At 39.6% G+C, this 57,671-nt stretch carries 52 protein-coding genes (2 of these 52 running past the window's edge); 29 read left to right on the top strand and 23 right to left on the bottom strand.

What is annotated here, in order from left to right; all coding sequences use genetic code 11:
• On the bottom strand, window positions 1-766 hold the 5' portion of the coding sequence (locus EMK97_RS19400; RefSeq protein ID WP_130604226.1) for an EAL domain-containing protein. 2,444 nt of this gene lie to the left of the window's left edge; only the first 766 of its 3,210 coding nucleotides appear in the window; the start codon lies at window positions 764-766; its stop codon lies beyond the left edge, outside the window.
• Between the two features lie 287 nt (window positions 767-1,053).
• Between EMK97_RS19400 and miaB the strand changes: the two genes are divergently transcribed.
• The 5 genes from miaB to lnt all read left to right on the top strand — a co-directional run bounded on the left by miaB (window position 1,054) and on the right by lnt (window position 6,592).
• The gene (miaB, locus tag EMK97_RS18405) at window positions 1,054-2,496 is read left to right on the top strand and encodes a tRNA (N6-isopentenyl adenosine(37)-C2)-methylthiotransferase MiaB (RefSeq protein ID WP_130604225.1); all 1,443 of its coding nucleotides are present in this window, start codon (window positions 1,054-1,056) and stop codon (window positions 2,494-2,496) included.
• A 115-nt stretch (window positions 2,497-2,611) separates the two neighbouring features.
• The gene (locus EMK97_RS18400) at window positions 2,612-3,637 is read left to right on the top strand and encodes a PhoH family protein (RefSeq protein ID WP_130604546.1); all 1,026 of its coding nucleotides are present in this window, start codon (window positions 2,612-2,614) and stop codon (window positions 3,635-3,637) included.
• Complete coding sequence (gene ybeY, locus EMK97_RS18395) at window positions 3,630-4,094, top strand: rRNA maturation RNase YbeY (protein WP_130604545.1); 465 nt, start codon at window positions 3,630-3,632, stop codon at window positions 4,092-4,094. Before EMK97_RS18400 ends, ybeY begins: the two co-directional genes overlap by 8 nt.
• Before the next feature lie 41 nt (window positions 4,095-4,135).
• Window positions 4,136-5,014, top strand: coding sequence for a CorC family transporter (locus tag EMK97_RS18390; protein ID WP_130604224.1), 879 nt, complete (start codon window positions 4,136-4,138; stop codon window positions 5,012-5,014).
• Window positions 5,015-5,029: 15 nt separating this feature from the next.
• Window positions 5,030-6,592, top strand: coding sequence for an apolipoprotein N-acyltransferase (gene lnt / locus EMK97_RS18385; RefSeq protein ID WP_130604223.1), 1,563 nt, complete (start codon window positions 5,030-5,032; stop codon window positions 6,590-6,592).
• A 17-nt stretch (window positions 6,593-6,609) separates the two neighbouring features.
• Here lnt and EMK97_RS18380 read toward each other — a convergent pair whose 3' ends face one another.
• Both EMK97_RS18380 and EMK97_RS18375 read right to left on the bottom strand, forming a co-directional pair.
• The gene (locus tag EMK97_RS18380) at window positions 6,610-7,575 is read right to left on the bottom strand and encodes a GGDEF domain-containing protein (protein WP_130604222.1); all 966 of its coding nucleotides are present in this window, start codon (window positions 7,573-7,575) and stop codon (window positions 6,610-6,612) included.
• 47 nt (window positions 7,576-7,622) lie between these two features.
• Window positions 7,623-8,774, bottom strand: coding sequence for a response regulator (locus EMK97_RS18375; RefSeq protein ID WP_130604221.1), 1,152 nt, complete (start codon window positions 8,772-8,774; stop codon window positions 7,623-7,625).
• A 237-nt stretch (window positions 8,775-9,011) separates the two neighbouring features.
• Between EMK97_RS18375 and tpx the strand changes: the two genes are divergently transcribed.
• The 3 genes from tpx to EMK97_RS18360 all read left to right on the top strand — a co-directional run bounded on the left by tpx (window position 9,012) and on the right by EMK97_RS18360 (window position 11,898).
• Complete coding sequence (tpx, locus tag EMK97_RS18370; RefSeq protein WP_130604220.1) at window positions 9,012-9,680, top strand: thiol peroxidase; 669 nt, start codon at window positions 9,012-9,014, stop codon at window positions 9,678-9,680.
• Between the two features lie 272 nt (window positions 9,681-9,952).
• Entirely contained in the window at window positions 9,953-10,408 is a 456-nt protein-coding gene (locus EMK97_RS18365; protein ID WP_130604219.1) for an Hsp20 family protein, read from the top strand.
• A 110-nt stretch (window positions 10,409-10,518) separates the two neighbouring features.
• Window positions 10,519-11,898, top strand: coding sequence for an FAD-dependent oxidoreductase (locus EMK97_RS18360; protein ID WP_246028832.1), 1,380 nt, complete (start codon window positions 10,519-10,521; stop codon window positions 11,896-11,898).
• A gap of 208 nt (window positions 11,899-12,106) precedes the next feature.
• Here EMK97_RS18360 and EMK97_RS18355 read toward each other — a convergent pair whose 3' ends face one another.
• Together EMK97_RS18355 and EMK97_RS18350 are read right to left on the bottom strand one after the other, a co-directional pair.
• On the bottom strand, window positions 12,107-12,472 hold the full coding sequence (locus EMK97_RS18355; protein WP_130604218.1) for an MGMT family protein: 366 nt from the start codon (window positions 12,470-12,472) through the stop codon (window positions 12,107-12,109).
• 15 nt (window positions 12,473-12,487) lie between these two features.
• Window positions 12,488-13,336 carry a hypothetical protein gene (locus tag EMK97_RS18350; protein ID WP_145963113.1) on the bottom strand — a complete coding sequence of 283 codons (849 nt, stop codon included), beginning with the start codon at window positions 13,334-13,336 and terminating at the stop codon, window positions 12,488-12,490.
• A 227-nt stretch (window positions 13,337-13,563) separates the two neighbouring features.
• Here EMK97_RS18350 and EMK97_RS18345 point away from each other — a divergent pair, with 227 nt between their 5' ends.
• The 3 genes from EMK97_RS18345 to pip all read left to right on the top strand — a co-directional run bounded on the left by EMK97_RS18345 (window position 13,564) and on the right by pip (window position 16,019).
• Entirely contained in the window at window positions 13,564-14,028 is a 465-nt protein-coding gene (locus EMK97_RS18345) for a YaiI/YqxD family protein (RefSeq protein ID WP_130604216.1), read from the top strand.
• 2 nt (window positions 14,029-14,030) lie between these two features.
• Entirely contained in the window at window positions 14,031-14,975 is a 945-nt protein-coding gene (miaA, locus tag EMK97_RS18340; protein ID WP_130604215.1) for a tRNA (adenosine(37)-N6)-dimethylallyltransferase MiaA, read from the top strand.
• A gap of 99 nt (window positions 14,976-15,074) precedes the next feature.
• Entirely contained in the window at window positions 15,075-16,019 is a 945-nt protein-coding gene (gene pip / locus EMK97_RS18335; RefSeq protein WP_130604214.1) for a prolyl aminopeptidase, read from the top strand.
• A 70-nt stretch (window positions 16,020-16,089) separates the two neighbouring features.
• Here the strand turns inward: pip and EMK97_RS18330 are convergent, their stop codons facing one another.
• Together EMK97_RS18330 and EMK97_RS18325 are read right to left on the bottom strand one after the other, a co-directional pair.
• On the bottom strand, window positions 16,090-16,914 hold the full coding sequence (locus tag EMK97_RS18330) for an ion transporter (protein WP_130604213.1): 825 nt from the start codon (window positions 16,912-16,914) through the stop codon (window positions 16,090-16,092).
• A gap of 1 nt (window position 16,915) precedes the next feature.
• Window positions 16,916-17,602 carry an MBL fold metallo-hydrolase gene (locus tag EMK97_RS18325; protein WP_130604212.1) on the bottom strand — a complete coding sequence of 229 codons (687 nt, stop codon included), beginning with the start codon at window positions 17,600-17,602 and terminating at the stop codon, window positions 16,916-16,918.
• Window positions 17,603-17,799: 197 nt separating this feature from the next.
• Here EMK97_RS18325 and EMK97_RS18320 point away from each other — a divergent pair, with 197 nt between their 5' ends.
• The 3 genes from EMK97_RS18320 to EMK97_RS18310 all read left to right on the top strand — a co-directional run bounded on the left by EMK97_RS18320 (window position 17,800) and on the right by EMK97_RS18310 (window position 20,277).
• The gene (locus EMK97_RS18320; RefSeq protein WP_130604211.1) at window positions 17,800-19,134 is read left to right on the top strand and encodes a sodium-dependent transporter; all 1,335 of its coding nucleotides are present in this window, start codon (window positions 17,800-17,802) and stop codon (window positions 19,132-19,134) included.
• Window positions 19,135-19,294: 160 nt separating this feature from the next.
• The gene (locus tag EMK97_RS18315; RefSeq protein WP_130604210.1) at window positions 19,295-19,798 is read left to right on the top strand and encodes a hypothetical protein; all 504 of its coding nucleotides are present in this window, start codon (window positions 19,295-19,297) and stop codon (window positions 19,796-19,798) included.
• Window positions 19,799-19,851: 53 nt separating this feature from the next.
• Window positions 19,852-20,277 (top strand): hypothetical protein, encoded by a 426-nt coding sequence (locus EMK97_RS18310; RefSeq protein ID WP_130604209.1) that lies wholly within the window; start codon window positions 19,852-19,854, stop codon window positions 20,275-20,277.
• 112 nt (window positions 20,278-20,389) lie between these two features.
• Here the strand turns inward: EMK97_RS18310 and EMK97_RS18305 are convergent, their stop codons facing one another.
• Both EMK97_RS18305 and EMK97_RS18300 read right to left on the bottom strand, forming a co-directional pair.
• Complete coding sequence (locus tag EMK97_RS18305) at window positions 20,390-21,718, bottom strand: DNA recombination protein RmuC (RefSeq protein ID WP_130604208.1); 1,329 nt, start codon at window positions 21,716-21,718, stop codon at window positions 20,390-20,392.
• A gap of 97 nt (window positions 21,719-21,815) precedes the next feature.
• Window positions 21,816-22,589, bottom strand: coding sequence for an IclR family transcriptional regulator domain-containing protein (locus tag EMK97_RS18300; protein ID WP_130604207.1), 774 nt, complete (start codon window positions 22,587-22,589; stop codon window positions 21,816-21,818).
• Window positions 22,590-22,778: 189 nt separating this feature from the next.
• Between EMK97_RS18300 and EMK97_RS18295 the strand changes: the two genes are divergently transcribed.
• The 5 genes from EMK97_RS18295 (at window position 22,779) to EMK97_RS18275 (ending at window position 27,996) form a co-directional block, all read left to right on the top strand.
• Window positions 22,779-23,513: a 3-oxoacid CoA-transferase subunit A gene (locus tag EMK97_RS18295; protein ID WP_211342257.1), complete on the top strand. Its 735-nt coding sequence runs from the start codon at window positions 22,779-22,781 to the stop codon at window positions 23,511-23,513.
• 44 nt (window positions 23,514-23,557) lie between these two features.
• Window positions 23,558-24,184, top strand: a complete 627-nt coding sequence (locus EMK97_RS18290) for a 3-oxoacid CoA-transferase subunit B (RefSeq protein WP_211342320.1) — start codon at window positions 23,558-23,560, stop codon at window positions 24,182-24,184.
• A 19-nt stretch (window positions 24,185-24,203) separates the two neighbouring features.
• Window positions 24,204-25,514, top strand: a complete 1,311-nt coding sequence (locus EMK97_RS18285; protein ID WP_170176809.1) for an aspartate aminotransferase family protein — start codon at window positions 24,204-24,206, stop codon at window positions 25,512-25,514.
• A gap of 171 nt (window positions 25,515-25,685) precedes the next feature.
• Window positions 25,686-26,888 (top strand): 3-oxoadipyl-CoA thiolase, encoded by a 1,203-nt coding sequence (gene pcaF, locus EMK97_RS18280; RefSeq protein ID WP_130604204.1) that lies wholly within the window; start codon window positions 25,686-25,688, stop codon window positions 26,886-26,888.
• Between the two features lie 316 nt (window positions 26,889-27,204).
• Window positions 27,205-27,996 (top strand): PEP-CTERM sorting domain-containing protein, encoded by a 792-nt coding sequence (locus tag EMK97_RS18275; protein ID WP_130604203.1) that lies wholly within the window; start codon window positions 27,205-27,207, stop codon window positions 27,994-27,996.
• Window positions 27,997-28,116: 120 nt separating this feature from the next.
• Here the strand turns inward: EMK97_RS18275 and nudC are convergent, their stop codons facing one another.
• From nudC to EMK97_RS18255, 4 genes are all read right to left on the bottom strand, one after another.
• Window positions 28,117-29,091: an NAD(+) diphosphatase gene (gene nudC, locus EMK97_RS18270; RefSeq protein WP_130604202.1), complete on the bottom strand. Its 975-nt coding sequence runs from the start codon at window positions 29,089-29,091 to the stop codon at window positions 28,117-28,119.
• Window positions 29,088-29,429: a winged helix-turn-helix transcriptional regulator gene (locus EMK97_RS18265; RefSeq protein ID WP_130604201.1), complete on the bottom strand. Its 342-nt coding sequence runs from the start codon at window positions 29,427-29,429 to the stop codon at window positions 29,088-29,090. The genes nudC and EMK97_RS18265 overlap by 4 nt, the downstream gene beginning before the upstream one ends.
• 153 nt (window positions 29,430-29,582) lie before the next feature.
• On the bottom strand, window positions 29,583-30,158 hold the full coding sequence (locus tag EMK97_RS18260; protein WP_130604200.1) for a YceI family protein: 576 nt from the start codon (window positions 30,156-30,158) through the stop codon (window positions 29,583-29,585).
• A 45-nt stretch (window positions 30,159-30,203) separates the two neighbouring features.
• Complete coding sequence (locus EMK97_RS18255; RefSeq protein WP_130604199.1) at window positions 30,204-30,758, bottom strand: cytochrome b; 555 nt, start codon at window positions 30,756-30,758, stop codon at window positions 30,204-30,206.
• A gap of 111 nt (window positions 30,759-30,869) precedes the next feature.
• Between EMK97_RS18255 and EMK97_RS18250 the strand changes: the two genes are divergently transcribed.
• The 3 genes from EMK97_RS18250 to EMK97_RS18240 are packed head-to-tail and all read left to right on the top strand — an operon-like array spanning window position 30,870 to window position 33,244.
• Window positions 30,870-31,748 (top strand): LysR family transcriptional regulator, encoded by an 879-nt coding sequence (locus EMK97_RS18250; RefSeq protein WP_130604198.1) that lies wholly within the window; start codon window positions 30,870-30,872, stop codon window positions 31,746-31,748.
• A gap of 1 nt (window position 31,749) precedes the next feature.
• Window positions 31,750-32,691 carry an MBL fold metallo-hydrolase gene (locus EMK97_RS18245; protein ID WP_211342256.1) on the top strand — a complete coding sequence of 314 codons (942 nt, stop codon included), beginning with the start codon at window positions 31,750-31,752 and terminating at the stop codon, window positions 32,689-32,691.
• A gap of 31 nt (window positions 32,692-32,722) precedes the next feature.
• Complete coding sequence (locus EMK97_RS18240; RefSeq protein ID WP_130604197.1) at window positions 32,723-33,244, top strand: hypothetical protein; 522 nt, start codon at window positions 32,723-32,725, stop codon at window positions 33,242-33,244.
• Here EMK97_RS18240 and EMK97_RS18235 read toward each other — a convergent pair.
• Window positions 33,234-33,836 carry an FmdE family protein gene (locus EMK97_RS18235; RefSeq protein WP_211342255.1) on the bottom strand — a complete coding sequence of 201 codons (603 nt, stop codon included), beginning with the start codon at window positions 33,834-33,836 and terminating at the stop codon, window positions 33,234-33,236. The two genes, EMK97_RS18240 and EMK97_RS18235, sit on opposite strands and share 11 nt — an antisense overlap.
• Window positions 33,837-34,411: 575 nt before the next feature.
• On the bottom strand, window positions 34,412-36,085 hold the full coding sequence (locus tag EMK97_RS18230; RefSeq protein WP_130604196.1) for a hypothetical protein: 1,674 nt from the start codon (window positions 36,083-36,085) through the stop codon (window positions 34,412-34,414).
• A gap of 311 nt (window positions 36,086-36,396) precedes the next feature.
• On the opposite strand from EMK97_RS18230, the gene EMK97_RS18225 reads away from it, so the two are divergent.
• Both EMK97_RS18225 and EMK97_RS18220 read left to right on the top strand, forming a co-directional pair.
• Entirely contained in the window at window positions 36,397-37,323 is a 927-nt protein-coding gene (locus EMK97_RS18225; protein WP_130604195.1) for a LysR family transcriptional regulator, read from the top strand.
• A 168-nt stretch (window positions 37,324-37,491) separates the two neighbouring features.
• Entirely contained in the window at window positions 37,492-38,325 is an 834-nt protein-coding gene (locus EMK97_RS18220; RefSeq protein ID WP_130604194.1) for a zinc metalloprotease, read from the top strand.
• 89 nt (window positions 38,326-38,414) lie between these two features.
• Here the strand turns inward: EMK97_RS18220 and EMK97_RS18215 are convergent, their stop codons facing one another.
• The 4 genes from EMK97_RS18215 to EMK97_RS18200 form a co-directional block, all read right to left on the bottom strand.
• Entirely contained in the window at window positions 38,415-39,038 is a 624-nt protein-coding gene (locus EMK97_RS18215) for a hypothetical protein (protein ID WP_130604193.1), read from the bottom strand.
• A gap of 109 nt (window positions 39,039-39,147) precedes the next feature.
• On the bottom strand, window positions 39,148-39,474 hold the full coding sequence (locus tag EMK97_RS18210; RefSeq protein WP_130604192.1) for a hypothetical protein: 327 nt from the start codon (window positions 39,472-39,474) through the stop codon (window positions 39,148-39,150).
• 102 nt (window positions 39,475-39,576) lie between these two features.
• The gene (locus EMK97_RS18205) at window positions 39,577-40,011 is read right to left on the bottom strand and encodes a hypothetical protein (RefSeq protein WP_130604191.1); all 435 of its coding nucleotides are present in this window, start codon (window positions 40,009-40,011) and stop codon (window positions 39,577-39,579) included.
• Between the two features lie 301 nt (window positions 40,012-40,312).
• Complete coding sequence (locus EMK97_RS18200) at window positions 40,313-41,836, bottom strand: fumarate hydratase (protein WP_130604190.1); 1,524 nt, start codon at window positions 41,834-41,836, stop codon at window positions 40,313-40,315.
• A 144-nt stretch (window positions 41,837-41,980) separates the two neighbouring features.
• On the opposite strand from EMK97_RS18200, the gene pabB reads away from it, so the two are divergent.
• From pabB to EMK97_RS18185, 3 genes are all read left to right on the top strand, one after another.
• Window positions 41,981-43,441, top strand: a complete 1,461-nt coding sequence (gene pabB / locus EMK97_RS18195; protein ID WP_211342254.1) for an aminodeoxychorismate synthase component I — start codon at window positions 41,981-41,983, stop codon at window positions 43,439-43,441.
• Between the two features lie 50 nt (window positions 43,442-43,491).
• On the top strand, window positions 43,492-44,076 hold the full coding sequence (locus EMK97_RS18190) for a CoA pyrophosphatase (RefSeq protein WP_130604189.1): 585 nt from the start codon (window positions 43,492-43,494) through the stop codon (window positions 44,074-44,076).
• Window positions 44,077-44,385: 309 nt separating this feature from the next.
• Complete coding sequence (locus EMK97_RS18185; RefSeq protein ID WP_130604188.1) at window positions 44,386-45,762, top strand: L-serine ammonia-lyase; 1,377 nt, start codon at window positions 44,386-44,388, stop codon at window positions 45,760-45,762.
• An 81-nt stretch (window positions 45,763-45,843) separates the two neighbouring features.
• On the opposite strand, the gene EMK97_RS18180 is transcribed toward EMK97_RS18185, so the two are convergent.
• Window positions 45,844-48,006, bottom strand: a complete 2,163-nt coding sequence (locus EMK97_RS18180; protein WP_130604187.1) for a TonB-dependent receptor family protein — start codon at window positions 48,004-48,006, stop codon at window positions 45,844-45,846.
• An 809-nt stretch (window positions 48,007-48,815) separates the two neighbouring features.
• Between EMK97_RS18180 and EMK97_RS18175 the strand changes: the two genes are divergently transcribed.
• The gene (locus EMK97_RS18175; RefSeq protein WP_130604186.1) at window positions 48,816-50,579 is read left to right on the top strand and encodes a hypothetical protein; all 1,764 of its coding nucleotides are present in this window, start codon (window positions 48,816-48,818) and stop codon (window positions 50,577-50,579) included.
• A gap of 86 nt (window positions 50,580-50,665) precedes the next feature.
• Here the strand turns inward: EMK97_RS18175 and cobN are convergent, their stop codons facing one another.
• Genes cobN through EMK97_RS18160 form a run of 3 tightly spaced genes read right to left on the bottom strand, consistent with a single transcriptional unit; the run spans window position 50,666 to window position 55,613 of the window.
• A complete protein-coding gene (cobN, locus tag EMK97_RS18170) occupies window positions 50,666-54,724 on the bottom strand; it encodes a cobaltochelatase subunit CobN (protein WP_246028831.1) in 4,059 nt (1,352 codons plus the stop codon).
• Window positions 54,724-55,074: a DUF2149 domain-containing protein gene (locus tag EMK97_RS18165; protein ID WP_130604185.1), complete on the bottom strand. Its 351-nt coding sequence runs from the start codon at window positions 55,072-55,074 to the stop codon at window positions 54,724-54,726. Before EMK97_RS18165 ends, cobN begins: the two co-directional genes overlap by 1 nt.
• On the bottom strand, window positions 55,074-55,613 hold the full coding sequence (locus tag EMK97_RS18160) for a MotA/TolQ/ExbB proton channel family protein (RefSeq protein WP_130604184.1): 540 nt from the start codon (window positions 55,611-55,613) through the stop codon (window positions 55,074-55,076). Before EMK97_RS18160 ends, EMK97_RS18165 begins: the two co-directional genes overlap by 1 nt.
• A 253-nt stretch (window positions 55,614-55,866) precedes the next feature.
• On the opposite strand from EMK97_RS18160, the gene EMK97_RS18155 reads away from it, so the two are divergent.
• Window positions 55,867-57,671 carry the 5' portion of a TonB-dependent hemoglobin/transferrin/lactoferrin family receptor gene (locus EMK97_RS18155; RefSeq protein WP_130604183.1) on the top strand. The gene runs 376 nt beyond the window's last position, so 1,805 of the gene's 2,181 nt are visible here — the first part of the coding sequence; the start codon lies at window positions 55,867-55,869; its stop codon lies off the right edge, out of view.

Here is a 57,671-nt window from a genome sequence, read left to right as displayed (position 1 = left end):
TATTGACGGGTGATGCCAAGTGCTCTTTTAACTTATCTTGATGATGGCCACTTGAGAGGGAAAATAAATCTGCAATTAATTTGTCTTGTAATTGCCCGTAAGAAATCACCTGCTGTAATTGACTAACAATAGTTTGCTCAGCATTTAAAATACCATTTAAAAAGCCTCGCTCTTGCCCTGATATTTCTTGCAAACGAATAAAGTTAATAAAATCTAAACTAAAACGGCTCTGCTCAATCTCTTGAAAACCGACCTGAACTTGAGAAATCAAACGAATTAGTTGGTCGATAAAATCTGAGTAAAAATAAAAATAGTTTCGACCTAGAAGTAAATCAACGCTTTTCCTTTGACTTACAATATTGTCTGAACTTGTTATTGCATCTTGATAGACCGACTTAATGACTTGATGGCTGGCAATGCTAGCCAGCGGAATTTCACTCGTGAAAAACAACGCCTTAAGCTGCTGAAAACGTAACAACTGTTTATCTGTTTTATTACGCTGCTTGATTAAAACCGCGAGGTAACTTTCACTATTATTTGCTAAAAAGCCTTCGGTTAAACCGCGCTCTTTTTGCAGTTCATGAATCAGTTGCTCTATCTGCAAAGAAATATCTAGCGATAAACTCGCCTGCCTTGCCTGTTGAATCTCACTCGAGTAATGATGAATTTGCACACAGCCAAAATAAAGTATGACCAACCAAGGCACTAAAAGAAATACGCGCAAGCTAGTACTAATATTTAAGCCACAAAAGTGTTTTAAGTTCATCTTTTCGATGCTTCCAAGACAAGTCCATAGTAATAAAAAAAGCAGAATCCCCCAGATACTAGCACCAAGGCCTAAAAACAAATTTGTTTAATATCAAGTTAGCGTTAATGTCCAGAACGGATTAAAGGTTCACACAAACTAGTTTCATAAATAAGTTTATCGATAAATTCGATATCAGCTTTAAATTGGTATAAAATACGCCTCCATTTATTGGCCAGAGACGATTTTTTCATCTGAGCCATCGTGAAAATAGTGTAATTTAGCGCATAAGCCAAGAGTAGAAGTAAATGAGTAAAAAGCTATATATCAAAACCTGGGGCTGTCAAATGAACGAGTATGACTCGCAAAAGATAGCAGAATTATTAGATTCAACTCACGGTTATTCCCTTGCTGAAGAAGCTGAGGATGCTGACGTTATTCTACTGAACACTTGCTCTATCCGTGAAAAAGCGCAAGAGAAAGTTTTTCATCAATTAGGTCGCTGGAAAACATTAAAAGACACTAAGCCAGATTTATTAATTGGTGTTGGTGGCTGTGTCGCATCACAAGAAGGTGATGCCATTCGCCAGCGTGCTCCTTTCGTTGACATGGTCTTTGGCCCGCAAACCTTACACCGTTTGCCTGAAATGCTAAACCAGCTACAACGCTCAAGCAGCCCAATTGTTGATGTTAGCTTTCCTGAAATTGAAAAATTTGACCGTTTACCTGAGCCAGTAGCGGAAGGTGCAACGGCGTTTGTCTCGATTATGGAAGGTTGTAGTAAATATTGTACCTTCTGCGTTGTCCCTTACACACGCGGTGAAGAAGTGAGCCGCCCTCTTGATGATGTACTCTATGAAATTGCCCAACTTGCAGAGCAAGGCGTACGTGAAGTTAACTTACTTGGACAGAACGTAAACGCTTATCGTGGTGAAATGCATGATGGCAGCATCTGTCGTTTTGCAGATCTGATTCGCTTAGTGGCAACCATAGACGGCATTGACCGTATACGTTACACCACTTCTCACCCGGTTGAATTTACCGACGATATTATTGATGCCTACGCTGATGTGCCAGAGCTGGTAAATCATCTGCACCTACCAGTACAAAGTGGTGCTGATAGAATATTAATGCAAATGAAGCGTGGTCATACGGCGCTAGAATATAAATCACAAATTCGTAAACTTAAGAAGGTACGCCCAGAGCTTTGCATGTCATCAGACTTTATCGTCGGCTTCCCAGGTGAAACCGATGAAGACTTCACAGCGACAATGGACTTAATTAAAGCAGTAGATTTTGATTTAAGCTTTAGCTTTATCTACAGTGCGCGCCCAGGTACACCAGCAGCAGATTTACCTGATGACATTAGCGATGAAGTTAAAAAGCAGCGTTTACAAATCTTACAAGATAGAATCAGCCAACAAGCATTACGTATTGCCCGTCAAATGCTCAATACAGAGCAACGTATCTTGGTAGAAGGTCCATCAAAGAAAAATCCAATGGAGCTTAGAGGACGTACAGAAAATAACCGTATCGTTAACTTTGTTGGTCCACACAGCACAATTGGTCAATTTGTTGATGTAAAAATTACCGACGTCTACTCAAATTCACTTCGCGGTGAATTAGTCCGCCAAGAAAGTGAAATGGGTTTGCGTATTGCTCACTCTCCTGCTGACATTTTAGCCAACAATCATCACCAAAGTAAGCCTAGTCATTTAGATGATTTAGGTGTTGGTACATTTACGCCTTAATGCGTAAAGCGAACAAAACATAAAGGTATTAACCACATTGACTCAATCAGCTAGTAAGCATCAATTTGAACTTTTGCCTGTCGATAATTACCGACAGGCAAATTTAGCCGGCCCAATGGATGACAACCTAAAGACCATTGAGCGTCGTTTAGGCGTAGAAATAAGCTATCGAGGCCACCACTTTACTATTGTCGGCAACGAGCTAAACTGTCTGGCCGTAATTAAGTTGCTTAAAGATCTTTATATTGAGACCCAAGAAGTTAAAGGTCAAAGCAAGCCTGTAACACCAGAAATGGTGCATTTAGCGATACTTGATGCCAAAGTGCTTGAACAAGATGACGAACAAAGCACTGCCAGCAATGATCTCGACGCTAAATACCAAGAAATGATGACCATTAAAACCAAACGCGGTACGGTAAAGCCTCGTAATGGCAACCAACAAGCTTATGTGCAAAATATCTTAACGAATGATATTAGCTTTGGCATTGGCGTTGCGGGTACTGGTAAAACATACCTAGCGGTTGCTTGTGCAGTTGATGCCCTTGAGCGACAAGAAATTCGCCGAATTTTATTAACAAGACCTGCGGTTGAAGCCGGCGAAAAACTTGGCTTTCTTCCAGGTGACCTATCACAAAAGATAGATCCTTATCTTAGACCTTTATACGATGCCCTATTTGAAATGCTAGGCTTTGAAAAGGTTGAAAAATTAATTGAGCGCAATGTCATTGAAATTGCTCCGCTTGCCTATATGCGTGGTAGAACCCTTAATGATGCTTTTGTTATTCTTGATGAAAGCCAAAATACCACAGTAGAGCAAATGAAAATGTTCTTAACACGTATTGGCTTTAATTCACGTGCGGTAATCACGGGCGATATCACCCAAGTGGACTTACCACGTCATCAATCATCCGGTTTACGTCATGCCATTGAAGTACTGCAAGATATTGATGGCATCAGCTTTAACTTCTTCCAATCTAAAGATGTGGTTCGTCACCCTGTAGTTGCACGTATTGTTGAAGCCTATGATCGCTTTGATCAAAAAATAAATCGCATCAAACAGCAAAAAGAACAAGCAAGAAAAGCGGAACAAAAAGAAAACAAAGCAAAAGAGAATGATCAAGAAGAGCAAGGCGATGCATAATACCCTTGATATTCAAATTGCTAGTGAATTTAGCCCATTGCCGTCAGCGCAAGACTTTCAATTATGGGTTGATACCGCTTTAACTCACGTGGCTAGCTCAGATAAAGCATTTGAGCTAACCATCAGAGTTGTTGATAGCAATGAAAGCCAACAGTTAAACGCCCAGTATCGAGATAAAGATAAACCAACCAACGTACTTTCTTTTCCTTTTGAAGTACCAGAAGGTATTGAACTCAATTTACTAGGTGATTTAGTCATATGTAGCCAAGTGGTTGCTGATGAAGCAAAAAACCAAAACAAAGCCTTATTTGATCATTGGGCGCATATGGTTACTCATGGATGCTTGCATTTAGTTGGCTTTGATCATATAAGTGACACAGAAGCTGAAGAAATGGAATCATTAGAGATTGCAATTTTGGCGAAATTAGGCATAAATAACCCTTATTTGCCGCAATAACTCAGCATATTTATTAACAATACAGGAAATATTGAAGCTCTATGAGCGAAGACAATCCCCACTCTACTAACGGCGCTGCCAATAAATCTATCTTGAATAAAATCATTCAAGTATTTACGCCAGAGCCGAAAAATAAAGATGAATTAGTTGAAGTATTACTCGATGCTCAAGAAAGAGAGCTCATTAATCCAGATACTAAGCAGATGATCGAAGGTGTGCTAGAGGTTTCTGAAATGCGAGTGCGCGAAATCATGATCCCACGCTCACAAATGGTCACCATAGATAGAAACCAAAGTCTTGAACAATTCTTACCTATTATATTAGAGTCCGGTCATTCACGATTTCCTGTCGTCAATGAAGATATTGATCACGTTGATGGTATTTTACTTGCTAAAGACCTTTTAGCCTTTGGTTTTAATGCCAATGATGAAGAATTAAGCCTAAAAGATATTATTAGACCAGCCATTATTGTTCCTGAAAGTAAAAAGTTAGAGCCGCTATTAAAAGAATTTCGCTCAAATCGCTATCATATGGCATTAGTCGTAGATGAATACGGCGGCGTTTCTGGCGTTGTTACCATTGAAGATATTTTAGAGCAAATTGTTGGTGAAATTGAAGATGAAACCGATGATGATATCGAAGAAGATATCAAACATTTGGCTGGTAGCGTTTACTTAGTGAGAGCCTTAACTGAACTCGCTGACTTCAATGAGTTTTTCAATAGTGATTTCAACCCTGAAGATGCCGATACCATTGGCGGTATTGTCTTGCATGAATTTAATCATATGCCGAAAAAGGGTGAGCAAATTACCTTAGATCACTTTGAATTTAAGGTAATTAACGCAGATAGCAGACGCATGCAAATGTTACAGGTTACCGTTGCTAAAGACCATGAAATTAACGGCAAAATTAGTGACTAACTGATAAGTTCCCCAATGATTAATGCAGTTAAAGACGCCTTTATTAATAAAGCTAACTGGTTATGTTTTATTTCAGGCTTTAGTTTAGTCTTGGCATATGCGCCTTTTTCACTTTGGTGGCTCGCCTTATGTTTACCTTTAGGGCTAGTGCACTGCCTTTATCGCGCCAAAAGCAATAAAGAAGCGTTTAAGTACGGCTTTATTTTTGCTTTTGGCTGGTTTGCTAGCGGTATTAGCTGGGTTCATGTCAGTATTGATCAGTTTGGCGGCTTGCCGTTAGCTATTTCACTGCTGCTGATGCTATTGCTTTGCCTTTATTTAGCGCTTTTCCCAGCATTAGCCTGTTACTTAACTCAGCGTTTCTCAAACTCAAATAATAAACTCTGGTTGCTGCCTTCATTTTGGTTACTCTCAGAATATTTACGCTCTGTGGTTTTAACAGGCTTTCCTTGGTTATCGCTTGGCTATAGCCAAATTGATAGTCCACTTGCACACTTTGCGCCTGTGATTGGTGAAGTTGGTATTACCGCGATTATTCTGCTGATTAATATTTCGCTTTATCTCATTATTAGCGCCAATAGAGTAAAAATAGAAGCAAATGTTGCTAGTAATATTATCCCCTCTACACTCGTGCTTATGACCATAGGTATCGCAACATTCGTGTTTGCTAAAACGACTTGGGTAACCGCAACAGGAGAGAAGCTAAAAACAGCGCTTATTCAAGGCAATATAGAGCAATCAATGAAGTGGCAACCTGAAAATGAATGGCCCACTATGCTTAAGTACCTCGATTTAACTCGAGTAAACTATGATGCCGATTTAATTATTTGGCCTGAATCAGCAATACCTGCTTTAGAGCCAACCGTGCAAGACTATTTAAGCACAGTAAATAGCTCAGCCATACTAAATAACAGTACGATTATCACAGGTATAATTAACTATAACTTTGAAACAAAAGAGTATTTTAACGCACTCATTACCCTAGGAAACACTTCTTCAAACAATGAACAAGGCTATTATTACAATCACAATAATCGCTATTATAAAAACCATCTGTTGCCTATTGGTGAGTTTGTCCCCTTTCAAGCGTGGTTAAGGCCTTTAGCGCCGTTTTTTAACCTGCCGATGTCATCTTTTTCTCGTGGAGATTATGTACAGGCTAACCTTCAAGCAAATGGCTTAGCAATTTTGCCTTTAATTTGCTTCGAAATAGCCTTTCCACATCAACTAGCGGCTAACTTAACTGACAATACTGATATATTACTTACCGTAAGTAATGATGCTTGGTTTGGTGATTCACATGGCCCACACCAACATTTAGATATAGCAAGAATGCGCGCACTAGAATTTGGTCGCCCTTTACTTCGCTCAACAAATACAGGTATCACTGCGGTCGTTGATCATTTCGGACAGGTAACAGGAATTATTCCACAATTTGAACAGGCAGTATTAAAAGCTCAATTAGACATAGTGACAGGAAAGACGCCTTATAGCCAATGGCCTCAGCTGATTTTATCGCTAATGATACTAATGCCTTTAATGATCATTAAAGGCATTAGCGCTAGACAATTAAATTAAGTTTTTAGTTAAGTAAATCAAGTTTGCTTAGGGTATAAGCACACTTGATTTCGACCGCCTTCTTTTGCGCGGTACAAAGCTGCATCAGCACATTCAATCCAAGCTTCATAATTACTGAGAGTTTTCTCGACTTCCGCGATACCGATACTGATAGTGTATTGAATATCAATATCATTATGCTTAACAACTGAACTTGCAACTTCCTTACGTAAACGCTCAGCAAAAATCTTAGCGTTTGATAAATCAGTATCAGAAAGCAATATGGCAAACTCTTCACCACCGTAACGACCAGAGACATCAGTTTCTCGTACATGAGAGCGAATTAAATCAGATAAGTGACGAATCACCTCATCGCCCACCATATGGCCGTAGCTATCATTAACATTTTTAAAATGATCTATATCTAGCATCACTAAAGAGCTAGCGTGGTGACTTCGACTCCAGCGCTTATATTCAGCCTGTAAACAATGCTCCCAATGATTACGATTAAATAGCTTAGTTAAGCCATCTGTTTGACTTAACACCGCAAGTTCTTGGTTAGCCAACTCTAAACTTTGCTTATGAATAGCCGTATCGGTTACATCATAAACCAGTAAACATAAATGCGTAACCTCACCAGATGCCGACAATAGCGGAATAAACGTGGTATTTTGATACATAAACTCAGCACTACCCGTTACTGGTCTATAACTTTCAAATTTGAATAGATAAGGTCTTTGTTCCCAAATTGTGAATGCTTTGTTTTTTAATAAGAAAACCGACTCTGCTTTGCGTTTAAACCAATCTTGTGGGATCTCATCAAACAAGTCGAACAATAGTTGTCCTTTTACTTCTCTGGGTAACAAACCAGAATGATTTTCCATAAAGCCATTAAATATTTGAATCTTATAATCTTTATCAAGCACAACTAAGCCAACATCAATGTTATGCAACATCTCCATCAACCAGTGTAATTCATTTAATTGCGACGACTCTAATGTCATGATTTAATCCCGTAACCCCATAAACTAACGCTATTATGATAGGCCAATTAATCAAGCAGATAAGATAGCTTGTTATTTAGCGTTATCATCGACTTTTCAGTAAATAATAAAAGTAAATCACACTTTATAGGGTAATTTTCAATACTATAACTAATTTCTATTGCTAAGGTTTTTTTCCATTTATTGGCATTGTTAGCAATCAACTCAGAAATTTTCCTATGTTGACCCAGAACTTCAGGATGACCTTGACTAAATTGAATATCTAACTGCTCTGAAACGCCTTTTAAACATGCACCTATTAACACATTTGCCAAATCCATTAGTAGCTCTAATTCAGTGCCCATTTGTGCGTCATATTGATAGTTCATCAAAGAGGCAACATCTTTAAAGCTAGAATCATTTAAGATCAACAAGGCCTCACCAGAAATACCTGAGCTAATAAAACCTTGGCAAATACCCGAAGTACTCTCATTCACTTCAACATCTTTTAATGCCATGCTTAATTCACTAACTTCAATAAAATTCACATTAGGAATAGGCAATTGCACAAAAACATTCAGTAAACGCGCCAGTAAATCACCTGCTCGCCCCATAGCGACATTAGCAATTTCTTGATAACAATCGCGCATATCTGAAGACAAGCTCACTTCAGGCTTATCATCTTCTAGCTCTTCGATAACTATCGGCGCAGGCGTAGCAACAACCTTTTCTGCTGCCGGTGAGCTTGTCACGACTTTATCAGGCTTGCTTGTGGCAACTTCAACTTTACTTTGTTCAACACTTGGCTTGCTAGACTCACTATTAGCGGCCTCAGCCTGACCTTGCTCATCTTGAGTAAAGACACCGTAAGAAAGCAGTACTTGCGTTAAAGTTTCTTTATTAACTGGTTTTTGAATAAAATCGAGTGCCCCCATACTGGTAACACGCTGATGAGCTTCAGGTTGAATATCTCCTGATATAACGATAGTCAGTGTCGGCAAGTCTTCTTTAAGAATAGTTTCAAGCACCTGATAACCATCCATTTCTGGCATGTTTAAATCAAGTAATAGCACATCACCTTTGCCCGCTTTAATGGCGGCAATCCCCTCTATACCATTATTGGCAAAGCTAACATCGACATCCCAGCCATCAGGCAGCGAACGCGCTACCTGTTTACGCGCCATATTAGAGTCATCACAAATCAGTAACTTAGTAGACATAAATAAAACAGACCCTCAATAAACGACGAACTAACAATCGAGTGAAAAAACCAAGCGGCTCTTTGCGATAAATAACCTAACAAGGGAGCAGCACTATAATGCTGAATTAACCCAAGCTATATAGCTAACCTTAGAGTATTAAAAATAAAAAACAATAGCTAAAAGTTACAATCATGGAATTAATGCAATGAACACGTTAAACTCTTGCTACCTATAGTTTAATTATTTCAACTAACCATGAAATTATCTACCTCAATCTCAGCTTTATTTTTAACTGTTAGCTTCTGGGCTAGCCAAGCAGCAGCGCAGACTTTTACAGCAGAAACACTTGATGCCACACAAAACTTGGTTAAAGCGGGTGATAAATATGTCACCTTGCTAGGCACGCAAGTCAACATTGGCGAGAAAGCGCCAAACTTTAAAGTGGTTGATAAAAACTTTGCCCCGATAGCATTAACTGACTTTACCGAGCAAACCGTGCTGATCTCAGTGGTACCCAGTTTAGATACTGGCGTATGTTCATTACAAACCAAACGCTTTAATGAAGAATCAGCTAAGCTTCCTGAAAACATCACCATACTAACAATTAGTAATGATTTACCCTTTGCACAAAAACGCTTTTGTAAGGCAGAAAAAGTAGAAAATATTAAAGTACTTTCTGACTCAGTATGGCGAGATTTTGGTGCTAAATACGGCCTATTAATTAAAGATATGGGCTTATTAACCCGCGCTATTTTTATTATCGATAGTCAGGGAAAAGTCGCTTATAAAGAGCTTGTTGAAAATATCTCACAACATCCTGACTATGATAAAGCACTTGCTGAAGTAAAAAACATTGCACCCGTTTTAGTTGTCGAGCCAACACCTGCAGAAGAAAAGCCAGAAGCTGACAATAACACGCTTTAATTTCAGTCACTTAAAAATTATTTTCATTTTTTACTTGAAAACAATTTTCCCCACCCCATCTTTATAATTGTAGTCGCCATATGGGGCTACAATTAACGTTTGCCTGTTCATTGTGAAAGGCAATTTACTGTTGATAAATCTATTGTTCAGTATGCTATTAGGCGACAATAAGTCGGTAATAGGTATACAGCTGCCGCTTAATTTTTATGGTAGTGAACCTTAACCTTTATCATCAGTAATTTTTTTATTGCTAATTATTTAGGATATTTATTATGCGTACATCTACAGACTTCAGTCCACTTTACCGTTCTTTTATTGGCTTTGATCACTTAGCTGGTTTAATTGACAAAGCATCACGAGCAGATAAGCAACCTTCTTATCCTCCATACAACATTGAATTACTTGCTGAAGATCAATACCGAATTACTATGGCTGTTGCTGGTTTTGCCGAGCAAGACTTAGAAATAGAGTCGAAAGACAACACATTGATTATCGTTGGTAGCAAAGTAGCTAACAACTCAGAAAAAGAGCGAAAATTCCTTCATCAAGGCATTGCAGAGCGAAACTTCGAACGTAAGTTTCAATTAGGCGAGCATGTGAAAGTTATTGGCGCTTTTATGGAAAATGGTTTATTACACGTTGATTTAGAAAGAGAAATCCCAGAGGCATTAAAACCTCGAAAAATAGCAATCAATGGTAAAAGCTTATTAAATGCTGATAAAAGTTAACTAAGCAACTATTTCCCTGTTTCTCCTTTTGTTTTTGCCCAGTCATTTGACTGGGCTTTTTTGTTGCGGTTAAATAACTTTCTATTTCGGCCAATACATAAGGTTACCGCTTGAGCATAACGTCTACGGATCCAAAAGCAAAAATTACCATTGCTGGTGCAGGACCTGTTGGTAGCACACTAGCGATTATACTTGCTCGGGCAAACTATGAAGTGAACCTATTTGAGTCACGTGCCGATTTAAGAAAACAAAAAGCTTACTTAGGTAAGTCTATCAATTTAGTCCTCTCAGATAGAGCATGGTCGGCGCTAAAAGAGCTCGACTTAGAGCAAGAGGTTAAATCACTTGCGATTCCACTTTATAAACGTCTTATTCATACCGTTAATGGGGAATTAAAGTCACAAAATTATGGCAATAACAAACAGGCGCTGTGGTCAATCTCTCGCAATCAACTCAACGAATGCCTATTAAGCCATGCCGAGCAAGAGCAAAGAGTCAATATTCACTTTGAACAAAGGCTACATCATTTAGATTTTAATACCAGCTGCGCCTCTTTTATCAATCAACAAGAAAGGCCCTATCAGCAAAGAGAAATTGAGGCAGATCTTCTGTTTGCTGCCGATGGAGCCTACTCAAAAGTTAGGCGACTTGCTCAAGAAACGCCTCGATTTAGCTACTCACAAAACTATATGGAGCAAAGTTATATTGAGCTAACTATTCCAGCAGACGCTCAAGGCAAACATCAACTTGATAAACATGCCCTGCACATTTGGCCAAGAGATAAGTTTATGTTGATCGCCCTGCCTAATCTAGATGGCAGCTTTACCTGTACCTTGTTTTTACAACATCAAGGCAATCCTTCGTTTCAATCTTTAAACTCGGCAGAAGTCATTAATAGTTTTTTACAAGAAAACTTTGCCGATGTTTTTCCCTTACTTGATAATCCTGTGGAAAATATACTCAACAAGCCTGAAAATCCACTCTTTTTAGTTAGCGTTAACCCTTGGGTATTTAATAATAAAATCGCTTTGATTGGCGATGCCGCTCATGCCATGGTGCCCTTTTATGGTCAGGGTTTAAATTGCAGCTTTGAAGACTGTCGAGAGTTATCAGCTTTAATAGAGCAACACCAGCACGACTGGCAAAAAATACTACCGGCCTACCAGGCGCAAAGAAAAGTCAACGCCGATGCTATCAGTAAACTGGCGATAAGCCACTTTGAAGAAATATGCCAACAAGCAAGTAAAGAAGAGTTCCTTTTACGCAAAAAAATAGAAGATAAGTTTCATTCACTATACCCAGATTTGTGGCAACCCCTTTATACCATGGTGAGTTTTTCAGCTGATATTCCCTACCAGCAAGCAAGAAAAATTGGTGAACAACAAAAAAGAATGATGGATGAAATTATGTGCATCCCCAATATAAGTGAGTGCTGGCAGCAAGAGTTTGTCTATAACAAGTTAAAACAGTTAGTTGAAAAAATTACCTAAGCTGAACTCGGTTTAAGAGATAAGTTAACCGTTTGAAATATCGATAGTTAGTCTGCATATGACCTCTCTAGCTTGATAATTTGCCTTAATTCAAGGCAAATTTCGCGTCAATAGCCAGCCTATTGCAAGTAAATTTAACGCCGAAGTAAGTTAAAGTAGCCGCTAGAGAGCTATTTATTAAGCCGAGCTCAGGTTACCTAGGTTGTCGCTAGTAACTTAACTTGTGAAGTAACTCAGTTATATCAGGCTGCCATTGAAACTCTTTTAGCTTAACTCGACCATGTAAAACCACCACTTGCTCATCTTGTAAAAGTTTCCTTTGTTTTTCAAAGGCATCACTACCTTGGGCAAATGATATTTTCCCTTGTGAATTAATAACCCTAAACCAAGGCACTGACTGCCCTTGCCAAACACCATTAGGTACTTTGCCTAACGCTTTGCCAACTAACCTTGCCCGACCCGGTAAACCTGCTAAGTCTGCCACTTGACCATAACTTGCCACTTTACCAAAAGGAATACATTGCACTGTTTGCCAGATTTGCTGATATTTTTGATTTACGTTTTCTGCGCTCAAAAATCCCTCCCTTTATTATTCATTACTAATCGCAAGTACAGCTTCACTGACGCCATTTGGTATAGGGCTTTGAAAAACATCCATATAATATTGAGCAAAGTTAGCTAAGTCAGCCTCTGCTAAGTACCTACTATGAGCATAAAAAAATTCCGCCTGCTGATATAGAGCTAATAATCTGCTATTAACTTGCTGTACTACTTTTTCACCTAAATCACTCTTACTACATGCGATATGACCAACAACATAGTCAGGCGTATCAGCCATTGGCAAAGATGCCAAGCTAATGGGTTTGCCATAGGCGTCGAGTTCTCGCTTTATTTCAACGGGAAAATCAATAATAAAATCAACTCTCCCTTTAAAAAGCATATGCATCATAGCCTGATAGCGACCATCACCAGCTCTTTGCAAGATATTATCACTTGGCACTTGTTGAATTTGCTTATCAAGTACTTCACCAAATGAGCGACCTTTAGTCGTAGCTAAAATAGCATTCGGATAGTGGTTAAAAATATGCGCTAAAGATTTTAATTCACCCTGCTCATTCAAAAGTGCCTTAAGGGAATTATCAGTAAAGATATTCTCATTATCTGCTAGGTAATAAAGGCGAAGACTAGGAAAAACATTAACAGGCAAACTAAAGATATTATCTTTAAGCCGCTGTTTGGTTTTTACCCGATTAGACATGCATAGGTTATCCATTGACTTCATTAGCATTTTTGCCCGTGGTAATTGCACAAGCTGAATGTTAATGTCGTAATCTGTTAATGCACTTAATACTAGCTTAGTGGTATCAGTTCCAATTGAAATGTTATCTGAGCTTTTTAAATCAACTAAATCCTTTTTATCATCAGTAAGCCAAATCAAGCTTTGTGTAGCCTTACTGTGTGAACTATTAATTAACGCAAACATGATAATTAATAGCACAGCGTAACTATAAGGTTTTAGCATCCACTTATTTACTCCAGAATGAACTTACTCTGATAATAGCTCGAAAGTTACACATTTCCTATTGTTTAATCACTAAGCCCTATAAAGCCAGCTTATCATCGGGTAAAATAATACACACAAGTTACAAAGTTCAAAGCACATGTATGAAAATTTGGGTTGACGCTGACGCCTGTCCAACGGTTATCAAAGAAATACTATTTAAAGCGGCTAATAATCGTGAAATAAGCACAACCTTAGTTGCAAATCACGCAATGCGTGTGCCTCCTTCCAAGTTTATTAGCTTTATGCAAGTAAGCTCAGGCTTTGATGTTGCCGATGATGAAATTGCAAAACGCGTAAATGCAGGCGATTTAGTGATCACCAGTGATATTCCTCTGGCTAGTGACGTGATAGATAAATCAGCTCAGGCACTTAGTCCTCGTGGCGAGTTGTACACCAAAGAGAATATAAAAACTCGGCTTAATATTCGTGATTTTATGGATACCATGAGAGCCAGTGGTGTAAATACAGGCGGTCCGGCAGCGCTGAGCCAAAGTGATCGCCAAACGTTTGCCAATCATTTAGATGCCATTATTACCCGATATATACAAGCTAGAGCGCGTAACTGATCATGCAAAATAAAAACTTAGTGGTTGTATTTGGCGCTACCGCATCAGGCAAAACACGTTTAGGTATAGAGCTTGCCAACCACTTCAATGGTGAAATTATCTCTGCCGATTCTCGGCAAGTATATAAAGGCTTAGACATAGGCTCAGGTAAAGATCTGCACGAATACGGAAATACACCATATCACTTAATTGATATTGTTGAGCCAACGCAAGAATACAATGCCTTTCAATACCAACAAGACTTTTACACCTGCTTTACTGAGTTACAAAATCGAGAAAAGTTAGCCGTTTTAGTAGGCGGCACCGGTTTATATATCGACGCGGTGACCACGGGCTATGACTTTCAACAAGTAGATAAAAATACAGCACAAAGAGACGAGTTTGATAAACTCCCCCTTGCCGAAGTACAAGCCCTACTCAAGCAGTTAGACTCAGCAGCATTTGCAACAACTGACATAACCGTTAGGCCACGCTTATATCGAGCCATCGAGATAGCTCAAGATAACAAAATCAATAATGGCAACAAAAATAACAGCAATAACAACAATAACAACAAACAATTAGCTGAAAAACCTACTATTAGCCCTATTTATTTAGGTATAAGCTGGGATAGAAAAATACTCAGACAACGTATTACTGCTAGGTTAAAAGAGCGCCTAGAACAAGGCATGATTGCTGAGGTTGAACAACTGCACGCGCAAGGCTTAAGCCATGAAAAGTTAGAGTTTTTTGGCTTAGAATACCGTTTTGTTAGCCAGTATCTACGTAAGCAAATCAGTTATGACGATATGTTCGAAAAACTCAACATAGCAATTCATAAATACGCAAAACGCCAAGATACTTGGTTTCGCCGTATCGAAAGACGTGGTGACAAAGTCCACTGGCTTGATGGTAGTGATAATCCAACACAGCATGCTTATCAGGTGTTAAAAGAATATAACTTTTAACATTAACGACTAAGTAATAATTCAATCGCCATTGACATAAGCAATGATTAGCAACATCATTGCCCATCAAATATTATACAAAATACAAGATATACTGATATGAATGAATTTTATCCTGAAATAGAGCCGTACAATCACTTTTTACTCAGTGTTGATCAGCAGCACGAAATTTATGTTGAAGAATGCGGTAACCCTAACGGCCAAGCTATCTTGTTTATCCACGGTGGTCCTGGTGGCGGCTGTTCAACTAACGACAGACGCTTTTTCGATCCTGAAAAATACCGTATCGTTTTATTTGATCAGCGAGGTTGTGGCCGTTCACTACCTCATGGCTGTTTAGAAAATAATGAAACTAAATTGTTAGTTGAAGATATAGAAAAAATCCGCACGAAATTGAATATCGACACTTGGCATGTATTTGGTGGCTCTTGGGGTTCAACCTTATCCCTTGTTTATGCACAAACACACCCTAGCCGTGTTGAAGGCTTAATCTTACGTGGCATCTTTTTAGGTCGCCCTGAAGATACTAACTGGGCATTTTCTGGCGGTGGTGCAACGCGCATTTTCCCTGATTTCTGGCAAGAATACTTAAATGAACTACCAGAAGGTACAGGGCAAGCTAACGTTAAAGCAGCCTATGACATTATGACAGGTGATGATAAAGCGCTCGCCTTGAAAGTTGCTAAAGCCTGGAGTATTTGGGAAATTCGTTGTTGTACCTTAATACCGAATCAAGACTTTGTCGATGCCGCAACGGGTGATGAAGCCGCATGGACATTAGCGCGTCATGAAGCGCACTTTATGATCAATGACTGTTTCTTATCTGATAATCAAATTCTCGCAAATTGCGATAAGATTAAAGATATTCCAACCACCATAGTTCATGGTAGATACGATATCGTGTGCCCATTTGATAATGCTTTCTTGCTACATAAGGCGCTGCCAAACTCTAAATTAATCGTTAGTGAAGCATCAGGTCACGCATCGATTGAGCCAAACACTAAGCATCACTTAATTGCCGCAACCAAAGCTGCAATCAAGTAAACCAATATAGGTAAATAAAAAGGCGATTAACCACAAGTTAATCGCCTTTGCTTTGTTAGCTATAAAGCTACTAGCTTTTCGCTTTTAGCAGCGCCTTAATTTCTGCTAACTCTGCCTCAAGCCTTTCAATTTGTGCTCGACTGGCTGGCTCGCCACCATCACCCGTTTCACCATGTTGCTCAGCGCGAAACTTCTCATGCTCTTGCCCCATCACTTCTAATACGGTACCAACCATCATATTGAGAAAAACAAATGCTGTTAAGAAGATAAAGGATAAATAATAAATCCAACTGATGGGATAAACCGCCATGGTTTCATACATAACATCGGTCCAATCCTCAAAGGTTGCGACCCTAAACAAGGTCAACATAGAAATAGAGACATCACCCCATAACACTTCGTTGATTTGGTGATAAAGCATGCTGCCAATTGCCGCGTAAATATAAAAAATGACGAACATCAATAAGGCAATATAGCCCATGCGAGGAATAGCTTTTAGCAATGCATTAATAAGTAGCCTTAGCTCAGGTACCATAGAAACTAAACGCAATACCCTAAACACCCTCAGAAGCCTTGCTAAAAGTACCCCTGTGCCACCTGTTGGTATTAAACTCCCAATAACAATCACGGTATCGAAAACATTCCAGCCACTGTGAAAGAACTTTTTCTTCTCAGGAAAGGCCAAGTAGCGAATGGTAATTTCTACCGCAAAAAATACCGTTACTGCGACATCAAGTATCGCTAACACCGCAATGGTATTAGCAGATAAATTATGTGTTTTCGCACCTATTAGCAAAGCTGATAAAATAATAACGGCAATCACTATGCCTTGAAAAAGCTTACTACTATCAACTACTTTTAAGCGACGTTGCGCTCGTATAACCAATCTTTCCATATTAACGCTGACCTACCGCCGCATCACCCACAAATGGGTTGGTACGTTTTTCTTGACCAAAAGTACTCATAGGACCATGACCTGGAATAAAACGGACATCGTCGCCAAGTAAAAACAAATTATTGCGAATAGAACTGATTAAGGTTGCGTGATCGCCTCGTGGAAAATCTGTTCGACCAATGGAACCGGCAAAAAGTACATCACCCACTTGCGCAAGCTTAGAATCGCGATGGAAAAAAATCACATGACCTGGCGTATGACCCGGACAAAAGTAAACTTCTAAGGTGATATTACCAAAAGAAACCGTATCACCTTGTTGTAAAAAACGATTTGAAGAGAACTTCTTAGCGTAAGCGAAAGCACCGCCAAAACGTTGTTTTTGCTCTTCAAGCATATCAATCCAAAATTGATCTTCTTTATGTGGCCCTTCAATCTCAACACCGTAATGACTTGCTAAAGCATGTGTAGCCCCAGCATGATCAATATGTGCATGTGTAATCAACACTTTCTCTAGTGTTAAACCTAACCTATCGATAGCGGCGATAATTTTGTCAATATCACCACCTGGATCAACCACAGCGGCTTGTTTGGTCTGTTGACACCAAAACAAAGTACAGTTTTGTTCAAAGGGGGTTACCGGAATAATTTCAAAATTAAGCTTACTCGCTGTTGCGTTTACATCTGACATAGTTTTAATACTTTTAGCTTTTTCAGGACAATTACCCGCAATTATACCAAAAGACAAATCACAAGATAAACGACAATTTGTCAGTAAATGTTTGTTAAAAGCGAGTGAAATTAGCTAAGAAAAGATTAGTGCTTTCCCTAAAGGCGTTAAATCGTTAAGCTTTGCATTAACGAATACTAATAATTATATGCAATTTAATGACAGCTTCTTCACGTGACTCGTTTCAATCTCGCCTTGGTTTTGTTTTAGCAGCAGCTGGCGCTGCTATAGGATTAGGCAATATTTGGGGTTTTCCAACCCAAGCGGCTAATAATGGTGGTGGTGCATTTTTATTGGTGTATTTAATCGTAACCGCTATTTTGGCTTTACCTGCACTTTATGCCGAAGTCTACATTGGCAATCAAATGCAAAAAAACCCTGTTGCCGCATTAAAACAAGCTTGTGGCAAACGCTTTGCTAAAACTGGGGAGAATGCCGGCATTATTGGCTTAGTAGGCGCGTTAATGATGCTAAGCTTTTACACCATCGTGGCTGGTTGGATGCTAGCCCACTCTCTCGCAGCTCTCATGCAACTGTTTGGTTTTGTCGAGCTTTCACAGTGGCTATCTACCTCCAGTACGCTACGCAATGTAATTTTCACCCCCATTTTTATCTTATTAACGGCGGGTATTATCCACCAAGGCGTTAGTAGCGGTATAGAGCGCTGGTCAACGCGTCTCATGCCTTTGTTATTAATAATGCTTATTGGCTTAATTATATTTATTTTACAGCAAGATGGTGCAACAAAGGGTCTTAACCTATACCTTATTCCAGATTTTAGCCAAGTAACTAACCCCAAGCTGATTATTTCAGCCATGGGGCAAGCCTTTTTCTCACTCGCTATTGGGGTTGGCTCTATGATGGTCTACGGCTCATACATTAAAAAAGAGCAAAACATAGGTAAACTGGTCGTATCAATTGCAGCGCTTGATACTTGCATTGCTTTTATTGCCGGCTTATTAATCATTCCCGCACTGTTTGTTGCTCAACATGCAGGCCAGCAAGTTTTTGCTGACGGTAAATTAATCGGTGAAGGTCAACTAATTTTCCAAATCTTACCTGAGTTATTTTCATCTATGGGCACTATGGGCATTTTGGTTTCTTTCGCTTTCTTTGCTTTATTGTCAATTGCAGCACTAACTTCAACTATCTCTTCAACTGAAATTCCCGTAGCTTACATGGTGGAAGAAAAAGGCATTTCTCGTCACAAGGCAACATGGTTAATGTCGTTAGCCGTCTTAATTGCGAGTATGTTATTAGTAGCTTACTTTGATGTACTGTTCGGATTAGTTATTCAGCTATTAACAACGATATTACAACCGTTAATGTCATTATTTTACTTTGTCGTGGTGGGCTGGTTATGGCAAAGGGGTAATCAACTTACCGATATGGCAAGACTACAAGCTAACCCTAGCTTAAAGTTGCTTGGTTTTTACCTACGCTATATTTGTCCGATATTATTAATTATCGTATTTATTAATGTCGCTTTTTAACAATGCCTTATCGCACTATAGTCATTAAACGCTAAGCTTTTCCGAAAAAGTTTGCCCCGCATATAATCATTATTGGCGGTAAAATTAGTGTCACTACGCTTTGCGCTACCGCCTTTGATGAGCAATACTTTGAAGTACGCTAAACCACATGCGATAACTCATGGGCAACTTACTTAGACCATTAGCAGAAGATGAAGCATCATTAATAAAATCTGCGCACGAGGTTGATAAAGAATTTCTAGCATATATGCATGACCTGATCACTGCTGCTGGCTGGGACGTTATCACTCATCCTAAATGTGTCAAACCTTGGACATCTACATTTGGCACATTTGCACTGGAAATTCCAGCGCTTAGCACAACCATTGAACTAAAATATGAATGGGGTGTTGGCGGTAGTAGCGTCAGAGAAAAATGGTTTGCTTTTCCAGCCCTTATCTCTTGGGCAGTACGCAAAGGTCATCTACACACCAAGCGCAGTATTTTAGTGATACATGTTGATACCAGAACTGACATCAATAAAGGCTGTTTAGATGATGAGAAAGACTATCTTAAGTTAATAAAAGAGCAGTGCAAATACATGTCAAATAAAAAGCATGAAATACTTGCCTTAACTGTTGATGAGTTTGTTATCTGGTTAAAGCAAGCGACGCCAAACAAATAGCTAAGAGCAATACTGCTATAATTACAATTTATACCGTGATGACGATGAAATATATGCCAAATTTTTTTAGCCGACTATTCCTGCTGATTTTCTCAATGTTTATCTTAAGTGGCTGCTCCCCAGAAGAAGATAAAACGGCTAAAGAAGTCGATGTGGTCGTGATATTCTTTGACGCAATTTACAATCAAAAAGATCTTAATAAAGTGCTCGCGGTTAGCTCGATAAAACTACAACAAAAAATTAAAAAATATCGCACGCTGAGTAATTTCTCCAGACGATTATTACAGCTATCCTTTGACTCCGTCACCATAGCAACACAAAAATCTGCTATCCAGGTGATTGATAATTACAATGAGCAAGCCACGATTACCGTTATGCTTACCGGACCCAGAAATGACAGAGTGTATAAAGATGTCAGAAGGGTCAATGTAATTAAACAAGGCAACATCTGGTTAGTCGATGAAATATTAGCTGACTAAGTTAAATAATCAGGCCAGACAGCTAAACCATAACAACTAAGCCACAACAATTAAGCCACAACAATTAAGCCACAGCAACTAAGCCACAACAACTAGAGCAAAACAGCGAGTCTTATTCCAATAACTCAAGCTCTTCTGCTGCCAGCTCAACTTGTTCAATCTTATCAAAGCGGCTTGATATTTTATTGGCTGAGGTGTGAATTTGCTTCACATCACTTGCCGCTTGATCTATATGCTTAGCTAAATTGGCAAAACGCCCTTTAAAGCGGTCAAAATCTTTGGCCAAATTCGCAAGATGGGCTTGAATAATATGTACTTGCTGTCGGGTGGCTTCATCTTTTAATACTGAACGTGCCGTGGTTAAAATCGCCATCAAGGTGGTCGGTGACGCAAGCCACACGCGCTTTTTATTGGCAAATTCGACTAAGTCGCTCTGATGACCATGAATTTCCGCAAAAATCGCTTCTGCAGGAATAAACATAATCGCGCCATCTGCCGTTTCTTTATCGATCAAATACTTATCACTAATATCATTAATATGCTTTTTAATATCGGCTTTAAATTGCCTTAAAGCCAATTTACGCTCTAATTCTCCCAACTCGTTATCCATAAAGCGTTGATAGCTCTCCAGTGGAAATTTAGCGTCAATAACCACATTACCCGTTGGCTCAGGTAAGAACAGCACGCAGTCAGCAATTTTGCCATTTGATAACGTATGTTGCAGCTTAAAGCTTTGCTCTGGCAGTACGTTACGAATTAAACCATTAAGCTGTACTTCACCAAAAGCACCACGCGAGCGCTTATCTGCCAATACTTCTTGTAAGCTAACAACATTAGTTGACAGTTCGGTAATTTTTTTCTGAGCATCATCAATTAAGGCAAGGCGCTGTAAAATATCACTAAAGGTTTTGGTGGTTTTCTCAAAGCCCTCGGCTAAGCGCTTCTCCACCTGACCGCTGATTTCTTGTAAACGCTTATCGGTTGCTGTCGTTAAGCTATCGATACGTTTAGTCATTTGCTCACTTGATTGCGCTAAAGACTTAGCTAACTCTTCTCGATTAGCTTTGGCGGTATTATTTAAATGAGTAATAATTTGATCGAGCGATTGGCTTTGATTTTGATTTAACTGATCTTTTTGCTCACTTAACTGACGTAACAGCTTAATACGTAAATCAGCCATATATTGCTCTAGGCTATTGGTTAGCAATAGCTGCTGCTTTTCATGCGCTTGGCTTATAGTGCTCTCTATTACCTCTTTCGAGTTAGCATTGTGGCGACTAAGCGCTTCATCAACTAGCGTGGCACTCTTAATTTCATTAGCCCGCACTAATTTTTGTAAGCGTATAACCAAAACCAATGTGATAACTAATAGCAGTAAAATAACGCTACAAATAATGGCTAAAATGGGGAAAAACGGTTGCTCTATAATTGATAAATCCATAAGCAGGCACACTTAAACACTGTTTATTATTACAGTATTTAAACACAGTGTATCTATGAATAGCAAAAATTTATTAAAGGTGTAATAAAAACAGGCACTACCTAAGCTGCTCTATGGTACGAACACCTTGCTTAAGCGCAGGTAATATCACTTCAAGAATTTGCTTACGAGCCGTTTGCGACATATGAGTGCTAACATTTAACGCCGCTATCACTTCACCTTCACTATTGTGAACAGGTACAGAAATAGAGGTTAAGCCTAATTCAAACTCCTGCTCAACCATAGAGTAGCCTTGCTCGCGCACTTTAGCGATATCGGCTTTTAGCTCGACTTTATCCACTAAGGTGTATTGCGTGTGTTTAACCAAATCACATTTATTTAAGAATTCATCTAGTGCAGTTTCAGATAAAGAAGCCAGCAGCATTCTGCCCATTGAGGTCGAAATTGCGGGCAAGCGCGTGCCGACATTTAAGGTGATTGACATAATACGCTTAGTGGTCGCCACCCGAGCAACATACACCACGTCTTGACCATCTAACACAGCAGCCGAGCAAGACTCGTTTAATTGCTCAACTAAACTCTCCATTATAGGTTTAGCATGATGCCAAATATCTACCGTAGATAAATAAGAAAAGCCTAAATCAAGTATTTTAGCCGTTAAGGCAAATTGCTTACCTTCTTGTCTGGCATAGCCTTCATTAACTAAGGTTAGTAAAAATCGCCTTGTTGCCGCACGAGTATAACCGGTAACGCTAGCAACTTCCGACAAAGTCATCATCGACCTTTGCTGATTAAACGCTTGAATAACCTTAAGGCCTTTCACCAAAGATTGCACAATTTCCGTTGGCTTTATTTGCTGCTCACTGGTCATTCTTTAGTTCACCTAGATAAATTTCAAAAAAAGTTTGATCGCCGTCATATTTTACTTGTTCACTTTTTGACATCAAATTGCCCTAGCCCTACACTAATGTTCGACATAGTAACAAGTGTTCGCATTGCGCACAACTTGTTTTTTTAAAGGTAAAGCACAGTGCTTTCTTACTAACTCTGAGTAGTGCAAATGATAGATAAACAAATAAACAGTTGCGCGCAAGCGGTCAAAGACATCAAAGATGGCGATACCATTATGATTGGCGGCTTTGGTGAAGCGGGTAGTCCCATTGAATTAATTCACGCCCTTATCGATCACGGCGCGAAAAATCTTACCGTTATCAATAATAATACCGGCAGTGGTCGCGTTGGTTTAGCGGCATTAATTGAAAATGGTCAAGTAGCCAAAATGATCTGTTCTTATCCGCGTACCGCTAATTCCATGGTATTTCCAGAATTATATCGCAATGGCAAAATTGAGCTTGAGCTAGTACCGCAAGGCACACTGGCCGAGCGTATTCGCGCTGGTGGTGCTGGTGTGCCCGCTTTTTATACAAAAACATCGGTCGGCACACCGCTTGCTGAAGGAAAAGAGTTACGTAACTTCGACGGCGAAGATTATGTTATGGAACGTGGTTTAAAAGCCGACTTTGCCTTAATTAAAGCCAAACAAGCAGACAGATACGGCAACCTCACCTTTAATAAAACTGCCCGTAACTTTGCCCCTATCATGGCCATGGCTGCCAAAAATACCTTAGTACAAGTCAATGAACTAGTTGATTTAGGCGCTATAGATCCTGAGCACGTGGTCACCCCAGGCATTTTTGTCAATAGCATTATCGAAGTCAGCAAGCCACAACAAGAATCACAACTTGTTAAAGATGGCGTTGTTTACCTACCAGCCATTAGCCAAGGAGAAAAGTAGTGACAAATTCAAACACAAGCCCAATTGGCTGGAGCCGTGAACAAATGGCGCAGCGCTGCGCACAAGATATTGAAGATGGCAGCTATGTAAATCTAGGCATAGGAATTCCAGAAAAAGTCGCCCAATACGTGCCTGAAGGCAGAGAAGTCATTTACCACACCGAAAATGGTCTGTTAGGTATGGGCACTGCGCCAAGTGAAGAACAGCTAGACCCTGATCTAATTAATGCCGGTAAAAAGCCAGTAACCGCTATCCCAGGCGCATCTTATTTTCACCATGGTGATAGCTTTGCCATGATCCGCGGTAATCACATTGATGTTTGTGTGCTTGGCGCGATGCAAGTTTCAGCGCAAGGTGACTTAGCAAACTGGTCAACTGGCGCAGCAGATGCAATACCTGCCGTAGGTGGTGCTATGGATTTAGTCGCAGGCGTGAAAACCATTTATATCATTACCCAACACACCACTAAAAATGGTGATGCTAAAATTTTGCCTGAATGTACCTTCCCACTGACAGGTCAAGGAGTTGTTAGCCGTATATACAGTGACTTAGCCGTGATTGATGTCACAAGTGACGGTTTAATGCTTATAGAGCTGGCGCCAGGAGTGACTTTTGATTACGTGCAAGCGCGCACCGGTGTAGCCCTTATTAATGGCATAAGCCAAGCATAATGAATGTTGAGAATAAATTATGAATAAAAGTGAACAATTATTTGCACAAGCATTGAAAGTATTACCCGGTGGCGTCAGTCGAAATACCATCTTTAGAAAGCCACACCCTTTTTACGCTGAGCAAGGTGAAGGCTGCTATGTTACTGATATAGAAGGTGTCACCCGCATAGATTTTGCCAATAACATGGCTTCCCTTATTCATGGTCATGCCTACCCTGCCATTGTTGAAGCGGTTAGTGCTCAGCTTCATAAAGGTAGCTGCTTTACCATGGCAACAGAAAGCGAAGTGCAATACGCACAGCTTTTATGTGATCGTGTGCCAAGTTTTGACAAAATCCGTTTCGTCAACTCAGGTACCGAAGCGGTTATGGCCATGTTAAAAGCCTCGCGCGCTTACACTGGTAAAGCTAAAATAGCCAAAGTTGAAGGCGCTTACCATGGCGCCTACGACTACGCAGAAGTCAGTCAAACTGCTAACCCTAGTAACTGGGGCGATGTTGATAAACCAACGAGCATTCCTGTTGCTGTTGGTACACCTGAAAAAGCATTAGAAGATGTTGTCGTTATCCCTTTTAATGATACTGAGCGTGCTATTAATATTCTCAATCAGCACAAAGATGACATTGCCTGTATCTTAGTAGATTTGTTACCACATCGCGTTGGTTTGATTCCTGCCAGTAATGACTTTCTCAATGCGCTACACCAATGGACACGTGATAACCAATCGTTATTAGTGTTCGATGAGGTGATCACCTTTAGAACGAACTACAGTGGTGCGCAGCAAAACTATGATGTCGAGCCAGATTTAACTGCCATGGGCAAAATTATCGGCGGCGGCTTCCCTGCTGGCGCACTGGCTGGCCGTGATGAGGTTATGAAAGTGCTCGACCCAACAGAGGCTAAAGTGCTACTGCCCCACTCAGGTACTTTTTCAGCCAACCCAGTCACCATGACGGCAGGCTATACCGCGTTAAAAATGTTTGACCAAGCAGCGATAGAAAAGCTGAATTCATTAGCTGATTATGCCAAAGAAGAAATTACCAAGGCCATTGCCGATGTCGGTATTGGCGCTTGCGTTACTGGCGCAGGTAGCATGTTTAGAGTACATCTTAAGCCTGAGCCGCCAAGAAATTACCGCGAGGCTTATGTTGATAAAAAAGAAAGTGCACTGATCACTAAGCTACTTGATCATCTATTTGATAATGGCATTATCATGATAAACACTTGCTCTGCAACACTATCAACGGCAATGACGACAAAAGAAATTGATTGTTTAGTTGCCGCGTTAAAAGACGGTTTTGAAATGCTAAAGCCAGAAATGAACTCATAAACAACCAGTTACTCGTTTTAAATAAGTTACATAATAATGTAGGTATTGAGTTCAAAGTTAATTGTTTTGGTTTCTAGGAAAAAGCACGGAGTTGACAAGTGTCAATGAGTACTTTTGACAACGAAATGAAATCAAATAACAAAGAAATCAAGCCTGCATAGGGAAATAAAAATGAAAGACGTCTATATTTGCGATGGCATAAGAACCCCTATCGGTCGTTATGGTGGCTCACTCGCATCAGTGCGCGCCGATGATCTTGCCGCCATTCCGCTAAAAGCACTTAAAACACGTAATCCAGCATTAGATTTTAGCCAAGTGGATGATGTTATTTTAGGTTGTGCTAACCAAGCCGGCGAAGATAACCGCAATATTGCCCGTATGGCGCTATTACTGGCAGATTATCCTATGGAAGTTGCCGGTACTACCATAAACCGCCTATGTGGCTCTGGCATGAATGCGATTGCCATGGCTTGTAATAACATAAAAGCAGGCGAAGGCGACATCATTATCGCCGGTGGCGTGGAAGCCATGACCCGTGCGCCCTATGTGATGGGAAAAGCAGACAGTGCATTTGGCCGCAGCCAAGAAATGTTTGATACCACCATGGGCTGGCGCTTTGTTAATAAACAACTTGATAAACGCTATGGCACAGAAACTATGCCTGAGACGGCGGAAAATGTTGCCGAAAAATTTGCCATTAGCCGTGAAGATCAAGATAAGTTCGCTTACTGGAGCCAATGTAAAGCCAAAGCCGCCCAAGAAGATGGTCTCCTAGCAGAAGAAATAACGCCGGTTATTATTCCGCAGCGTCGCAAAGACGATATTGTTTTCGACAAAGACGAGCACCTGCGCTTAACGCCGCTAGATAAACTAGCGACATTAAAAAACCTCTTTAGAGTGCCTGGCACAGTTACCGCAGGCAATGCGTCTGGTATTAACGATGGCGCCGCTGCAGTTATCCTCGCGACGAAAGAAGCCGCCCTTGCTAATGGTTTAACACCAAAAGCTAAGGTACTTGGCTCAGCAGTTATTGGCGTAGAGCCGCGCGTGATGGGTATTGGCCCAGCGCCAGCAAGTGAGAAACTATTAAAGCGCTTAGACTTATCTTTAGATGATATCGATATTATCGAATTTAACGAAGCCTTCGCAGCACAAGCACTTGCTAGTGTTCGTGAGCTTGGACTTAAAGATGACGACCCACGAATCAACCCGCAAGGTGGCGCTATCGCACTAGGCCACCCACTTGGCATGAGTGGTACACGCATTGTACTTTCAGCAATGAAACAACTTGAGCGCTCCGACAAGCGCTACGCCCTCTGTGCCATGTGTATTGGCGTAGGCCAAGGCATTGCTATGGTGATAGAAAAAGTCTAGCTTTCGATAACAAGCTCAAGAATATATCACTAACAAATAAATGAAGGGTAAGGCTCTATTGCCCTTCATTTATTTTCTATCAATCGCTGGCACTAAGCCTCCTTAGCACTCTTCTCAAGTTATTGTTTTTTTTTATAAACTTAGCGACAAAAACCAATAATAATGTCAAAAATTTTTACAAAACCAATTAAGTCTAACTCACCTAGTCATGTCTACAAATAAAAAAAGCAAATAAAAGCAAACACTTGAAAAGTTGTATACAATTTTGGCACTATAGCTGCTTAACTCGTGTCAATTTTACAACAAGGAAGAAAAAATGAAAAAATACAAGCTATTACCAGCTTTAACCGGTGCACTATTAACACTCACTTCATTAACCAGTCAAGCAGGTATTATCAGCGGTTGGGGAGCAAATACTTGGACTAGAACCGGTGATGACTGTATGAATCGCTGTGATTTAATTGAGTACGATAGAGATGGTGGTCACTTAAGTACTTATTCTAGAGCAGAAGAAAACACCTATGGTGAAACAAGAGCCTTAGTTGATATAACAGGTGCAGGTTATTTACCTACATTAAAGGTTTACGCTAAGGCATCTACACCTGACTTATATAACACTGCTACAGCCTTTGCTTCACAAGGCTTTGATTATCTAGGAAGTACTAGCACAACTATCAGTCTAGATATTAATCTTCACGGTTCAGTCACTGGTAATGCAAGGTTATCTTCAGCTGTAGGGGTATTAATTGGTGATCACTGGGGTTATTACGCAGGTTTTGCGACAGGCTTTGGCGAGGCAGGGCTTTTAAGTGGTATGGGGAATGGCGGAGAAAATTACCTATCCATACTGTCAGGCACAAATGTTAATAAACAAGGTAATATCAGCTTCAATATAAACCCTGGTGAGTCATTTTATATTTTATCAGAAATGAGAGCTTCAGCAACAAACGGTATAGCCGATTCATGGAATACCCTAACCATGAACTTTGCAGATGCAAGCAAGCTTAGAGCTGCTACAGCACCTAAAAATGGTACTATTCCTGAGCCTTCAGTTTTACTACTTATGCTATTAGGTTTAGGGTTTGTTTATCGAAAGCAAGCTAGATAATTATCTGAAGCTATTAATAGGCTAACTATATATGCGATATAGTTAGCCATAGTTCAGCTAGAAAATAATAGACAGCAAGCATAGCAACTTAATCGAGCTCACTAGCAGAAAATAGCAACACTAATATTTACCTATCTCCTTATTGAGCCATGCCCTAATCAAGTAAGAAGAAATAGAATCACTACTACTCATTTTAAATTGCCCAAGCTGGGCATTATCTTGCGGTAAGTTTTGCTCTCCTTCAGAGGCAATAACAGAGCGGTTTACTTCAAAGACCTGCAGTTGTTCTCTAGAAAACCAATGGGCTTGCTCTAAGCTATCTTGGCTGGTATCAATATCTTCTGTAACTGCCTCAGCAACAAAACCTAGCATAATGGATGCAGGAAATGGCCAAGGTTGTGAAGCAACATATTCAGGGTTTTTAGCAATAATATTAGTTTCTTCTTCAACCTCTCGAATTACCGCCATCTCTAATGTTTCCCCAGGGTCAACAAAACCTGCCAAAGTTGAGTAAACACCGTCTGGCCAACTTGCTTGCCTTGCTAACAAACATCGAGGAACTCCATCAGCAAACAATCGTTCTACCAGCATAATTACCGCAGGGTCGGTTCTAGGAAAGGTTAAGTTTCGACATTCAGTACATTTTCGCGCATGGCCAGCTTCAACTGCGCGGCTAATATTGCCACAAAGGCCACAATATTGATGACTTTTATGCCAATGCACTAAGCCTTTTGCTAACGCCAAAATAGTGGCATCAAAAGCACAAATAGCTGCGGTTGCTTGTCTTAGTGATTGCCACTGCCCTATGGTTAAAATATGTTCCTGACAAGAAAAACGTAGCTTGTTTAAATCAATAGCAAAATAGGCGTTTTGCTCATCTTTCCCTAAAAAAGCACATTGTGCTAATTGCAAACTCGGTAGCTGCTCTTTCGTTAAAAAAAGTGGCTTAAGGGCTGCTAATTCAAACAAGCACTGACCATCATTAATCACACATATCTTGACACTAGCTTTGGCGAATTCATTTTTTAACCAAGTTATACTCTTGCGCTCATTGCTACATCTATCTAACGGTAGCTGACTGTAGGCAAAACTCACACATCACCTCTAGCAATCACTTGCTGTGCCCAATCCTTTGACCACTCGCCGAGTGGTAAAATAAACTGCATCAGTGAATCACCTGTTTCAGTTAATCGATAGCCATCATCATCAAGCATCACTAAACTTAACGCTTTCAGCTCTTTTAAGCGGCTATTAAGTAAGGTTGGAGAAATTTGTTCACAGCGTTGCTGTAATTGCCTAAACGTTGCCGAGCCTTGTTGCAAGTTCCACAAAATACCAAGCGCCCAAGTTCTACCAAGTAAATCTAATAGCGCCATAATCGGTTTACCGGTTTTTGAGCCCCTGACCTGCTTACCAGGCATTGGTATCGACATAATCATTTCATCCTAAAAAATAAATCGATAATCATGCTACATTATTTGTAGCAAACTAAGCAAGCAGGAATTTTTCTGATAAAACAAAAAAGCTAAGTGCGAATATTTATGCACTTAGCTTTTTATTCTTATATCAATGAAATTTGAAATAATTTACTTACGAATACCTTCAATATGAAGACCAATTTCAACATAGGTAGAGGCTGGCCCTAAATTATAGGTAATGTTGTAATCAGCAAGTGTTAATGTGGTTGAGCCAGAAAAACCTGCACGGTAACCGCCCCATGGGTCTTTACCTTCACCAATTTTCTCAACATCAAAAGTGATCGTTTTAGTTACGCCCTTTAAAGTGAAGTCTCCAGTGACAACGGCATTTTTATCATCACTGAACTTGATACTTTTACTGACAAAGCTTGCTTTAGGGAATGATTTCACATCTAAAAAGTCTTTCCCTCTAAGGTGCTTATCTCGTTCGGCATGATTTGAATCGATACTTTTTACATCAATTTCAAGGGCAATTTTCGCATCATTAGGTGATTTGGCATCATAAGAAAAATCACCATCAAAGGTATTAAAGCGCCCTAACAACCAGCTATAACCTAAATGTTTAATTTTAAAGTCGATAAAGGCGTGCGCTCCTTCTACATCAACTTTATAGTCAGCCGCTTTTACGGTTGAAGTGAATGCTGCCAATGCGATTAATCCGCCAGCCAATAATTGCTTATTCATAGATTTTTCCTTGTATGTATCGTAATAATTAATTGTTAAAATGTTCTACTCAACTGCTTTTAACATACGCATTAACGTATTGTTCTTGTTGATAAAGTGATGCTTCATCGCCGCCAAACCATGGACCATTGACAAAAAAATCAAACTCCATGCTAAATAAAAATGGATATCACCAAATATATCTTCTTGATTTTCAATGCTAAATGGCAAAGCGGGTATCGCAAATAATCCAAATACATCAATGGCTCGGCCATCCGCAGTTGAAATCAAGTAACCGCTAAACATAAGCAAGGCTAATAACGTATATAAAGCGATATGTGCATAATGGGCCGCTTTTATTTCAAAGTTACTTGGCTCTACCACAGCACTTGTTGGCATTATATTTACCACCCGCCAAAAGAGACGGATAATAAAAATAATGGCGAGAAATGCCCCTATGCCTTTATGTAAATCAAGTGAGCCTTTATACCAAGCGTCATAATAACTAAGCTCAACCATATACAGGCCTAATCCAAATAAGCCGAAAATAGTTATCGCCATTAACCAGTGAAGCAAAATCGCTAACCAGCCAAAGCCTTGCTCTGTATTTCGTATCTTCATAACTAAACCACAAACTGAAACATTAAAGCTATGATAGCCATTATTGACCTAGCAAAAAATATCAATAAATGAGAAACTATTGTGCAAATACGCACAACTAAGCCATAACTAATGATCGATTTATCTTGGGATGACTATAAAATTGCCTATCAAGTCGCTATAGATGGCAGCTTAAGTAAAGCGGCACAATCATTAGGCGTTAATCATGCTACGGTACTAAGGCGAGTTAATCAGTTAGAAGCGAAACTAGAAGTCACCTTATTTATTCGTCACCAACGGGGCTATAAACTTACCGATGCAGGCCTTTTATTGATGGATGAAATGCCTGAAGTTATCGCAAAATTTGCCAGCCTTGCCAATCGCTTACAAAATATTGAAGGTAATCTCAGTGGTGAATTGCGTATTACTACGGTTAGCTCATACTCTTCGGTTATAACACCGGCACTAAAAGCATTTAGAGAGAAGTACCCTAAAATAAGGTTAAAACTGATATCAACCGATGATATTGTGCCATTAGATACAGGAGCCGCTCATGTTTCCCTTCGGGCCGGTCCTAAACCCAATGGCGTTGATTTAATCGTGAAAGAGTTAACTCAATTACAAACTTACTACTATGCCCATCAAAGCTATATAGATAAGCATGGCATACCAAAATCATTCGACGAATTAAATAACCACCTTTGGGTATTGCCAAGCAAAGAAAAGCATCACATTCCTTTTATTAATCACCTAATACAACACTTAGATAAAAGTAATATTGTTTTTCAAAGCAACCTTTTTCCCGACATTCATCAAGCGGTTTATTCAGGCATGGGGATAGGGCCAGTTGGTCAACATCATGCAAAACAACATGATAAATTAGTTAACATTAATCTAGACTTACCTAAAGCAGAAGAATCAATTTGGTTTGTTTATCACAAAGATTTAAAGCATAGTGTACGTATACAAACCTTCTATCAGTTTCTTATGGCGTCAATAACAAGGAGTTAACATGCAAGCCCTGCACAAACTAGCATTACTTACTGTTTTATTAGCGAGCTCAACAGCAAGTATTGCTAACGACAAACCCAACTTAAAATTCTCTACTACCAAAGTTGCCCCCGGTTTGCATATGTTACAAGGCGTTGGCGGTTTTACTGGTGGTAATATAGGTTTATCAGTAGGTGAAGATGGTGTGGTAATGATCGACGACTCTATGCCGCCGATGCTAGACATTATGAAGCAAGCAATCGCCACCGTTACTGATAAAAAAGTCGACTTTCTTATTAATACCCATGTTCATGGCGATCATATTGGTAATAATGAAGCACTTGGTAAAGCAGGTACGCACATTGTTGCCCATGAAAATTTACGCACTCACCTGTTAGAAAAAGGTGTTCGCGGCGCTAATGGTATGCAAGAAGCGCCTAAAGCCGCCCTGCCCGTTATCACCTTTTCCCACGAAATGAACTTTCACTTAAATGGTGAAGATGCCCATATATTTCATGTTGCCCATGCCCATACAGATGGCGATGCCGTTATCCACTTTAAAAATGCTAATGTCATTCATACTGGCGATACCTTGTTTAACGGTATGTTTCCGTATATTGACTTAAATAGTGGCGGCAGCGTACAGGGCTATATTGATGCCCAAAAGAAAATTCTTAGCCTTTGTAACGATAAAACTAAAATTATTCCTGGCCATGGCCCATTAGCCAATTTACGCGATCTGCAAACATCAATTACCATGTTGGAAGATGCTAAACACATTATCACTAAGTTAATTAAAGCAGGTAAAAACGAAGAAGAAATTGTCGCTTTAAATCCGCTAGAAAAATATCATCAAGATTGGCATTGGAGTTTTATCACGACAGAAAGAATGACCCGACAATTAGTCAAAGGCTTAAGCCAAACACATAAGCACAGCGACAGCGCGACAAGTCATAGCCATTAGCCAGCGGCTTAGGTAAAGGGAGTTACACAGCATGGAAACAACCATAAAATTACACTTAGCCATAGCAAACCTATGGCCATTGTTGCTTATTTTACCGCTACTGATTGCCTTGTTATTTAATAAAAAAATTAAGGCAAGCAAGGTGAGTCAAATAAGCGTTTTTGCTGCGATTTGCGTGGTAGGCTATTTCGCTTATGGCACATTTTCTAATACAGTAAAATATGAAAGTGACAAGCTCACCGTAAGTGCTGGTGGTTTTAGTAAAACTTTTTCAACCAAGCCCCAATGTGTTAAGCAGGCAGTGATTAAAGAAGATCATGGCTATAGCCTATCTTATAAAGTCGCCGGTACCGCGTTTGCTAACTACCGAGCGGGTCATTTCACTACCAATAAAGGCAAAGCAGTATTTGTCTTGGCAACAGGCAACACTAAAACGGCCAGTTTATATCAATTCCCTGAAGGGTTATTATTGATAGAAGATAGCGAGCAAGTTAAATCACTTATGGATAAGCTTTGCTCAGTAAACTACCCGTTACTTCAGCCTATGCCCTAGTTACTTTAACAAGGTGCTCGACATTTTCAGCAATTGCGGCAACGCGCTTTTGCCATAGTTTTGTAAACCTTACCTGCTGCTCTTTAGTGGCTAAACCTTGAATTGATGCTTGCATCAATGCTGGCATTTCTGGATCAGCTGGCACTGAGCTCGCATCATAGCTAACCGTTACCGACTCTTGGTTATCTATGCGAGTAAAACAGACACTCCCTTCAATATTTTGCTCAAACGACATTAAGTTGCGACGATCAAACTGCCCCGCTAAGCCTTTAAAGCCTCGGCTCACTGTAGCTCCGGTGATTTGGCCTACCACATTCGCTATAACGCCTGCTACACCTTCATCTTCCTTTTGACTAAAGCTCACTAAAATTTCGCCGCGTTTTGGTACTTCTTTGCCATACAATGCTTTTAAGCCTTGCAGCGTCATTAAATAAGCGCCTAAAACCGTTGGACAGGCATGCCCTGCCGATTTCACAATATCAACAAACGTAAACTCAATAAGCCCCTGATCAAAGGCGCCTAAAAAATTTGCTAAATCATCTTTAAGAATTATGGGCTCTATTTGCGTGTAATAATCAGGATATTTCATCATCTTGCCTTATTGGGAATAAAAACCAAGATTAGATAAAAGGCAGAAACAAATAAAGCAGCCGAAAAGCTGCTTTATTGCTTAGTATCAAGTTTACTATCAATAGAGAACTTGACGGTAAACTAAGTTAGGTTTTGCTGTTACTCACCATTTGAAGAGCTATCGCTTGATACGCTCCAACTATCAAAAGAGGAGTTAGCGTTAGCGCCAAAACTACTTATGCCACTGGTTGCATAATTTTGTGAGTTATTTGCTTTTCGGTACTTAAACAGCAGAATAACTAAAAATGTAGTAAAAATAAGCGGGCAAAGTAACGCTTCTATAAATGAGGACGAATCAAGGTCCATAAATATAAAAGACAACAACAGGCCTACAAAGGTAAAAATCCAAGATAGCATAGTTATACCTCCATTTAAGGATTATTGATCTTACGTGATCAAGCATCCTAAGTTTTTTATTGTTATTTTTGTATACCATAACGCAGAATAAAACCTGCATCAACTACTTGGATTTTAAATAAAAAAGGCCAGTATCAATACTGGCCTTAAGTTATTGTGCTGATTATATTTTACTCACAATTAACTTTTTAAACGCTTACTTAATGCGGCTGCTAAATCATGCTCAATTTGGGCTAATTCATCTTCAAAGAAGAACTTGTCGGTATCAAATGGCTTAAGTAACTTAACATCATTGGTAGTTTCATCGTATTTAGCAAGGAACACCTTATCCATCCACTGCATATTACGACCTTCAGTGAACATTAAAGCAAAGGCACGTTCACCACCCACTTCACATTCACCCATAATCGAAATTTTACCGGCAGATGTCGTCATAGATAAGTGACGCGAAGGACGATTAATTGACGGTAAATCACGATAAATTTTATCAAATATTTTACTAACATCAGCAATAGGTGCAGTAAAGTAGTGATGCTCCCCTGTTGGGCGCGCACAGTACATAGAATGGAAACTAATTAACATAGTCGCTAAAATATTCGCTAAATCAATCCAGTTTTGTGCGCTTCTATCAATATCAATACTGCCATCTTTATTTTCAAACAAACTGATATGATTCATCATAGGGCTTTGGCTACGAATTACCACACCATGGCGTTGTAAACGGCGAATAGCAGCAATAGTGGTAGGGTTTAGCAGCTCACGTGGTGTAGAAAAATGTGCCATCCAGGCTAACTGAATACCGTTTTCATGCAGCTTATCAAACACGGCTAACATCTTGTCATACTTATGACTTAGCACCATTTCCGGTTGGAAGGTTAAGGCGCGTGTAGCTAAACGTACCGTTTTTATATGCAATAAATCTCTGTCTTCCATTAACGGCGTAACATATTGTTCAAAACGACTTGCTGGCATATAGCCACCGTCACCACCTGTGATCAACATATCGGTTACTTCAGTGTGCACTTTTAAGTAGCGATGAATTTGATCAATTTCTTTTTGGATGAACATATCTTCATCACCACGCACTTGTGCATGACGGAAACAATAAGTACAGAAAGAGAAACAATTCTGGGTAGTTTTATCAAAAATTAACTGACATTGTGGATATTTGTGTTGGCTACCATCTAAAAACTCAACTTCACCTTGCTCATTTTCAAACCAAGGCTTATTTAATTGTTGGTTACCATCATGTGGACTGGTTTTTTCTTGATAATCAGCAACAATTTTTTTCTTTTCTTCTAAACTAGCGCCTAAATAAGCATTCACCGTTTCCTTGTTAATCATATTCGGTTGCGGCATAACTAACTGGAACACTGAATCTTCATAAAAGTTGGTCCAATCAATACTATTTAAACTGTGCTTGGTAGCTAAAAAGCGATATACCTCAACGAATAATTCACGCTCTTCAATATCACCGATATCAATATTATTTTCTTCTAAAATTTCTACCACACGACGAAAACCAGAAAGGCCAGTATATTGCTCTTTCTCGTTAAACATATGTGCTTCTTTATCTAACAAGCCAGAATGTTGCGGGTAAGATGCGTGTAAACGGCTCAATAAGCCCGTAGGTAATAAGTTTTCATCTTGAATAATTTGACGCGTTTCTTCACTGTAGTGATAAACATCCATCATATCAGCAACATCATCTTGACTGACATCGCAAATAGCATTCGCACGTTTGTGTACTGCACCACTTGGCTGACAAGCAGCATTAGCGTCAAGTTGCTTAGGATCGACTTGGGCAACATCAATTGCTTGTGGCGCATTCGAGGCAGAACTTGAGTTAGACATTTAATAATCTCCTGATATTTTGTAAGGCATTACCACAGCTCACCAATTTGCGCCGCTTTAGTGTCTATTTGCACTTTCAGCATTTGTCTAGCTTTTAAATGATAATCAATATCACTAAAACACCATAACAGAACAAATTTATTCAATTTAGAGCCATTATTTTTAATGCGGGTATTTTTTGTTAACTCGGCTGCCTTTACAAACGATATTAGTTCACTAGGTTATGAGCTTTGGTAATGATCTAAAGCAAATAAATCCCTATAAAGCTTTAGTACACTGCGTAAATAGAATTTTTATCTCAAAACGAACACATGAGCTTGCCACAATCTAAACGACTACTTCCTAGCACGAGTATGCTAGCCGCCTTCGACGCAGCAGCAAGAACCGGCAGTTTCACCGCTGCAGCAAAAGAGCTAGCATTAACGCAAGGCGCTATTTCTAGGCAAATAAATGCACTTGAAGCGCAGCTTAATGTCACCTTATTCCATCGTCACAAACAAAGTATTTGTTTAACTGAAGTAGGTAAAAGTTACGCAAGAGATATTCACAGCGCATTAAGTAGTATTCGTTCGGCCACGTTAAATATTATGACCAACCCCGCAGGCGGCGTATTAAATATCGCTATTTTACCTATGTTCGGCTCGCGCTGGTTAATGCCGCGCTTAGCAGATTTCTTAGCTAAGCATCCACACATTACCATCAATACCGCCAGTAAATTAAGCCAGTTTGATTTCTCATTAGAAGACGTACATTGCGCTATTCATTTTGGTCAGGGCGATTGGGCACAAGCTAATTGCACTTTTTTAATGGCGGAAGAGTCAGTTGCAGTATGCGCCCCTTCGCTACTTGAAAAAATCAAAACGAAAGATTGCAGCCCAGAAAACAAAAGCAAGTTTATTGCTAGTCTAACCGAGCAACCTTTATTGCATATTTCTACTCGTCCCGATGCATGGCAACAATGGTTTGCTCGACATAATATTGAGGTTTCAGCCAAACAAGGCATGCACTTTGAGCAATTTTCTATCGCCACCAATGCCGCTATTGCGGGCTTAGGTATTGCACTCTTGCCTAAATTTTTAATTGAGAACGAACTTAAACGACAAGAATTAGTTGAGGTTTGCTGCACACCGCTAACCACAGACAATGGCTATTACTTAGTTACCCCAAACGACAAGCTCGATTACGCACCAGTTCAAGCATTTTCACAGTGGTTAACAGACATGATAGCGCAATCATAGGTTAGCTATTGCCATATTTAATAAACGCTAGACGAAATTTAGTCGGCATGATATTGGCTTTAAAATAAAATTTACGTTATATATTTCAAAAGTTTTACTACCCAACTTGCTTTATTTGCATTTAACAACAATCCTTAAAAGCAACTCAACCATCAATGGAGTGATAAAATGAAGCGTATTAATAACTTATTTTTATGCTTATGCCTGTCCATCAGCTTTCATAGCAATGCATTACTTATTAAATTAGATTTTGAAACCTTAGGCTCTCAAGACATGTGGGGCAACATCACAAACAATTTTGAACTAAGCCAAGCACCAGGGTTAACTGAAAGCTATAGCACAGTCACTAATGCGATTTTACAAGCTGTACGTCAAGACTACTACAGCAACGATTACGACTTCATTGGCAACAACCAACAGTTAGATATCGACTTTATCTTAGCCTCTGTTTCAACTGATGTCTCAACACTAGATTCAAGTCACTATACCATTCAAATAGGCTCTGGCTCATCAGGTAGCTTTGGGGTTGCCTGTTTTGCTTGCGTATCGAGTAATACGGTTGCGCAAAATACAATTTTTGGATCAGTATTTTCAAATAATATATTTAACTGGCTTTCACCAAGTGCAGGTGGTAGTTGGGACTTAACGGAAGTAGTCAATGCCATTGCTGGTACACTTTCCCATGAAATAGGTCACGCATTAGCGCTTGGTCACCCAAATGGCGCTCAAAGTAACCCGGGAGAATCGGCTTGGGGTGTTATGGCAACAGGTGCACCACCTTCTTCAATGCCAAATGGTGAGCGATTAAAAAACCGCGCATTTAGCAACACTAATATGCAATCACTTGCACGTACTTTAGGTTTACGCACATTAGAGCAGCCCCAATCAGTACCAGAGCCAGCAACAATCTACATAATGTTACTGGCCATTTTTTTCTTAGCAAGAGCAAGAATTAAAACTAGACCGAGAAACGTAACTGAGCTGACTACCGCGCTAAATTAAGCGGCTATTTATAGTTAATTAGAATATGTAAGTCGCAAACAAAAGCCAACTGAAAATTGTCCGATTAACAACCTTGTGTTATCCAGAAACTATTCTGTTGCAAGAATATCATTTAAAAATGGAAACTCTCGTGAACATAATAATTCTATCTTCTTTCTAATTTCTTGGTCTTCATTGTGGTGAGTCCCCATACAAAGGTAGTAGTTTTCACCTTTATGTTTTGCAAAGATTATCCACTCACCTGTCATTTTTTGTATATTTTTTCGTTTGTCCAATGTTTCGTGTACAACTCTATAAGATAATTCTTCGATCATTTCCTTTGTTGCCACTGGTGATATTTTAGGATCAAAAACTTCCTTAACTATCTTTTCTAAGCCTCCTCGGGCTAATTGGTTTTTTATGTTCTGTGCTATAAAACGAGCAGAATAATAGTGCTTATGCCATAAACCCTTTAGTGGAAACCTTTTGAACTCTGTTGCTGCCTTTATACCTACTATTTTACTATTATTTTCCTCTTCTTTAATTGCCTCTAATACTTCTTCAGGATTAATGCCATATAGTTCATTATGACAATAAAGATCTAGTAAAAAAGCTTTTGAATATTTACCTTTTACTTTCCATTTAATTCCGATCATTTCCCCAAAGTTTTCGAGTTCATTATCTGTTAATGAAAATTCTCTATTTGGAAAACGAATATTATAATTATTCTGCATGAACATCCTTTTATGGCTAGCGCCCTCGTTAATAGGCAAATTATAGTTGGCTTAAATAAGCGACGATGAAGCAACAGCCAACGGTATTTCATCTTGATTTAACAGCTTATTATATGCCGCCTTGCAAATATTCAAATATCGCAGCTAACCCAATAGTAATACCAAAAAATATTCCCCATTGATAGGCAAACGCTTTTTTGTATTTTGACCACCAAGGAACTAAACCTCCTGCAAATAGCAAAAACCAAATTCCAACGGGAATAATGACTAAATTGTAAAATGCTGGTGTAATTAATGCTGCACCGACTAGCCCAATGAAAAAACATTGCCACGTTTCTTTTTTAGAAGGCTTTGAATCTGACTTATTTGCTACAGGCATTAAGTAAGCAATAAAGAAAATAGCAATTGTCAGAATTATAATGGTTTTTGCAAACATACTTTTTTAGGCATATAACGCCTCGCTTAATCAGCGCGAAATAGCAGGCTAGAATTAACGACAAAAGAGCGCAAGCCAAGCGTTTTGTGTTTGAGCAACTTGTTATACGGATTTAACTCTTCCTGCTTTACGTTGTAAGAGTATATTTCTTGACATAAACCTATTGAATACACCCAATGATATAAGCCCCCACAATAGAGCTGAATAATATGGGAAGGATATTGCTTTATTTTCAAAAGTTGCAGTAACACTTAAATTTAACAAGAGAACACTAAGAACTAATCCACCTAAACTAATTGAAACGCCAACTTTTTGATTTAAATTATCTTTATCGGTATTTTGATTAAACCCAGCCATAAACTCTAAGATTGAAAGTAAGTGCAATGAAACAGAAAGAAAACACCATCCTGAGTGGTTAAAAGCTTGCGATAAATCGCCAAAATGAAAAATTGTTAAAACTGACATAATACAGCCAGTAACGAACATAAATGCTACTTCTTTAAGTGCTTGCCAACTACTCTCTAGAACAATATTCATGACTAAATTCCGTGTCTGTATAACTACTTATTAGAAGAAAAAATGCCCTTAATTAAACACGAACTTTTTCCTTCTTTCGTGATTTTAAAAATGTATAAAATACGCCTTCTTTTAAGCTTTATCAATTACTTATTATAAAACCGCCCAACTGGTTGACGTGTGAAAGGAGGAATTATTCCTTCTTTCACACAAAACTAATAAAATTGGTTAATACTGTATAAATTGTCATAACTTTTTAAATAATATTTACATATAAAAAAAGCGCCACAAGGCGCTTTTCAATAGAGTGATTTAGATGCTGTTATTTTTTCAGCTCAGCGTCTAACTCTTCAATTTTAGCTTTCCAAATTGCAGGGCCTGTTACGTGAGCAGACTCACCATTAGTATCAACTGCTACAGTTACTGGCATATCTTCTACTTCAAATTCGTAGATTGCTTCCATGCCTAATTCTGGGAAGGCAACAACTTTAGCTTTCTTAATCGCTTTAGAAACTAAGTACGCTGCGCCGCCTACAGCCATTAAGTACACAGACTTATGCTTTTTAATGTTCTCAACAGTAGCTTGACCACGTTCAGACTTACCAATTGAGCCTAACACGCCTGTTTTTGATAACATCATGTCTGAGAATTTATCCATACGTGTTGCTGTTGTTGGGCCAGCAGGACCTACCGCTTCATCACCTATGGCATCAACTGGGCCTACGTAGTAAATAAACTTATTAGTAAAATCTACCGGCAGTTCTTCACCCGCAGCTAACATATCGCTAATACGCTTATGAGCAGCATCGCGACCAGTTAAGATAGTACCGCTTAATAGTACCGTTTCACCTGTTTTCCATTCGCTAATGTCTTCTTTGGTTAGGCCATCAACATTAACTCGACGTACGTTCTCACCTACTTCCCAAGTAATTTCTGGCCACTCTTCTAGTTTAGGCGGAGTTAAATCAGCAGGGCCTGAGCCATCAAGGTGGAAATGTACGTGACGAGTTGCCGCACAATTTGGGATCATTACTACAGGTTTTGACGCTGCATGCGTTGGTACTGAGTTAATTTTCACATCAACAACCGTTGTTAAACCACCTAGGCCTTGTGCACCAATACCTAATTTATTAACACGCTCAAAGATTTCTAAACGTAACTCTTCTTCTGCATTTTGTGGGCCGCGGTCAATCAGCTCTTGAATATCAACAGGCTCCATTAGGCTTTCTTTAGCGAGTACGCCAGCTTTTTCAGCCGTACCACCTATACCTATACCTAACATACCTGGTGGGCACCAACCCGCTCCCATGCTTGGTAAGGTATTTACAACCCAGTCAGCAATAGAATCGCTTGGGTTTAACATCGCCATTTTAGTTTTGTTTTCACTACCGCCGCCTTTGGCTGCGATCATCACTTCAACTTCACCACCTTCAACTAAATCAATATGCACAACTGATGGTGTGTTGTCTTTGGTATTTTTACGAGCGCCAGCAGGATCTGCAACAATAGAAGCGCGCAGTGGGTTATCTGGATTCATATAGGCGCGACGTGTCCCTTCATCCACCATTTGCTGAACCGTCATGTCGGTTTTATCCCACTTAACATCCATACCAATTTTTACGAAACAAGTAACTATACCTGTGTCTTGACAAATTGGACGCTTACCATGGGCAGACATACGTGAGTTAATCAAAATTTGCGCAATGGCATCTTTTGCTCCAGTATTTTGCTCTTTATGATAGGCTTTTTCTAATGCTTGGATAAAATCAAGTGGATGATAATAAGAAATATATTGCAGTGCATCAGCGACGCTGTCGATCAAATCTTGTTGTTTAATGATGGCCATAGTGCTCTCTATTAGCTTTTATATTATTGAGTTGAAAGTTATAATAAATCTAACATCTATAATAACCTGCTATTGAAAGTGCTGCCAGTCTCTTATGGCTGATATTAACTATTTAACTAGCGAATAGTATGAGTAACGAACACCTTGTCCTGTAAGCAATCTTTTTTCTCGCAATTTGGCCTAGAAATAACTGCCAAAAAGCTATCTGAAAAGCCATTAATTTTACCTGAAAGTACCTCACCATTAGCAGTATTTAGCAAGTTAGCCAATCAAGCTTGGGCGATTTGGTTAGACTCTTGTGAAAGTGAGCATATTGATAGCCGCTTTGACATTATCGTTTGGCAGCCTGACTTTACCCTAACAACACAGGGTAATAGCACCCGCATTCAAGAAATGAAATCTGGTCACGCTATACAAAGTGAGCAAGAGCCCTTGTCATTACTTGAACAGTTACAAGCACAGGCTATAGCACCAAGTAAGCCTTCTGCTAATAACTTGCCTTTTACTGGCGGTGCACTAGGTTATTTTGCTTATGATTTAGGTCAGCGTTTTGAAAAGCTGCCAAATATTGCTGAAAATGATATTAACTTACCAGAAATGGCGCTAGGTATTTATAGCCAAGCCATTATTTTTGATAAGCAAAGCCAATGCTTTTACTTGCTATGCCCAGAAGAAAGTCGCAAGCAAATAGAAACGGATATAAAAGCACTCATCCTCCCAGTTAAAACACAAGCTGAAGCGCAAGTTAAAAAGCCATTTATGCTAACAGGCGATTGGCAAGCCAATATGGATAAGGCAAGTTACACCAAGAAGTTTAATCAGGTACAAGATTACTTACTCAGTGGTGATTGTTATCAAATTAACCTTGCTCAGCGTTTTAATGCACAATACCAAGGTGACGAGTTTCAAGCTTACCTAGCGTTAAGAGAAGCCAATCAAGCGCCATTTTCTGCCTTTATTCGCTTAGAAAATACAGCAATTTTAAGTGTCTCGCCCGAGCGTTTTTTAAAGCTTGAACAAGGTAAAGTACAAACCAAACCAATTAAAGGCACTAAGCCAAGAAGTGCAGACCTCGAACAAGATAAAGCTAATGCTAAGGCGTTAGCTAAGTCAACGAAAGATAGAGCGGAAAATTTAATGATTGTTGATTTATTACGAAACGACATCAGTAAATCATGCCAAGCTGGTACGGTCAAAGTACCTAAGCTCTTTGACATTGAAAGCTTCCCCGCGGTACATCATTTAGTGAGTACCATTGAAGGTAAATTACAAACGAATAAACAAGCAACGGATTTACTCCGTGGTGCTTTTCCCGGCGGCTCTATTACTGGCGCACCTAAAATACGCGCTATGGAAATCATAGAAGAATTAGAGCCTCACAAACGCAGCGTCTATTGTGGTTCTATTGGCTATATTTCTGCCTGTGGTACTATGGATACCAGCATTACCATTCGCACCTTAATATGTCAGCAAAAAGAGTCTGAAAAACAAATATATTGCTGGGCAGGCGGCGGTTTAGTGGCAGATTCAACCGCTGATAGCGAATATCAAGAAACCTTTGATAAGGTAAATAAGATTTTACCTATTTTAAATAAGTTAAGTTAAGTTAACCATAATATTTAACCTTATTAGCAGTAACAAAAAGGCGAATATCAATGACAAAAGACGAGTTTTTATTGCGCTTTAATTTATTGCAACGTGGTGATTCTGGTCACAACTACCAACACCATAAACCGCTTAAAAATGCTGCAGTGCTTATTGGTTTAGTAGAGCCTGATCATAAAGCAGGCCAACAAGGCTTACAGGTATTACTAACAAAACGAGCCAGTCATTTAAAACATCATCCTTCCCAAGTAAGCTTTCCCGGCGGTAAAGTTGAGCCTGATGATAGCTCGTTGGTTGCCACCGCCATTAGAGAGTCAGAAGAAGAAATTGGCTTACAGGAAAGCGCCATTAATGTTATTGGTCAACTACCTGCTTATCAAACCATCAGCGGCTATCAAGTTACCCCTATCATTGCCTTTATCGAGAAAAACCAACGCTTTACTATAGACAAAAATGAAGTAGCTGAAATATTTCAAGTGCCGTTACAGCACTTTTTACAAACCGATGAGCACCATATTATTGTTGCCAGTAGAAACGGCAAGCAGCACAATGTACATTTTTTACCCTACAAGCACTACAATATCTGGGGTGCGACTGCGGTCATGCTAAAAGATTTAGTTAACCATTTAAGTTAAGTTTCCGCCAGTTAAGCACCAATACACAGAGTGTTTTGTTATAACTTAGTACGCCCTAACGTAGTTTTTGTTTTTCTTACCGATAACTTTCAGCTAGAATTACCGAAAATAATTTCAATTATATACATCAAAGCATATTAATATTCGGAAACTCATAGCAATTACGTATTTGATATGATTTCTTCTTTTTAAAAGAGTCCGTGAATTTTTAGTTAAGCAAAAGAATAGGCAAAGTACTTTTATTGCAACAATAATTCAGCTTAACTTATGATGTATACACAGAGAGCAACTAGCGTAAAGGTAAACAAAATGATAAGTGTATTTGACATGTTTTCTATCGGTATCGGCCCATCAAGTTCCCATACCGTTGGTCCTATGAAAGCGGCTAAGCTATTTGTTGATACCTTAGAAACTAAGCAATTATTAACGAATGTTGATCGAGTTAAATGTGAACTGTTTGGCTCATTAGGACAAACTGGTATCGGCCATGGTACAGGTAAAGCGGTTATTTTAGGTTTTTCAGGCGAAGCACCAGAAACGATTCCTGTAGAATCAATCGAGTCGATTTTAGAAAATGTTGTCACCACTGAAAAAATCATACTTAACGGTACACATGAAGTCGACTTCCCAAAAGATGATGCCATTATTTATCACCATAGAAAAACCTTACCTGCGCATGCTAATGCCATGACATTATATGCTTATCAAGGTGACGAGCTAGTGTTAGAGCAAACCTATTACTCTATTGGTGGTGGCTTTATTGTTGAAGATTGTGACTTTGAAAAAGAAAAAGACAAAGCACTATCGCTTCACAGCAATATCAAGCGCCCTCATGTATTTAGAAATGGTGAAGAATTACTGGCACAAGCGAAAGAGCATGGCCTAAGTATTTCTACCATGATGATGAATAATGAAAAATGCCTAAATGATGAAGCAACCATTCGTACTAAGCTGATTGAAATTTGGCATGCCATGAAAGCAAGTGTCGAACGCGGTATGACCACAGAAGGGATTTTACCGGGTGGTTTAAAGGTTCACCGCAGAGCACCAGCCTTGCATCGCACGCTGTCGGTAGAAAAGTCGAATGATCCACTCAGTGCTATGGACTGGGTTAACCTGTTTGCTATGGCAGTAAATGAAGAAAATGCTGCTGGCAGTCGCGTAGTTACCGCGCCGACTAACGGTGCTGCGGGCATCATTCCTGCGGTATTATGTTATTACGATAAATTTGTAAAACCAGTCTCGGATGATGACTGTATTCGTTATTTATTAACCGCAGCTGCCATTGGTATTTTATATAAAACTAATGCGTCAATTTCGGGTGCTGAGGTAGGTTGTCAAGGTGAAGTAGGTGTTGCCTGCTCAATGGCCGCAGGTGCATTAGCGGAAATTTTAGGCGGAACACCTTTACAAGTTGAAAATGCCGCTGAAATTGGCATGGAGCACAACTTAGGCTTAACCTGTGATCCGGTGGGCGGTTTAGTACAAGTACCTTGCATTGAGCGTAATGCCATGGGCTCAGTTAAAGCCATCAACGCTGCCCGTTTAGCCCTTAAAGGCACAGGAACACAAAAAGTTTCTTTAGATAAAGTTATCAAAACCATGTGGGAAACAGGTAATGATATGAAGACTAAATATAAAGAAACGTCGCGTGGCGGCCTAGCAGTTAACATTATTGAGTGTTAATAATTAAATAACATAAGTAACAAAAAGCCGCACTCGCTATTAGCGAATGCGGCTTTTCTTTATCTGCTACACAGCAACTATTTAGAAATTAACGCGATAGCCTAAAGTCACCGTTAATGGTTTACCCACCATAATAGAGCCATGGGTACGTGATGCCATATAGCTTTCATCAAGTAAGTTATCAACACTAAAGCTTACCTGCTGATTTTTAGCGATATCATAACTTGCCACTAAATCAACAACCGTATGCGCATCGATTCCTTCTTCAACTACGCCAGAGCCCGCTTTTGTACGCATTTCACCTGTGTATCTAGCAAGCAAATTAGTGCGCCATTTATCACCTTCTAAACCAATAACAAATTGTAATTGGTTCTCAGCAACATAAGGTAATTCATCGCCTGCTGTCACCCCACCCCAAAAATCAGAATCAAAGCTAGTTAAAAACTCTGTTTGCGAATGGGTATAGGTTAAATCTATCGGCATGGAAATATCACCAAAATCGATAGCGTAAGCCAACTTAAATTCTAACCCTGAAATTTTTACTTCACCGGCATTGTATTGTTGGCCGATATTTTCATCTGCACAGTTTTGGCTTTCGGTGCAATTACCATGCATATTGTCATAGTCAGATAAGAACAAGGTTGCTTCTGCGCTTAAGGCATCCTGACTAAAACGTGCGCCAAGCTCATAGTTAATGCTTTCTTCATTACTAGCTTCATCATTGCCAGGTGATGGCGGCGCAAAACCTTTTTGTACGCCACCAAGTAATACTAAATCATCGGTTAACTTATAAGCTAATGCTAGTGATGGCAGAACAACATCAAGCTTATTTTCTGTATAGTCAGGCGTTGTGCTGCGCTCAGGAGTTTCCCAGTCCTTACGCGCTAATTTCATGTCTTCATAACGAAGACCAGCATTGACAATCAAGTTACCTAAGGTCCACTCGTCATGAACAAACAAAGCCAAGGCTTCACCGCTATCTATGCGATTTGAATCAGTACCTGGCTGCCCAGCACTCGTCAGTGTCATATGATAGTTTGTGTCTAAATCATATTTATCCACCCATTGATATCTGTCCATTTCATCTTGATGATATCTAACGCCAAACTTAAGTTGATGAGCATCAAAGTCAGCATCTAAAACCGTTTGAATACCCTGAGATAGATAATCTCGGTTATTGGCTTTAACATCTACGGTAATAGTTTCTGTTGCGTTGATATCATGGGCTGCTGCTATTTCTATACCACCAGAACCTAAGCTTTTACCATTGACCTTGCTGGTTTTATACCAGTTACGGCTAAAGTCATTGTGATAAACACTAGTCCCTAAACTAAAGCGTGAGCTTAATTCAATGGTATGGTTAAATTGCAACTGCAGGTGTTCAGTAGCCATATTGTCTTTTTGAGATGTAGAATAGCGGCTATATGGCTCTGAGTTATAATCAGCTTCGGTTAAGCCCATATAAGTATCATCAGAATCTTCATCTGAGTATTTCACTTTAAATTCAAATTCTTGATAAAAGTCTGCATCAGTATCTGTGTTATAACGAACTTTTCCTAAGACATCATTTTTAACAAAACCTGTATCGGCATCACTATGGTTGATATCTTTAAAGCCGTCAGCCTGATAACGGTAAACTTCAAAAACTGAGCCTAAGTTTTCTCCTTGGCTGCCAACAAAGCCATGCAATTTTGCAAAGCCGTCTTGACCGGCTTGCACATTCAATTGACCTGCCAACGCTTCTTCAGGAATTTGGCGAGATAGCATATTCACCACACCACCTGTGGTGCGCGGGCCATACATTGCACTTGAGGTGCCTTTAAGCACCTCAACTTGTTGCATACGCCCTGCTGTAGGAAAATAATACGCTGCTGGCGCGGCATAAGGTGCAGGTGCTGCCAGAACATTATCTTCCATAATAGTGACTTTCTCACTACGATTTTGTCCCGTACCACGCATACCAATATTAGCGCGTAAACCATAACCATCTTCTTCCAACACATAAACACCTGGTACAGAAGTTAAGGTACGCATAATGTCTGAATAGTTGAATTTTTCTAGATCTTCTTGCTTAAGTAGGTGAGCACTACCTGGCACCTCATTAACTGAGTTTTTATTACCAAAAATTGAAATCTGTTCATCCACTGAAGCACTGTCTACTGTTCCATTGGCCATCGCTAGTGAGGAAAAGGCGCTTGCTACGACTAAGCTCACTAGGTTGAGTCTAAAGGGTTTAACTAACATCTACTACTCCGAAAGATTTCTCTGTATTGAAACGTATTGACTGAATTTTCGCGCATTACAGCACGCAGACTAATACGAATCAATAGCATTCACATAATGATTAACAATCTATTACAAGTGCATAAATCTTCATGCAATTTTAACTATTACAGAGTTAAATTCGTCGGCAGAGGAATAAGTTAATTATTTGTAAATTAATGAAAAAATGTGACATATCTATCATAATTACAAATCTGAACGGATAACAATTACCAAGTCAGCCAAGTAAGGTTTTGATGAAAAAAGCAGATAAATAGTTTTCACAGCAGCTTAACTTTTAGCTTTTTTAAATTTGAATCAAATGATTAGTTGTTAACATTATTCACGGAAATATTGAAAACCTAGCCTTTCTACTTTCTTCTTAAATAGGCTAAAAAAATCTTCAATAAGTATTAGATGTGATTTAATTCCCAACAAATAAAATTAGCAACAGCAGAAGTAGCAGCTAAAGTAAGCAATTGAGATAACTTTAAGCTCAATTGGCACTTGATGATTTTTGCACACCAAGCGTTTAACTGTACAGATTTATATACAATCTTGTTGATTTTTAAATGATTTAGCTAAATAAATGTTGATGTCTGAACTGATAACTAAACTTTCAGTTAAGACTAGCTCGCCGTTTCACTCGTCCATAACACGATTTATGCAATAAATTTAATATATTTACATAGTATGAAAGCTGTTTGACCTCTATAAGCGATATTAATTTGGCAGTAATTCATCAACTTGACTAACCTTGATATAGATAAATAAAAATTGAGGAATTATGAATGTTTAGTCAAACAAAACAACCATTAAAAGACTCAATAAGGATGTTGTTAGTCGTCGCTGCACTGAGTATGCTCGCTGCCTGTGAATGGTATGGTAGTGAGTCTCGAAATAAGCCTATCTTTCACGACAAGCCACCTGAAGCGACCAATGTCACCATTGTGCCGCCTATTCAACCAGGGCAAGTAATAAAAGCTAGCTATAGCTATGTGGATGACGATGATCCAGAAGGTGATAGCCTTTACCTATGGCGCATTGATAACGAACAGGTAGCCACTACCCTTTCATTTACCCTGCCACTCGATAGTGAAGGTAAAGCATTAAGCTTTTGCGTAACCCCAGTAGCAGTATCTGGCGATGAAAAACAAGGCATGCAAGTTTGCGTTGATGAAACCATCACAGGGCAATATTCAATGCCAACTCTAATAGATCTCACCTTATCCTCACCTATCACCACAGGCGTTGAAATTAGCGCAAGCTATACCTTTGTTGATGAAAATAATCGTACCGAAGGCGATAGCCAGTACTCATGGCAAGTAGATGATAATGAAGTAAGCACGCAAGCAAGCATCACCTTATCACCCGATAACCAAGATAAAATGCTAACGCTATGTGTTACGCCTGTTGCAGCACTTGGTGAAAATGCCACAGGCGAAGCAGTTTGTACACCAGCACAAATGATTATGGCAAAAGAAGGCGCAGCTCCTAGTATTGAAAACCTTAGCTTTTCCGCATTTGCCAAGGCAGGCAATCAAATATCCATTAACTATGACTTTGTTGATAGTGATGGCGATCAAGAAGGCGAAAGCCTAATGACTTGGTCAATTGATAATAGTGAAATAAGTCAAGAAGCGAGTTTACTGCTTCCACAGGACAGCCAAGGTAAACTACTGTCATTTTGCATTACCCCTGTCGCCTTAACGGGTATACCAGATACAGGCGAGCAAGCCTGTATCAATACAGATATTGCCGACATTGTCGTCTCTGGAGAGCTCGCTTTAGAAGAAACCATAACACTTGTGATCAAAGGTTATACGGTTAATGGCGTTAGTTGGCAAACGATTGTCGGTGATAGCTCATGGACTCAGTCAACGAATGAAACAGAATTTATCATCAAGGGTCAAAACGACACCGATGATGCTTCACAATTAGTTGGTAAAGGTTTACAGGTATGTATCGACACCGTTGAAGAGGATGAAATCTGCCTACCACTTGCAGAGCAACCTAGTGATGTCATCACTGGCGGCTTACCGACCGAAATTGATGGTGATTTTAATATCACTAAACGGGTAGTCGCACCGCTAAACTATATCGACTTAACCATTGATGGTGTCACCAAGCGCCTGCATAGACCACTAAATGATATTGAATCAATCTTATTAAACCACAGCAGCGCTGGCAGTGTGCCTTTACACACTGGCACTTGGTTTGCTGAAGGCACAGAAATCAACTGGACCATGTATGATCACGCCACGGCAACTGCCAGCTGCGCAGGCAGAGGCATGATGTTACCAGTGCAAGGTAAAGACGATACCTCTGACCCCCATGGCTTACAGCAATTTTATGATGCTATTGTTAGCCGTTACCCACAATTTGAAGATTCGCCCGTAGTACGCGGGATGGCCTGGCCTGGGTTATATTTTAGAAGTTCATCAATGCAAGGAGTCGGCTTTCACTACGACTTTTATTTAGTGACAGGTCATGCCAGCTCTATTGACGATGCTACCTCAGAAGCGGCTGGCTGTTTATCAACACCGCCAGAATAAAAAATGAATAGCAAAAAGCCTGATAACTAATAATAGCTATCAGGCTTTTTAAATAGCTCTAAATTGGGCTTAATCTGCTATCAAAATCAAGCCGCTTTATTAAAGACTTCTACTTGATTTTTAATATCTGACAACTCAATGAGCCGCTTTTTCTCTGGCCTAACAATTGGCGCTAATAAACCAGTTACAAAGATCAGCGCTAACCAATACAGTATGCTGTAATCCGACTCTACCGGCTCAGATTTAGCCTGTTCTTCCAGCTTTTGCCCCGTCACTTGCTGGCTTGCGTTAGCAGCTTGTGCCGGCGGCGTAACTTGTGCCTGCGCTTGCGCCAATGCTTGAGAAAGCGGCATTAAACCAAAGCCTGCGGCGGTATTGTCCATATACTCATTGAATTTTTCATTATCTGTAGCTACGTCGAACTCGCTGGCAATTTCCGTGTATGTTTCCACCATTTTCTTAATGGTTTCTTGATCTGCCTGCCAGTAACCTTTACGCACGGCTTCAAGCATACGTTCAATAATTTGCGCCAAACTCTCGGCATTGTGCTGTTCAAAGAACTCGCGCATATCCATTTGGTACTTATCTTCAACGTAAACTTCAAAGAATTCTTGCCATTGATCATCACGAATGGCTTCTGGTGTCATCACTTCCCAGCCCCACATATTATTCATGCGATCTAAAATAGCGGTTGCGCCCGCATAACCAGAATCTTGCATGGCTTTGATCCAGCGCGGGTGGAAATAACGACTGCGCATCTCTTGATTAACAAACTCCGCAAGTGTTTGCGTTTTCAGCTGATCTTTTTTTCGTAAGTTAGCTACGTACATTTCAGGTGTCGCACCGTCTAAATGTCTTACTGCTAAGCCAATGCCGCCAAAATATTGGAACGGATCGTCATTAGTCATCAAGGCATACAAATTAGTAGAGCGAGAGAAAATAACACCATCGGTACCTGATAATACTTTTGAGTACAAACCTTCACCCTCGCCCAATGCATCAGACACATTTTCACTCCAACGCTTTTCATCGGCGCCAAAAGCAAACCCCATGCGGTCTAAATAAAGATTTGCCAGCTTGTCATCAGTTTCCCAGGTATCAGAAGCTAATGAACTACCCGCTAAACCTGTACCATAGTTGCCGGTTTCATTTGAGAAGATACGAATAGACGATAAATAATCGGCATCTTCTTCAGTTTTACCTTTTTCCAGTAACTCACTACGCAGTGCATTAGCATGTCGGTAAACAAAGTTATTGTCTTCCTTCATTTTAGCTACTTTATCAATGGCTTTTGCTAGCCATAACATCACATTAGGAAACGCATCACGATATAGGCCCGTGGCAGAAATGACCACATCAATACGCGGACGCTTTAATTCGCTATACGGGATGACTTCAGTATCAACGACATTACCTTGATTATTCCATTTAGGTTTTAAACCCAATGCGTGTAATATTTGCGCTTCAAGTGCCCCTTGATGACGCATAGTTTCTAATGACCATAGCGAAAATGCTAACTTTTCAGGGTACTTACCATGCTTTTCAACATAGGCATCTATGGTTTGATTCATCAAAGTGACACCCGCATCATAAGCTTCTTTTGAAGGTACTTTTGCCGGGTTAAAACCGATTAAGTTTCGCCCTGTTGGCGCGGCATTAGGGTTACGAATAGGGTCATTACCATAACTAATTGGAATATAGTTAGCTTCCAATGCCAGCATTAAGTTTTGCGTTTCAGCAATCGCTTGAAAATTACTCCAATATTCTTTAGCTAACGTTAAATCTGCCTGTAACTTTTCGTCTAAATCTGTCAACACAGCAGGATTCTCAATATAGGTTTTAAGCAATTGAAAACCATCAAGCGCCGCTAACTTCTTAACATTGCGCTCATCAAACTGCTGTTCTTCAGCTATGGCAAGATTATTAGCTTTTTCATAACTTGCCGCACGCGCAGTAAAGTCATCACCAAGCATTTGTAGCATAGTACTAAATAAATGCGCATCTTGAGGAAGTTCGCCAAAAATATGCACGCCAAGTGGTTGGCTCATTTGTGCTAAAGCATTTAGATGATCTTGCAGCTTGGCAATATGCTCATCAAAATTTGCCATCACTTCTTCTTTAGTAAGCGACAAATCATTAAGCATGTTGAGCGCTTGCGCCATTTCAATCACTTCTGTTTGCGTGTTAGCCTTAGTTTGCCCTTCAGACAGCATCAAGTAGTTGGTGATCTTTTCACTTAAAGTAGCGACCTCAGTATATAAACCTGCTTTGGCAAAGCCCGGAGTTAAATGACTTATCATAGTAGCGCGACCACGACGCTTAGCCTGCATCGCCTCACCCACATTATCAATAATATACGGGTAAAATACTGGTAAATTGCCGATGGCTAAACTTGGCGCATCATACACGGATAAACCACGTTCTTTACCTGTTAACCACTCTTGTGAGCCATGTGTACCTAAGTGGATATAAGCATCAGCACCAAAGCCCTGGCGAGCAAATAGGTAAATTGCTAAATAGCTGTGATTAATTGGCGTTTTAGTGCTGTGATACAGGTTAGCATGCTCCTTGGCATCTTCACCGCGAACACCTTGCGGCATCACTATCATATTGCCTAGATTCATGCGCGGAATAACAAAAGCATTCACTTCTTTACCGTCTATGGTTGTTTTACGCAACATGCCGCTTTCTTCAGGCTTTCCCCAGCGCTCGACAATAGGTTTAGTGACATTTTCAGGTAAGGCATTAAACCAAGTTAAGTAGGTTGATAATGGCATATACTCGGCTAAATCTTGCGCTATCAACTGTTCAGCATCTTCACCGCGATAATACGGGCGCAGTAATTTGCCCGCTGATTCAATTAGCGCTTTAGGCTCTTTGACATCAACTTGATAGCCCTTTTCTTTCATGGCTTTAGCGATATTTTCAATCGAGGTTGGTACATCTAAAAAGGCAGCTCCTATGTTCTTTTCACCTGGAGGGTAATTCCAAATAAAGGTGGCAACCTTTTTATCTTGATTGGCAATATGCTTTAAATTTGCATGATTATAAGCGCGCTCAACTAAGGCATTAAGTTGATAATCAATAATGGTTTTAACACCTTTATCATTTGCGGCGATAATGGTTGGATCAGCACTGCCAGTATCTTCTGGCATTACCAAGAAAAATGGTGTTAAAGAGGGAGAAATACCGGCATGATCCGCTTCAAATTCTGCTTGATTACCTTCTGTGTAGTTAATAGCATGCAGTACAGGTACGCCGAGCTTTTCAAACTCACCACGGCGTTTTTCAACAAAGTGTAACGAGCGATAGTTAATCATTAAATCAACATGAGCTTGTTTACCATTTTCTGTTTCATGCATCAATAAATCGGTGTAATTCATTGATTTTTCTTCGCCTTCAAAGAAAAAACCTAACGCTTTTGCACCTTTTGCTTCCAAGCCTTTAATAAGCGCATCAACCACTTGCTGTTGCTCGTAATCAATAACACTACGGTGAATACCTATGGCTATTACTGGTTGTTTGTCTTTTATTTGTAGGAAATTAAAGAATTCATCGGCTTTATCTGTTACTTGCCCTGGGAAATCATAATGATATAAACCAACATTAGGCACAACAAAAGGTGCCTTTGCCTTGATGTTTGATAAGCCTAAGTAGTCATTAGCTAAGTAATACATCATGTTTTGGTAATTAACACGGCCAGCATTTTTATAGTAACTACCAATGGCTTTTTTGTGTTTTTCATCAAGCCCTTGATTCATTTTTTCATTGCTTAAATCGCCAAGAGAAATCACTGGAACATTAGGTATCTCAGTTAAATAACTTTGATACTTAGCAAACATATATTTAGAAAGCGCAGGGTTAATACCGTCGAGCATAATAAGCTGAGCTTTTGACCAGGCTGCTTTAACCTCTTGTTCAGATTTGCCTTTAGTTGAGAAGTTAACTAACTCAAATGGCTGATCTTTTGCTAATGATAATAACAAGTCTCCTTTAGGCTTAGAGGCATGACCTGACATCATTAATAATATTTGTGGCTTGCTGACTTTTTCTGATGCTGCATCGCTAGCCAAGCTTGCTTGACCAACAAAAGCGAATAGCAAAGTTAAGGCAATTAAAAATTTTAACATGGTTTGTTTTATCATTATTTTTCTACCTGTTTAGCATCTGACTGTGCTTGTGCTTCGTCCCCTTCTGGCACATAAACAAAGCTGCCATCAGCCATTTTATAAGCAACACCAGCTCGCATTCCTTCACCAGAGCCAATATTTCCTGTCGACTTGTATTGCTTGATTTCTTTACCTTTTTTAACAATAACTTCCATATTAGGTTTGCCAGCATTCTTCACAACCGTGACATCATCGCTAGAAAAAACATTAAGTGGGTTTTGTGCTAGCGCAATAAGTAATGCCGCTATGATGACTAAAAAGACATCGACCAAATTTACTGCGCTAACAATCGGATTTAATTCTTCATCTTCATCTAAAAACTTCATTACGCCTGCCCTTTAAGCTTACGAATATTAATTAGCTCATTAGCGCACCAACGCTTTTTAACCGATGCCGGCCAAAAAGTTAACGAAGAGATAACCAAGCCCCAAATAACCGCGGCAAAAGCGATAATTAAATTCTCACTGATCCCTTGAATATTACCGTCCGCTAGCGCTTGTAATGCTGGCCCCATAGGGATCATAGTGGCAATTAAGCCAAGCATAGGCGCTATACGAGTGACAACACGTAAGTTTTCAAGCTGCTTTAAGGCTACGACTTCCAATTCGTCTTCACTGGCATTTGGATTATTTACAAAATAATTGTGGATGGGATAACCTGCATGCGTAGTAATCTGCCCTGACTCTTGATTTGTCAGCTGACGTGTATAGGCAAGTTTGTTTTGCTTTCTGACCAAATATTGCGAACAAAAACGCCCTAATGCATAAATGGCATAAATCACTAACAAACAAATTAAAACAATAACTGGCGCCATCAAAAACTCTGACGCTTGTGCCATGGTCATTTCTAAAAATTGGATATTCACAGTGCTAACTACCTCTCATAAATTAAGCGTTAACATGATACATTTACCTAACAAACTTATCAAACAATAATTATTCTCATTAAGGTTTACATTCGTTTTATTGATCTGTATTGTAAAAAAGGAATTTATTTAACATGACTTAAAAACAACACTCCGCCACTAAAGTGAAACAGCTTTTGTCACTTAAGTGCCTTTGTGCAAGGTGCTTGTGTTGATTTCACACCTTAGTAGCAATCTCTTATAGGAATAAAAAATGTTTATGCCAAAGCGTGCTCTTATTGCGAGCGCCATTTCAACAGCCCTGTTTGTAACACCAAGCTATGGTGACGATAAAATCGACGACACATCTAACACAGATTTTGAAGTGATTGTTGTCAGTGGCAGTAAAACGGAAAAACCGCTAAAGGATGTTGCAGGAAGCATATCAGTTATCACTGAAGAAGATTTAGAAAAACAATTGGTTAACGATATGAGCCAATTATTTAAGTATGACCCAAGTGTACAAGTAACCGGTAACACTGGTAGCGCACAAAACTTTATCGTGCGCGGTATGGGTGGCGATCGCGTCTTAATGATCAAAGACGGCATGCGTATGAATGAAGGCTATGGCGCCAATGGCTTAAATGACATTGTGGGTCGTGGCTTTATTGAAACCGACACCTTAAAACAAGTAGAAGTTGCTAAGGGTGCATCATCTTCCCTTTACGGCTCAGATGCCTTGGGCGGTATTATTGTTTTTACTACCAAAAATGCTTCAGATTACTTAAAAGACGGTGAAAAATTCGCTGGCAACGTTAAAGCTGGTTATAGCCATGATGGTAAGCAAAGTAATGTAGGTGCAACCTTTGCTCTCGCCACAGGCGACTTTGAACAAGTACTAAATTTAGGTTACCGCACGGGTGAAGAAGCGCAAAACTATTATGGTACAAAACCTGAGTTAGATATTGAATCCAATAGCATTTTTTACAAAGCTAACTATAACTTTAGTGATACAGACACACTAAGTTTTACTGCGGATATTTGGAACCAAGATGTTAAAGGCGATACCGCTTATGGTTTGTTAGAATACTTCCGCGATTTAGACGGCTATGAAGTCCTTACTGAAAACAACACCAGTGATAAAACTAACCAATCTTTCCAGTTAAGATATCATAGCGAAACATCAACTGCCCTATACGATATTCTCAATGTCTCTGTTTACCTCAACGATACCGAGCAAGAAGATATTGAATATGGGCAATTAGATATCGATGCTAACTTTGGCTTCCCTATCGTTGAAATTCGCGACATGTACAAAACCGCAGTTTACGAGCAAGAAACCAAAGGCTTCTTATCAAACGCTAGCCTAACCTTAAACGATATGCACACCCTAGGTTATGGTTTAGATATCGAGACATCGCAGTCATCACGTACTGAAGTTAAGCTATACGCAGTTGAAGGCACACCTAAAGATGGCTACCCACAAGAAACAGATAAGTTTCCTACAACAGATGTATTTCGTGCGGGTTTCTTTATCAATGATGAAATTTCATTACTCAACGGTGACCTAACAGTTACACCGGGTGCGCGTTTTGATATGTATGAAATGGACCCGAACGGTGCAGTAAAAAAAGATGGCGAAGCATTTAAAAAGTTCGATGAAAATCATGTATCAGTCAACCTAGGTGCTTTATATAAATTTACTGAAACAATTGCAGGTTTTGCCCAATACGGTCAAGGCTTTAAAGTGCCTGCTTATGATTTAGCCTACATTGAACACGACAATTCAATTTACGGCTATAAGATAGTGCCAAGTGATGATTTAGCACCAGAAGAAAGTGATACTTTCGAACTTGGTTTACGTGGTCATACAGGTGATTTCTTTTTCCAAGCTGCAATTTACTACAACAAATTTGACAACTTCTTAGCAACTGAGCTGATTGATATTGAAACAGCAATTAACCGTTACACAGGTCAAGAGACACAAGTGTTAGTGTATCAATATCAAAATATCGATTCAGTAACCTTAAAGGGCATTGAAGCAGCAGTTCGTTATCACATTGACGATAACTTCTCAGT

This window comes from Litorilituus sediminis (genome assembly GCF_004295665.1).
In the GTDB taxonomy this organism is placed as follows: domain Bacteria; phylum Pseudomonadota; class Gammaproteobacteria; order Enterobacterales; family Alteromonadaceae; genus Colwellia; species Colwellia sediminis.
This window is presented reverse-complemented; position numbering and strand designations above follow the sequence as displayed.

What these genes read in the sequence shown, in the direction of transcription:
- miaB (WP_130604225.1), top strand. Translation starts at nt 1,054, where the DNA reads ATGAGTAAAAAGCTATATATCAAAACCTGGGGCTGTCAAATGAACGAG.
- EMK97_RS18400 (WP_130604546.1), top strand. Translation starts at nt 2,612, where the DNA reads ATGGATGACAACCTAAAGACCATTGAGCGTCGTTTAGGCGTAGAAATA.
- ybeY (WP_130604545.1), top strand. Translation starts at nt 3,630, where the DNA reads ATGCATAATACCCTTGATATTCAAATTGCTAGTGAATTTAGCCCATTG.
- EMK97_RS18390 (WP_130604224.1), top strand. Translation starts at nt 4,136, where the DNA reads ATGAGCGAAGACAATCCCCACTCTACTAACGGCGCTGCCAATAAATCT.
- lnt (WP_130604223.1), top strand. Translation starts at nt 5,030, where the DNA reads ATGATTAATGCAGTTAAAGACGCCTTTATTAATAAAGCTAACTGGTTA.
- EMK97_RS18380 (WP_130604222.1), bottom strand. Translation starts at nt 7,575, where the DNA reads ATGACATTAGAGTCGTCGCAATTAAATGAATTACACTGGTTGATGGAG.
- EMK97_RS18375 (WP_130604221.1), bottom strand. Translation starts at nt 8,774, where the DNA reads ATGTCTACTAAGTTACTGATTTGTGATGACTCTAATATGGCGCGTAAA.
- tpx (WP_130604220.1), top strand. Translation starts at nt 9,012, where the DNA reads ATGAAATTATCTACCTCAATCTCAGCTTTATTTTTAACTGTTAGCTTC.
- EMK97_RS18365 (WP_130604219.1), top strand. Translation starts at nt 9,953, where the DNA reads ATGCGTACATCTACAGACTTCAGTCCACTTTACCGTTCTTTTATTGGC.
- EMK97_RS18345 (WP_130604216.1), top strand. Translation starts at nt 13,564, where the DNA reads ATGAAAATTTGGGTTGACGCTGACGCCTGTCCAACGGTTATCAAAGAA.
- miaA (WP_130604215.1), top strand. Translation starts at nt 14,031, where the DNA reads ATGCAAAATAAAAACTTAGTGGTTGTATTTGGCGCTACCGCATCAGGC.
- pip (WP_130604214.1), top strand. Translation starts at nt 15,075, where the DNA reads ATGAATGAATTTTATCCTGAAATAGAGCCGTACAATCACTTTTTACTC.
- EMK97_RS18330 (WP_130604213.1), bottom strand. Translation starts at nt 16,914, where the DNA reads ATGGAAAGATTGGTTATACGAGCGCAACGTCGCTTAAAAGTAGTTGAT.
- EMK97_RS18325 (WP_130604212.1), bottom strand. Translation starts at nt 17,602, where the DNA reads ATGTCAGATGTAAACGCAACAGCGAGTAAGCTTAATTTTGAAATTATT.
- EMK97_RS18320 (WP_130604211.1), top strand. Translation starts at nt 17,800, where the DNA reads ATGACAGCTTCTTCACGTGACTCGTTTCAATCTCGCCTTGGTTTTGTT.
- EMK97_RS18315 (WP_130604210.1), top strand. Translation starts at nt 19,295, where the DNA reads ATGGGCAACTTACTTAGACCATTAGCAGAAGATGAAGCATCATTAATA.
- EMK97_RS18310 (WP_130604209.1), top strand. Translation starts at nt 19,852, where the DNA reads ATGCCAAATTTTTTTAGCCGACTATTCCTGCTGATTTTCTCAATGTTT.
- EMK97_RS18305 (WP_130604208.1), bottom strand. Translation starts at nt 21,718, where the DNA reads ATGGATTTATCAATTATAGAGCAACCGTTTTTCCCCATTTTAGCCATT.
- EMK97_RS18300 (WP_130604207.1), bottom strand. Translation starts at nt 22,589, where the DNA reads ATGACCAGTGAGCAGCAAATAAAGCCAACGGAAATTGTGCAATCTTTG.
- EMK97_RS18295 (WP_211342257.1), top strand. Translation starts at nt 22,779, where the DNA reads ATGATAGATAAACAAATAAACAGTTGCGCGCAAGCGGTCAAAGACATC.
- EMK97_RS18290 (WP_211342320.1), top strand. Translation starts at nt 23,558, where the DNA reads ATGGCGCAGCGCTGCGCACAAGATATTGAAGATGGCAGCTATGTAAAT.
- EMK97_RS18285 (WP_170176809.1), top strand. Translation starts at nt 24,204, where the DNA reads ATGAATAAAAGTGAACAATTATTTGCACAAGCATTGAAAGTATTACCC.
- pcaF (WP_130604204.1), top strand. Translation starts at nt 25,686, where the DNA reads ATGAAAGACGTCTATATTTGCGATGGCATAAGAACCCCTATCGGTCGT.
- EMK97_RS18275 (WP_130604203.1), top strand. Translation starts at nt 27,205, where the DNA reads ATGAAAAAATACAAGCTATTACCAGCTTTAACCGGTGCACTATTAACA.
- EMK97_RS18265 (WP_130604201.1), bottom strand. Translation starts at nt 29,429, where the DNA reads ATGTCGATACCAATGCCTGGTAAGCAGGTCAGGGGCTCAAAAACCGGT.
- EMK97_RS18260 (WP_130604200.1), bottom strand. Translation starts at nt 30,158, where the DNA reads ATGAATAAGCAATTATTGGCTGGCGGATTAATCGCATTGGCAGCATTC.
- EMK97_RS18255 (WP_130604199.1), bottom strand. Translation starts at nt 30,758, where the DNA reads ATGAAGATACGAAATACAGAGCAAGGCTTTGGCTGGTTAGCGATTTTG.
- EMK97_RS18250 (WP_130604198.1), top strand. Translation starts at nt 30,870, where the DNA reads ATGATCGATTTATCTTGGGATGACTATAAAATTGCCTATCAAGTCGCT.
- EMK97_RS18245 (WP_211342256.1), top strand. Translation starts at nt 31,750, where the DNA reads ATGCAAGCCCTGCACAAACTAGCATTACTTACTGTTTTATTAGCGAGC.
- EMK97_RS18240 (WP_130604197.1), top strand. Translation starts at nt 32,723, where the DNA reads ATGGAAACAACCATAAAATTACACTTAGCCATAGCAAACCTATGGCCA.
- EMK97_RS18235 (WP_211342255.1), bottom strand. Translation starts at nt 33,836, where the DNA reads ATGATGAAATATCCTGATTATTACACGCAAATAGAGCCCATAATTCTT.
- EMK97_RS18230 (WP_130604196.1), bottom strand. Translation starts at nt 36,085, where the DNA reads ATGTCTAACTCAAGTTCTGCCTCGAATGCGCCACAAGCAATTGATGTT.
- EMK97_RS18225 (WP_130604195.1), top strand. Translation starts at nt 36,397, where the DNA reads ATGAGCTTGCCACAATCTAAACGACTACTTCCTAGCACGAGTATGCTA.
- EMK97_RS18220 (WP_130604194.1), top strand. Translation starts at nt 37,492, where the DNA reads ATGAAGCGTATTAATAACTTATTTTTATGCTTATGCCTGTCCATCAGC.
- EMK97_RS18215 (WP_130604193.1), bottom strand. Translation starts at nt 39,038, where the DNA reads ATGCAGAATAATTATAATATTCGTTTTCCAAATAGAGAATTTTCATTA.
- EMK97_RS18210 (WP_130604192.1), bottom strand. Translation starts at nt 39,474, where the DNA reads ATGTTTGCAAAAACCATTATAATTCTGACAATTGCTATTTTCTTTATT.
- EMK97_RS18205 (WP_130604191.1), bottom strand. Translation starts at nt 40,011, where the DNA reads ATGAATATTGTTCTAGAGAGTAGTTGGCAAGCACTTAAAGAAGTAGCA.
- EMK97_RS18200 (WP_130604190.1), bottom strand. Translation starts at nt 41,836, where the DNA reads ATGGCCATCATTAAACAACAAGATTTGATCGACAGCGTCGCTGATGCA.
- EMK97_RS18190 (WP_130604189.1), top strand. Translation starts at nt 43,492, where the DNA reads ATGACAAAAGACGAGTTTTTATTGCGCTTTAATTTATTGCAACGTGGT.
- EMK97_RS18185 (WP_130604188.1), top strand. Translation starts at nt 44,386, where the DNA reads ATGATAAGTGTATTTGACATGTTTTCTATCGGTATCGGCCCATCAAGT.
- EMK97_RS18180 (WP_130604187.1), bottom strand. Translation starts at nt 48,006, where the DNA reads ATGTTAGTTAAACCCTTTAGACTCAACCTAGTGAGCTTAGTCGTAGCA.
- EMK97_RS18175 (WP_130604186.1), top strand. Translation starts at nt 48,816, where the DNA reads ATGTTTAGTCAAACAAAACAACCATTAAAAGACTCAATAAGGATGTTG.
- cobN (WP_246028831.1), bottom strand. Translation starts at nt 54,724, where the DNA reads ATGATAAAACAAACCATGTTAAAATTTTTAATTGCCTTAACTTTGCTA.
- EMK97_RS18165 (WP_130604185.1), bottom strand. Translation starts at nt 55,074, where the DNA reads ATGAAGTTTTTAGATGAAGATGAAGAATTAAATCCGATTGTTAGCGCA.